Raw genomic sequence first — 55236 nt, 5'->3', positions numbered from 1 at the left:
ATGCCACGCCAGACCCACGTCGACCGGACCGCCGTCCCCGTGCCGCAGGGCGTTGGTGAGCGCCTCCTGCAGGATCCGGTACACGGCGAGCTGCACGGCGGCCGGCGGCACCCCGGGAGGCGCGGGGTCGACGTCGACGCGCAGGTCGACGCCCGCCGCGCGCACCTGCGCGTAGAGCTGCTCGAGGTCGGCGAGCGTCGGCTGCGGCCCCTCGCTCTGCTGGTGCCGCAGCTGGGTCAGCAGCAGCCGCACGTCGGCGAGCGCCGCGCGGGCGGTCTGGCTGATCGTCCCGAGCGCGGCGGTCGCGGCCTCCGGATCCGCCGCCGCCGCGTAACGCGCACCGTCCGCCTGCGCGATCACAACGGCGAGCGAGTGGGCGACCACGTCGTGCATGTCGCGGGCGATGCGGCCCCGCTCCTGCTCGGCAGACACCCGCGCCTCGGCCTCGCGCTGCGCACGCCGCGTCTCGCGCCCACGGCCGATCGAGCGGAACAGCGCGCCGGCCGTCCACGACAGCAGCAGCGCGAACAGCGCCGCCGCGAAGGCGAGCGCCGCCGTGACCGCCGACTCCGACAGCGAGGAGATGCCGAGGCCCAACCACAGCTGCGGCACCACAACGAGGTACGTCGCGATGATCGCCGCGCCGATGAAGGCCGAGGCGAAGCCCGCCCAGAACACGAGCCGCGACCCGTAGGCCGCCGTCGCGAACAGGACGACGAAGATCGCCATATTCGACGGGCTCGGCGGCTGACCCGTGCCGACCTGCCAGAGGGCGCCCGCCCATGCGACGGCGAGCCCCAGCGGAGGGCTGACGCGGCTGAGCATAAGCGCCGCCACCATGGCGAGCACGGTGATGATGTCCGCCGCCAGCGAGGTCGATCCGACCGCCCGCATCGAGATGAACGCGAACGCCGTGAAAAGCACCCCGGCGACGGTGTCGATCGCCCACTGCGTCGGGGACACCTCGCGGAAGAGCCCGCGCAGGCGCTGCGCCAGGGGGCCGGGTTCGGAGTTGCTGCTGTCGTCCATCCTCTTCACCGTACGGTCCGCGACGACCGGCCACATCCGCCGACGGATGTATGCGTCCGGCCGACGGATGCACCCGGCGCCCGCCGTAGGCTGATCCGGTGGATCCCCTGCACGATGCGTCCCGCCGTCACTTCGCGTCCGACAACTACGCGGGCGCCCATCCCGAGGTGATCACCGCCCTCGCCGCCGCGAACGGCGGACACACGGTCTCGTACGGCGAGGATCCGTACACCGCCCGGCTGCAGCGGCAGTTCGTCGAGCTGCTGGGCGAGGGTGTCGAGGCCTTTCCCGTGTTCAACGGCACCGGCGCCAACGTGGTGGGCCTGCAGGCGATGCTGACGCGCTGGGGCGCGGTGATCACGCCCGCCGTCGCGCACATCCACACCGACGAGGGCGGGGCGCCCGAGAAGGTCGGCGGCTTCAAGATCGTGCCGGTGCACACGCCGGATGCGAAGCTGACGCCCGACCTCATCCGCTCCGTCGCGGGCTCCCGCGGCGTGCATCAGGCGGTGCCCCAGGTGGTGTCGATCACGCAGTCGACCGAGCTCGGCACGCTGTACTCGGTCGACGAGATCGCCGCCATCGCCGACACCGCGCACGCTCTCGGGCTGACGCTGCACATGGACGGCGCGCGGATCGCCAACGCCGCCGCCGCGCTCGGCGTGCCGCTGCGCGAGTTCACCCGCGACGCCGGCGTCGACGTCCTGAGCTTCGGCGGCACGAAGAACGGCGCGATCGGGGCCGAGGCGATCGTCGTGCTGAATCCGGATGCCGTGACCGGGATCGACTTCCTCCGCAAGTCGGCGATGCAGCTCGCCTCGAAGATGCGGTTCGTCTCGGCGCAGCTCGTCGCGCTGCTGACCGACGACCTGTGGCTGCGCAGCGGCGCACACGCGAACGCCATGGCGGCCCGCCTGCGCGCGGGCATCGAGGCGGGCCTTGCCGACGGATCCATCACCCGCGTCTCGTTCACGCAGCCGACGCAGACGAACGGCGTGTTCGCCATCCTGCCGCCGGGCGTCGCCGATCGCCTGCGCGAGGACTTCCGCTTCTACGACTGGAACGAGGCGACCGGCGAGGTCCGCTGGCTGACGAGCTGGGACACCACCGAGGCCGACGTCGACGCGTTCATCGCCGCGATCGCCGCGGCGACATCCGCGACCCCTTAACTCCGGCCCCGTCGCGGCACATCCTGCGCCGCGACGGCACAGCGCGGCCGCGACTGCACATCCCGCACGATGTGCGCTGACGCCGGAGAGGCGCCGCCGAGACGCAGGATGTGCACTCGCCACCCGGATCAGCGCTCTCGCGGCGCGCCCGCGACACGCCCGGGATGCACAAAGTCACTCGACGCTTGTGCGGAGAACGCTCGTTCCCCTACAGTCATGACCAGACGGAGAACGCACGTTCTCCCCAAGTCGAAGGCAGGGACATCATGGGCTACATCACCGTCGGAACCGAGAACTCCACCCCCATCGAGCTCCACTACAAGGACCAGGGCGCCGGCCAGCCGGTCGTGCTGATCCACGGCTACCCGCTCGACGGCGACAGCTGGGAGAAGCAGACCCGCGAGCTGCTCGCCGCCGGCTACCGCGTCATCACGTACGACCGCCGCGGCTTCGGCGGCTCGTCGAAGGTCGACGGCGGCTACAACTACGACACCTTCGCCGCCGACCTGAACACGGTCCTCGAGACGCTCGACCTGCGCGACGTGATCCTCGTCGGGTTCTCGATGGGCACGGGCGAGCTCGCCCGCTACACCCGCGTCTACGGCACCGAGCGGGTGGCGAAGCTCGCGTTCCTCGCCTCCCTGGAGCCCTTCCTCGTCGAGCGCGACGACAACCAGGGCGCCGTGCCGCAGGCCGTGTTCGACGGGATCGCCGCCGCCGCCAAGAGCGACCGCTACGCGTGGTTCACGCAGTTCTACAACGACTTCTACAACCTCGACGAGACGCTCGGATCCCGCATCAGCGAGGAGGTCGTCCGCGCCAACTGGATCACCGCGGTCGGCAGCGCGCCCGTCGCCGCCTACGCGGTCGTCGACGCGTGGCTCGAGGACTTCCGCGAGGACGTCGCCGCGGTCCGCGATGCGGGCCTTCCCACACTGATCCTGCACGGAACGGCCGACGCCATCCTGCCGATCGACGTGACCGGCCGCCGCTTCCACGAGGCCGTCCCCGCCGCCGAGTACGTCGAGATCGAGGGTGCGCCCCACGGCCTGCTGTGGACCCACGCCGACGAGGTCAATGCCGCGCTCCTGCCGTTCGTGAAGGCCTGAATCGCGACACGAAGCCGCAACCGGATCGGAGAACCTCGGTTCTCCGATCCGGTTACGCTGTGGAGGGGAAGGTGGGAGCTGACATGAGCGATACGGATGTGCGCGAGCAGATCGTCCGCGCGGCCGACGGGCTGTTCTACAGCCAGGGCATCGGCGCGGTCGGGATGGATGCCGTCCGCGATGCAGCAGGCGTGTCGCTGAAGACCATCTACAAGCAGTTCCCGTCGAAGGAGCAGCTCGTCCTCGGCGTCCTCGCCCATCGTCACCAGCTCTGGACCAGCGGCATCGACGGGGCCGTGGCGCGGGCCGACACTCCCCGCGATCGCCTGCTCGCCGTGTACGACCATCTCGCCAACTGGTTCGACGAGGACGACTTCCGCGGCTGCGGCTTCATCAACACGTTCGGCGAACTCGGCGCGACGAGCCCGGCGGTGGCGCTGGCGGTGCGCGACCACAAGCTCTCGTTCCAGGCCTACGTGGATCGGCTCGTCGCCGACGCCGGCGGGCCGGCCGAGCTCGGGCCGCAGCTCGCCATCCTCGCCGAGGGCGCGCAGACCACGGCCGCCATCCTCGGCACCTCCGAGTCGGCGGGCGTCGCCCGTCAGGCCGCGGCGACCCTCATCGACGCGGCCTTCTAGCGCAGGGCGCCGACGCTGGCCAGGGCGGTGCGGATGAGCGTGCCGCGGCCGCCCTCCATCTCGGCGGCGAGCGCCTCGGACGACGCCTCCTCGGGCGTCAGCCAGGTGACCTCGAGCGCATCCTGACGGGGCTCGCACGTGCCCGTGACGGGCACGACGTACGCGAGCGACACGGCGTGCTGGCGGTCGTCGTGGTACGGGCTCACGCCGGGGATCGGGAAGTACTCCGCGACCGTGAACGGCACGGGCGACGGCGGCAGCAGCGGGAACGCCATCGGGCCGAGGTCGTTCTCGAGGTGGCGGAACAGCGCGTCGCGCACCGTCTCGCCGTACCGCACACGGCCCGACACGATCGTGCGGCTGATCTCGCCGAGCGGCGTCGCGCGCAGCAGGATGCCCACCTGCGTGACCGCGCCCGTCCCATCCGTCCGCACGGGCACCGCCTCGACGTAGATCATCGGCAGGCGGCGGCGGATCTCGGCGAGCTCGATGTCGCTCAGCCACGCGGGGTTCGTCCCGCCCCCGGGCACGCCGCCGAACCCGGCCGCTCCCACCGCGGAGAAGTCCGCGTCGTCGGAGGGCTGCTCTTCGGGATCCGGATCAGGTGTGCGCACGGCCATGAGTCCTTTCTACCGGGCCACACCGAATCCCTCTGCCCCGTGGAGCAACGTCGCAGGCTCGCGGCAGGATGGACGGGTGTCAGAGAACCCGATCCTCGATCCGGATGCCGTGCTCTGGTCGGGCGAGCCGGCCGGCCGTACGCTGCTTGTGCTGCTGCATGGCTACGGCGCCGACGAGCGCGACCTCTTCGCGCTGACGCCGCACCTGCCGGCGGAGTTCGCGATCGCTGCTGTGCGTGCGCCGCTCGAGCCGCCGTTCCCGACGCCCGGCCGATCCTGGTATCCGATCGAGGGCCTGGAGAGCCGAGATGCCGTGCACACAACGCGCGCCGCGCACGCGCTGCTGACGTGGCTCGACGAGGTGGCGTCCGAGGCGACGAGCATCGGGCTGCTCGGCTTCTCGCAGGGCGCGGCGGTAGCGCTGCAGGCGCTGCGGCTCGATCCCGAGCGCTTCGCGTTCGTCATCAACCTGTCGGGGTACGCCACCCCGGGGGAGCTGCCGGGCGACGCCGATCTCGCGGAGCGCCGGCCGCCGGTGTTCTGGGGACGCGGCGCGCTCGACGAGGTGATTCCCGCGGCGCTCGTGCTGCACACGACCGACTGGCTTCCCGGCCACAGCGACCTCGTCGGCCGCATCTATCCCGAGCTGCGCCACGCGGTCTCCGAGCACGAGCTCGCCGACGTGCGGGCGTTCCTCGAGAAGCAGCTGGGTCAGCTGGGCTGACCGTCGCTCACGCGATGCGGGCCTGTCGCCGCGCGGCCCGCCGCACGAGCTCGTCGGGCGCCGACAGCAGCGTCCGCCGCTCGGGCTTGGCCGCGAGCCACTCGACGAGCATCTCGGTGCGCGCGACCGCGCCCTTCCAGTAGGGACCGAGGTGGTGACGGCTGACGTCGACGACCTCGACGCCGTCGCGGGTCGCGACCTCGGCCTTGCCGTCGTCGACCGTGACGCCGAGGTCATCCTGCGCGAGCGCGACGGCCGCCGCCCACAGCACTCCTGCGACGGCCCCGGGCCAGGGGAACCACGTCGTGGCACCCGAGGCGCACGTTCTCGACGTGCTCCCACGCGAACGTCGCGAGTCGCTTCTCGCCGTCGACGTGATGGATCCCGTCCTCGGCGAGCAGCAGGTGGCGGCGCGTCGGATCGCCGATCCGCACCCCCTGTTCCGTCGCATGCAGCGGGCCGAATCGCTTTCCCATGGGACCATCCTGCCCGTATGTCGGAGGCGCCCGGCAGACTGGACCGGTGGATGTGCTCGATCGGTTCGCCCCCGCGACGCGGGAGTGGTTCCGTGGCGCCTTCACGGCGCCGACCGACGCGCAGGTGGGCGCGTGGGACGCGATCTCGCAGGGCCGCCACGCACTGGTCGTGGCGCCGACCGGATCCGGCAAGACCCTGTCGGCGTTCCTCTGGGCGATCGACCGCGTGTTCCGCGAGAAGGACCACGCCGCCCCCGAGCGCACGAAGATCCTGTATGTCTCGCCGCTGAAGGCGCTCGGCGTGGATGTCGAGCGCAACCTCCGCTCGCCCCTCGTCGGCATCTCGCAGGCGGCGCGGCGGCTCGGCGAGCAGGCGCCCGAGGTGAGCGTCGGCGTGCGATCGGGCGACACGCCGTCCACCGACCGGCAGCGGCTCGTGCGGCATCCGCCGGACATCCTGATCACGACGCCCGAGTCGCTGTACCTGATGCTCACGAGCCAGGCCCGCGAGACGCTGCGCGAGGTGCACACGGTCATTGTCGACGAGGTGCACGCGGTCGCCGCGACCAAGCGCGGCGCTCATCTCGCGGTCAGCCTCGAGCGGCTCGACGACCTGCTCGAGAAGCCCGCGCAGCGCATCGGCCTGTCGGCCACGGTGCGGCCGATCGACGAGGTCGCCCGGTTCCTCGGCGGCACGGCTCCGGTCGACATCGTCGCCCCGCGCGCGTCGAAGACGTTCGAGCTGCGCGTGACGGTGCCGATCGCCGACATGCAGAACCCGCCTCCCGCGGCCGGCGCCGCCCCCGCGGCCGAGACGGGCGACGACGGCGAGTGGTTCTCCCCGACCGCTTCTCCACCCGGCGCATTCGCGCCGGGCGGAGCCTCGGCGGCGGGGGCCCCACCCGAAGCCACCGAGATGACCGGATCGATCTGGCCGCATGTCGAGGAGGCGATCGTCGATCGCATCCTCGCGCACCGCTCGACCATCGTGTTCGCGAACTCCCGGCGGCTCGCCGAGCGGCTGACCGCGCGGCTCAACGAGATCTACAGCGAGCGGCTCGGGCTCGACCTGCCGGAGCCCACCGTTCCCGCGGCGATGATGGCGCAGGCCGGCTCCACGGCCGGTGCGGATCCCGTACTCGCGAAGGCGCACCACGGCTCGGTCTCGAAGGAGCAGCGGGCGATCGTCGAGGAGCAGCTGAAGTCGGGCGAGCTGCGCTGCGTCGTCGCGACCAGCAGCCTCGAGCTCGGCATCGATATGGGTGCGGTCGACCTGGTGATCCAGGTCGAGGCTCCGCCCAGCGCCGCGAGCGGCCTGCAGCGCGTCGGCCGCGCCGGGCACCAGGTCGGCGAGATCTCGAAGGCGGCGCTGTTCCCCAAGCACCGCAGCGACGTCCTCCACACCGCGATCGTCACCGAGCGGATGCTCGCCGGCCAGATCGAGTCGATCGCCGTGCCGCAGAACCCGCTCGACATCCTCGCCCAGCAGACGGTCGCGGCGACCGCGCTCGGATCCATCGAGGTCGAGCACTGGTTCGAGACCGTGCGCCGCAGCGCGCCGTTCCGCTCCCTGCCGCGCAGTGCGTACGAGGCGACCCTCGACCTGCTGGCGGGCCGCTATCCGTCCGACGAGTTCGCCGAGCTGCGCCCGCGCCTCGTCTGGGATCGCGATGCCGGCACGATCGAGGGGCGACCGGGCGCGCAGCGGCTCGCGGTCACCAGCGGCGGCACGATCCCCGACCGCGGGCTGTTCGGCGTCTTCATCGCCGGCGAGACCCGCAACGCCCGCGTCGGCGAGCTCGACGAGGAGATGGTCTACGAGTCGCGCGTGAACGACGTCTTCACGCTCGGCACCACCAGCTGGAAGATCGTCGAGATCACCCACGACCGCGTCAACGTCGTGCCCGCGTTCGGTCAGCCGGGCAAGGTGCCGTTCTGGCACGGCGACGGCCTCGGCCGTCCCGCCGAGCTCGGAGAGGCCCTCGGCAGGTTCGCGCGCGAGCTGAGCTCGACCGCGCCCGAGAAGGCCGAGCAACGGCTGATCGAGGCGGGCCTGGATGAGTTCGCGCGCCAGAACCTGCTCGGCTATCTCGCCGAGCAGAAGGAGGCGACGGGCACCCTTCCCACCGACCGCACGCTCACTGTCGAGCGCGGGCGGGACGAGGTCGGCGACTGGCGCATCATCTTGCATTCCCCGTACGGCATGCACGTTCACTCGCCGTGGGCGCTGGCGGTCAACGCCCGCATCCGCGAGCGCCTCGGCGTCGAAGGATCGGCGGTCGCGAGCGACGACGGCATCATCGCCCGCATCCCCGACGCCGAGTCGGAGCCGCCGGGCGCCGAGCTGTTCGTGTTCGATCCGGATGAGCTCGAGCGGATCGTCACCGACGAGGTCGGCGGATCGGCGCTGTTCGCCTCGCGCTTCCGCGAGTGCGCCGCGCGGGCCCTGCTGATGCCGCGGCAGAACCCCGGCAAGCGCAGCCCGCTCTGGCAGCAGCGGCAGCGCTCGGCGCAGCTGCTGGAGGTCGCACGCCGGCATCCGACCTTCCCGATCATCCTCGAGACCCTGCGCGAGGTGCTGCAGGACGTCTACGACCTCCCCGCGCTGCTGCGCATCGTCCGCAGCATCGGCGAGCGGCGCATCCGGCTCGTCGAGACCGAGCCCGCGCAGCCGTCGCCGTATGCGCGCGACCTGCTGTTCGGATACGTCGGTGCGTTCATGTACGAGGGCGACTCGCCCCTCGCCGAGCGTCGCGCCGCGGCCCTGTCCGTCGATCCGTCGCTGCTTTCCGAGCTGCTCGGCAAGGTCGAGATGCGCGAGCTGCTCGACCCCGACGTCATCGCGCAGTTCGAGGCCGAGGCCCAACGTCTCGCCCCGGATCGCCGTGCCCGCGGCGTCGAGGGCGTGGCCGACCTGCTGCGCGTGCTCGGCCCCCTGTCGGTCGACGAGGTGGCGGAGCGGCTGGAGCCGTCCTCGGTGGTCGAGCGAGGGAGGAACGGCCGAGTCGACGCGGCGGAGACCGCCGAGGCCTCCACCCCCGGAGACGGTTCCACCGTTTCGACTCGCTCCGCTCGCTCAACGAGCGAGGGGTATCTCGAGGCCCTGGTCGACGCGCGCCGCGCGATCCCCGTGAACGTCGCGGGCACTCAGCGGTACGCCGCGATCGAGGACGCGGGGCGGCTGCGCGACGCGCTCGGTGCCGCCCTGCCGGTCGGCGTGCCCGTCGCCTTCCTCGAGCCCCTTCCCGATCCGCTGGGCGACGTCGTCTCCCGCTACGCCCGCACGCACGGCCCGTTCACGACCGCCGCGGTCGCCGAGCGTCTCGGCATCGGTCCGGCCGTCGCCCGCCATGCGCTGCAGCGCCTCGAGGGCCAGGGGCGCCTCGTCAGCGGGTTCTTCCTCGCCGATGCGGGAGTGTCCGACGAGCCGGAGTGGTGCGACGCCGAGGCGCTGAGGCGCATCCGGATGCGTTCGCTCGCGGCCCTGCGGGGAAGCGTCGAGCCTGTCGCCCCCGACGCCTACGCCCGCTTCCTTCCCGACTGGCAGCACATCACGCGTCCGCTAGAGGGCATCGACGGCGTGCTGGCGGCGATCGACCAGCTCGCCGGCGTGCCGATCCCCGCGAGCGCGTGGGAATCGCTCGTGCTCCCCTCCCGCGTGCGCGATTACACCCCGGCGATGCTCGACGAGCTGACGGCGACCGGCGAGGTCGTCTGGTCGGGGCACGGATCGCTGCCCGGCCGCGACGGCTGGATCGCCCTTCACCCGGCGGATGGGGCGCCGCTCACGATCGCGCCGTCCGATATCGAGGTCGCGCCCGACTCGCTCGAGGCGCGCCTCGTGCGCGCCCTCGCCGGGGGCGGGGCGTACTTCGCCGCGCAGCTGCGCGAGCTGGCGCAGGGCGAGACCGAGATCGGCACCGTCGAGGCGCTGTGGAACCTTGTCTGGGCCGGGCGCGTGACGAACGACACGTTCGCGCCGGTCCGGTCACTTCTCGGTGCCGGATCGCAGGCGCACCGCTCCGCGCGGCGCACGCCCCGCGCCCGGCTGTACCGCGGCGCCTCGCTCTCGCGGCCGAGCTTCGGCGGCACCTCCCCGAACCCGCCGCGCCCCCAGGCCTCGGGCGGGCGCTGGTCGCTGCTCCCCGACGCGGAACCCGACGCCGCCGTGCGGCACACGGCGACCGCGTCGCTGCTGCTCGACCGCTACGGCGTCGTCACGCGCGGGGCAGTGCAGAACGAGGGCGTGCCCGGCGGGTTCGCCCAGGCGTATCGCGTGCTGGCGAGCCTCGAGCAGGCGGGCCACTGCCGCCGCGGCTACCTGATCGAGAAGCTCGGCGCCGCGCAGTTCGCCACCTCCCCCACCATCGACCGGCTGCGCCAGTTCTCGGCCCTGCCCGATCCGGTTCCGCTGCGCGCGGTCACGCTTGCCGCGACGGATCCGGCCAACCCGTACGGTGCGGCGCTCCCCTGGCCGGCGCTCGACGCGGTCAAGCACCGCCCCGGCCGCAAGGCGGGCGGGCTCGTCGTGCTCGTCGACGGCGCGCTCGTGCTGTATCTCGAGCGCGGCGGGCGCACCGCCCTCGCCTTCACCGACGACGAGCAGGTGCTGACCGCGGCGGCCGCCGACCTCGCCCGCACCGCCCGCGAGCGGCGCCTCGAGACCCTCACGGTCGAGCAGGTCAACGGCGAGTTCGTCTACGGCACCGCGGTCGGCCGGGCGCTACGCGAGGCGGGCTTCGTCGAGTCGACGAAGGGCCTCACGTTCCGCAAGGCGACCGCCGGATCCGCCGCGATCGGCGGGCGACGTGCCTGAGGGCGACACCGTCCACCGGGCGGCGCGGCGGCTGCACGGGGCGCTCGCCGGCCACGAGGTGACGCGCTTCGAGGTGCGGGTTCCCGGCAGCGCCAACGCCGACGTCACGGGCCAGGTGGTGCGCGAGGTCGTCGCCCGCGGCAAGCACCTGCTTCACCGGTTCGACGAGCTGACGCTTCACTCGCACCTGAAGATGGAGGGCGAGTGGCACGTGTACCGCGCCGGCGAGCGCTGGCGGAAGCCCGCCTACAAGGCCCGAGCGGTGGTCGGCACGCGCGCGTGGGAGACGGTCGGGTTCGAGCTCGCAATGGTCGAGGTGCTCCCCACGCGTGACGAGGCGAGGGTCGTGGGCCATCTCGGTCCCGATCCACTGTCGGACGACTGGGATCCGGCGGAGGCCGCGCGCCGCGTCTCATCCGATCCGCGCGCGATCCACGTCGCCATCCAGGATCAGCGCCACGTCGCCGGCTTCGGCAACGAGTACGCGAGCGAGCTGCTGTTCCTGCGGGGCGTGCATCCGGAGCGCCCGGCGACCAAGGTGGATGTCCCCGCGCTGCTGGATCTGGGGGTGCGGACCATCCGGCGCAACGTCGAGCTGCCGGTGCGGATCTTCACCGGCGACAGCCGCCGCGGGCAGGGTCGCTGGGTCTATGGGCGCGAGCATCGCCCGTGCCGCCGCTGCGGCACGCCCATCCGGCGCTCGGCGCTCGGCGCGGATCCGACGAAGGAGCGCGTCGTCTACTGGTGCCCACGCTGCCAGCCCGCCTGACGCGCGGCGCGCGGAGCCGCCTCAGTCGTCAGTCGAGGTCGATCTCCACGAAGTGCTCGACGACCGGGAACGGCTCGTAGAACGAGTGCAGCAGCCGCTTCCACTCGAGGTACTCGGGCGAGCGGCGGAAGCCCTCCTCGTGATCGGCGATCGAGTCCCACTCGACGAGCAGCAGGTAGGTGCTCGGCGATTCGGCCGAACGCGAGAGGGAGATCGAGCGGAAACCCGGCTGGCCGGCGATGAGCGGACGCGCCGTGCGGAACGCCGCCTCGAAGTCGTCCTCGCGCCCCGGGCGGACAGGCAGCAGCGCGTGCTCGGTGATCACGCGTCCATCCTGGCATCCGCTGCGTCGGGCTCGAGGACGCGACGCCCGTTTCCGACGGCGGCTGATCGACCCCGCACAGGCTGGGCCGCCCCGGCACAGGCTCGCGCGCCCCAGGCCTTCACTCGCGTCACAGCGAGCCTGTACGCGGGCGCGCTGAGGGGCCAATCCTCCGGACGCCGCACCCGTTCCCGACGAGGGCTGACCGACCCCCGCTCGGGACGGCCTCGCGCGCCGGGGAGGGGTGCCCGGCCCGCGGTCTGTGGCGCCGCGGCATTGCGGGTAGCGTCGAGGCGGGGGGCCGCGCGCACACGCGGGATGGCCCGATTCATCACACGAAAGAGGAGCCATCATGCGCATCCGCAGCAGCAAGCTCATGCTCACCGCCGTCGGAGCCGCCGTGCTGACGCTCGGCCTCTCCGGCTGCAGCGCCGGCCAGTCGGTCGCCGACGCGTGCAAGCTCGTCACCGACGGCACCGCCGAGGTCCAGACCACCGCGAACGAGCTGATGACCGGCGCGACCAGCGGCGACACCGCGGCGATCGAGGAGGGCATCGCGACGATCTCGGCGAAGCTCGACGAGATCGGCGGCAAGATCACGAACGACGAGGTCAAGCCCGTCTTCGACGACTTCTCCACCGCCTACGCCGGCCTGACCGACCAGATCACCGCGATCAGCGAGATCGACCCGGCGACCGCCGACGCCGAGACCGTCCAGGGCGCGCTCGACGACATGGAGACCGCGACCACGGCGCTGACCGACGCTCAGGCCGAGCTCACCACGGTCTGCACCGCCTGACCCGCAGGTCAACGGCAGCGGCGTCGCCGCGGGTGGACACCCGCGCGGCGCCGCTTCGTCGTGTCAGCGGCCGATGTAGCGCCCCTCGCGGTGATTCATCGCGAGGACGACGCTCATCACGACGGCCCCGGCGGCGCTCAGGAGCACCGTGGGCCAGGGCAGCACAAGCAGCGAGAAGAGCACAACGAGCACGTCGAGCGTCATCTGCGTCCAGCCGGCGCGGAAGCCGGTGCGCTCCTGCAGCAGCAGGGCGACGATGTTCACGCCGCCGACGCTCGCACCGTGGCGGAACAGGATGAGCAGGCCGACGCCCGCGAGCAGGTTGCCGGCGAAGACGCCGTAAATCGGGTCGAGGTCGTGCATCGGAAGCAGCTGCGCGTTCACGACGGTGAGGCCGGCGACCCCGGCGATGCAGATGCACGTCAGGATCGTGAACCGCACGCCCTTCTTCCACAGGGCGAGCACGGCGAACGGCAGGTTGACGAGCGTGAAGATCAGCCAGAACGGCAGCTCGGTGGCCTGGTCGAGCAGCAGTGCGAGGCCCGCGGTGCCACCCGTGACGGCGCCCGCGGCCTTCAGCAGCGACAGGCCGAGCGCCGCGACGAAGGTGCCGACGACGATTCCCTGCACGTCCTCGGCCACGGAGTGCCGGGTCTGCTCCCAGTCGAAGACGAGGGATCGTTCGGCGGTGTCGTTCGTCACTCCTCAACGATACGAGAACCGGATGGGCCTTTCCTGAAGCACTCTGCTCATCCAATCACGAAACACGCCCGACATCTGGTGCGCCGATCCCGGGAATACTGCTCCTCACCGGGCCGTTGTCGCTATTGTCCGGCCTCAACCGGGGCCGCGGAAAGGCATCGTGGGCAAGAACTACGTCGACATCGAGAACGAGCACGGCGAGACTCTGCGTTATCGCAAGCACGTGAACGGGCGCGGCTTGGTCGCGCACGGATCGAAGGTGCATCCGGATGCGCGCGTCGAGGTGGGCGCATACGTCGAGCCCGGCGCGCAGGTCGCCGCCGGCGCGACGGTCGCGCGCGGCGCATGGATCGAATCGGATGCTCTCATCGGACCGGGCGCGTACATCGACGCGAATGCGCACGTCGGCCCGAAGGCCGCGATCGGGGCGCGCGCCCACATCGGCGTGCGCACGCGTGTGGGCGCCGGAGCCCGTGTCGCCAAGGACTCGAAGATCGGCGACGACGAGGCGATCCCGCCGGGCGGCACCGTGGTCACGGACGCCCGCGGCGCCCTCCACCTCGCCGCGTAGCTGTCGCTCACGCCGCCTGTCACTCCGCCCCTCGAGGGCGCGAGACGACGGCACATGAGCGCCTGCACGCTCGCTTCGCTCGCACGGACCACAACCACAGACGCCCAGGCCTCCCGCCTGGGCATCGTGCTGTCTGCAGCAGATCAGCCGAGCCACGCCCGCTGACCCCAGCACCACGGCCGGTCCCCCACGAGAACGCCACCTTCGCTGTCCCGCACGGCTCAGCGAAGGCGGAGGGGTCGCCCCTCGACGGCGTATCGGGGTGTCCGGCCCCGCGATCCGCTCTGCGGGTCGCGCAGCCGGACGGGGCCCCCGCTGACGCCGACGAGGGGCGGCCCCGCAGCCGAAGCGGAACCCCTACCGAAGCCCCTCAGCCACAGCAGCAGTGACTTCGAGCCACGCTTCGCGCGACTCGTCAGACAGCGCCTCGAAGTCGATCACGTCGCCGCGGTCGAGGGCGGTGTCGAACGGCACCGAGACGACCTTGCGCGTGAGCTGGCCCATGTGGGCGATCAGGCGGCGCTCGAGGTCGGGGTAGCTCGTCGGCGACGGGTGGCTCATCACGGTGACGGCGTTGCGCAGCTTCGCCTCGTGCCCGTGGGCGACGAGCGTGTCGGCCATGGAGGCGAGCGTCCGGGCGCTGTCCTCCTTGACGATCGTGGTGAGCACGAGCACATCCGCCTCCGCGACGGCCGACTGCCAGGTGCCGGCCTTCGAGTTGTTGCCGGTGTCGACGATGATGACGCGGTAGGAGCGGCTCAGCGTCTCGTGCAGCAGGCCGAACGCCTCCTCGTCGATCACGTCGCTGTCGCCGTCGAGGCTCTGCGAGGCGAGCACGTCGAACTTGTTCTCGCCCTGGGCGCGCACGAAGTCGATGAGGTCGGCCGAGCTGAGCTCGCCGGTGCCGACCGACTGGACGTGGTCGAGCAGGTCGATCGCCGTGTGGTCGTGGTCGGGCGACGGCAGCGAGCGGATGCCGAGCGTGCCCTTGAACTCGTTGTTGTCCCAGGCGAGGACGCTGCCGCCGCGGACGCGGCCGAGGGTAGCGCCGAGCAGGTACGTCGTCGTGGTCTTGCCGACGCCGCCCTTCTCGCCGATGACGGCGATGGTCTTTGTGCCGGAGAACGCGCGCTGGATGGCTTCGCGGCGGTCGCGCTTCGCCTGCTCGGCCTTGCCGGGCTTGAGGCGGAAGCCGAGCTTGTTGACGCCGCCGCGGAAGCCCTCCGTGGCGGGCACGGGCGTGACCGGCTTGGCGGTCTCGGCGAAGTCGCGCGCGGTGAGCAGGCGGGCCTCGCGGCGGGTCAGTGCGTCGCCCGTGGGCTCGCCGGGGCGCGGTGCGCGGGGCGCCGGGGCCGGCGCGGCAGGGACAGCCGAGGCGGGCGCCGGGGCAGCGGGCGCCGGACGAGCGGGCGCCGGAGCGGCCGGCGCGGCGGCCGCACGAGCGGGCGCCGCCGGAGCAGGAGCGGCCGGCGCGGCGGCCGCACGAGCGGGTGCCGCCGGAGCAGGGGCAGCAGGCGCGGGAGCAGCAGGCGCAGGGGCCGCCGGGGCGATGGGCGCCGACTTCGGCACGCTCGTCACGATCTCGTCCGGGGCGGGGGCCGGAGCAATAGGTGCCGGAGCAATGGGAGCCGCGGGGGCAGCCGAGGCGGGCGGAGCCGGCGTCTCGATTCCCTCTTCGACGGATCCGTCCGGTGCGACGATGAGCATCCGGACGCCGTCGCTTCCGCTGGCTGCGACGCGCACGGGGCGGCCGTATTCCATGGCGACCTCGACGACCATCGCCAGCACCGCCTTGCGCGCGCCCGCGGCGTCACGGGCCTTGATCGGTCGGGTGGATCCGTCGACGGTCACCGCGCCGGTGCCGTCCTCGTTCGTCACCGCCGAGATGCGGGGCCGGTCGGGGATGTCTTCGCGATCGGTCACGGTGTCTCCTTGCATGGATGTCGGCTGGTCGATCGTCCACGATCGCCGGTGCCGGTGGAACTCGGTTCAACCGTACCTGCGCGCGCACCCGAGCTCTGCGCGCAGAACGGGGCCGTCCGCCTCGCGGCGTGACCCCGTCCCGGTCAGCGGATCAGGCGCCGGCCGGCGTCTCCGGCACGACGGACGCGGCCTGCGGCTGGTCGCCGTCGAAGACGTCCTTGACCTTGTCCGTGACGTCGGCGGCGACATCCTGGACCTTCTCGGTCGCGTCGGCGGCGAACTCCTTGACGTTCTCCGTCGCGTCCGCGGCGAACTCCTTGACGTTCTCCGTCGCGTCCGCGGCGAACTCCTTGACGTTGTCGACGGCCTCGGCGGCGACGTCCTTCGCGTTCTCGAACGCGTCCTTCGCCCAGTCAGCGATGCCCATGGTGATCCCTCCCGATCAGTGGTGGAGCGCGGCGCTCCCTGCGGAAACCTTAGCCATCGGCACACCCGAACGGCGGGCTTCCGGGAGGGGAGGATTACCCGCCCAAAGTCGCGTAATAATCTGGCGCCATGGCTCACACCGGACGCGGCGGCGCACGACGCACCGGCACCCCTCAGCGCGCGCCCCGGAAGCAGGCCGCCCCGAAGCGGGATCGGGCCCCTCGGGAGCAGCCTCCGGCGCCCGAACCGCCGCGCACCTTCCGCCTCGGCGTGGTGCCCGGGGCCACGCCCGGCAAGTGGATCGACCGCTGGCGTGAGCGCCTTCCCCACGTGACGCTCGAGCTCGTCCCCCTCGAGGTGGCGACGCAGCGCGAGCCGATCGACACCGGCGACGTGGACGCGGCGCTCATCCGGCTGCCGATCGATCCGCAGGATCTTCACGTCATCCGCCTGTACGACGAGACCGCGGTGGTCGTCGCATCGATCGACTCCGCGCTCACGGCCGCCGACGAGCTGGATCCGGATGACCTCGCCGGCGAGGTCGTGATCGTCCCGCGCGACGACGTGCTGGGGCCGATCCCGCTGCCGGGCACCGAGGCCCCGCGCTTCGAGCCGCCCGAGACCACCGCCGACGCGATCGCCACGGTCGCCGCCGGCGTGGGAATCGTGATCGTGCCGATGTCGCTCGCGCGGCTCCATCACCGTCGCGACATCACCTACCGCCCGCTGCGCGGCGCGCCCGCTTCGACCGTCGCACTCGCGTGGCACGCCGACCGCACGACCCCCGACGTCGACGCGTTCGTCGGCATCGTGCGCGGCCGCACGTCGAACTCCTCCCGCTGACCCGCGCACCTCTGCGCGGCACCCGGCGCTAGGCGCCGCCGGGTGGGTCGAGCAGCAGGCCGATGCGCTCGGAGAGGTACGAGGCGAGGGGCATGAGCGCGCCACCGGGCGCCCAGCGGATCAGCGGCTCGGGCCCGTCGAGCACCAGCGGGCCGTCCGCCGGGAGGTCGAGGTCGAGGCGCCGCCAGCCGATGTGCACCGTCTCCCCCGGGTCGAAGCCGCCGCGCACGGCCATCGCCCGCAGTTCGGCCCGGCGCCGCGCCGACTCGGCCACGTAGCCGCGGCGGCCGGGGTCCACGGCGCGCAGCACCTCGCCCTCCTCGAACACCGCGTCGTCGCCGATGAGCAGCACGCCGACGCGCCAGACGGATCCGGCGCGCACGATCCGCGGACCGGATCCGAGCAGCGCCCGGAGGCGACCGGGTTCGGCGATCTCGCCGAGCGCCTCCCTCGGGGCGCCCGCGAGCCGGGACCGGGCGTCGGCGAGGAGGGTCCGGATGTCGTCCGTCACCCCCTCAACGCTACGCGGATCGCATCCGAGAAGAAGTCGGTATTCAGTGTTGCCAAGTACCGGTACTCAGTGTTACTTTCTACTGGTAGTCAACATCACTGAGTAGAAGGAGGGAGATCGACATGGGAAATCAGATGACCGAGATGCTCAAGGGCACTCTCGAGGGCATCGTCCTGGCGATCCTGGCCGAACGATCCGCGTACGGCTACGAGATCACCGCCGAGCTCCGCGACCGCGGGTTCTCCGACATCGCGGAGGGCACGATCTACGCCCTCCTCGTGCGCATCGAACAGAAGGGCCTGGTCGGCGTCGAGAAGGTGCCGTCCGAGAAGGGCCCGCCCCGCAAGGTGTTCTCGCTCAACGCCGCAGGACGCGCGCAGCTCGCCGAGTTCTGGGAGACCTGGAGCGCCCTGGCCGGCCGCATCGAGCGGCTGCCCCACCCCACCACCGACGACACGACCAACAAGTAAGGAACCGACATGGCACTCAAGTGGATCGAGATCCTCACCGGATCGCTCGAGCAGAAGAAGCAGTACAAGCAGAACGTCGCCCGCATGGAAGCGCTGCCGGCGCCCTACGCCGCCGCGGCGAAGGCGATGCACCGGTACTTCCTGTACCAGGGCGGCGTCGAGGACGGCGACACGATGGTCCGGATGCTCGGCGACCTCGTCGACATGTGGGAGCGCGCGGCCGTCACGGCACGCCGGTGGCCGACATCGTCGGCGACGACCCCGTCGACTTCGCCGAGACCTTCACGCTCGCCTACGGCGGGAAGCGATGGATCGACAAGGAGCGCGCCCGCCTGCAGAAGGCGATGGACGACGCAGCGAAGGAGCAGGGATCATGACCACCGCGACCATCGAACCCGCCATCCGGGTGCAGGGAGTGAAGAAGTCCTTCAAGGACCTGAACGTCCTGCGCGGCGTCGACTTCGACGTGCAGCCCGGCACGATCTTCGCGCTGCTCGGATCGAACGGCGCCGGCAAGACGACGCTCGTGCGGATCCTCTCGACGCTGCTGAAGGCCGACGGCGGCACCGCGACCGTCAGCGGTTTCGACGTCGCCGCCCAGCCCGGCCAGGTGCGCGAGGCGATCAGCCTCACCGGGCAGTTCGCCGCGGTCGACGAGGTGCTCACCGGCCGCGAGAACCTCGTGCTCATCGCTCAGCTGCGCCACCTCAAGAACCCCGGCGCGGTCGCGGATGAGCTGCTCGCCCGGTTCTCGCTGACCGAGGCCGGTAGCCGCAAGGCGGGCACCTACTCCGGCGGCATGCGTCGGCGGCTCGACATCGCGATGAGCCTGATCGGCGACCCATCGATCATCTTCCTCGACGAGCCCACCACCGGGCTCGACCCCCAGGCGCGCATCGAGGTGTGGGACACCGTGAAGCAGCTCGCCCAGGGCGGCACCACCGTGCTGCTGACGACGCAGTACCTCGACGAGGCGGAGCAGCTCGCCGACCGGATCGCGATCCTGCACAAGGGGACGATCATCCAGAACGGCACCCTCGCCGAGCTCAAGAAGCTGCTGCCTGCGGGCGGCGAGCCCGTGCTCGTCGAGAAGGAGCCGTCGCTCGAGGACGTCTTCCTCGCCCTCGTCGGGGAGCCCGCCGAGACCGACGCCGCCGAGGCGGCAACGACACGAAAGGCAAGCCGATGACAACTCTCGCCCTCGCCGACACCGGCGTCCTCACCGGCCGCTCGCTGCGGCACATCCTGCGCAGTCCCGACACGATCATCACGACGGCGGTCACGCCCATCGCGCTGATGCTGCTGTTCGTGTACGTGTTCGGCGGCGCGATCAACACGGGAACAGACCGGTCGTACCTCGACTTCATGCTCCCGGGCATCCTGCTCATCACGGTGGCGTCGGGCATCGCCTACACGGCGTACCGACTCTTCCTCGACATGCAGGGCGGCCTGTTCGAGCGGTTCCAGTCGATGCCGATCTCGCGTTCGAGCGTGCTGTGGGCCCACGTGCTCACCTCGCTCGTCGCGAACCTCATCGCCGTGGCCCTGGTGATCGGCGTCGCGCTGCTGATGGGCTTCCGGACGGGCGCCGGTCCGCTCGCCTGGCTCGCCGTGATCAGCATCCTGGCGCTGTTCACCCTGGCGCTGACCTGGATCGCCGTGATCGCCGGCCTGTCGGCGAAGACCGTCGACGGGGCGAGCGCGTTCAGCTACCCGCTGATCTTCCTGCCGTTCATCAGCTCGGCGTTCGCACCGACCGACTCGATGCCGGGCCCGGTTGCCTGGTTCGCCGAGCACCAGCCGGTGACGTCGATCGTGAACACCATCCGCGCGCTGTTCTCGCAGCAGCCCGTCGGCGGTGAGATCTGGATCGCGCTCGCCTGGATGGTCGGCATCCTGATCGCGGCGTACATCGGGGCGATCCTGATCTACCGCACGAAGATCCGCTGAGTGTGATCCCTCTTCGCGGGGTAGTGCATCGTACGTGCGCGATCGTTCGCCCGACGCTCCGCGCCGGGACTCTCGATCGCGGGCTGTCGCTACCGCTCCATCCCGGACGATCGGTCACGTTGTCGAGTTGGTCGGCAGTCGCTCCGCTCCACGCTCGCTTCGCTCGCAAGGGGGTCAGTGCCCCTCAACCAGATCGGCCCCTCTCATCACCGAGAGGGGCCGATCTCTTTGCCGCCGCAGGAAGTCCGGGCCGTTTCGACTCGCTTCGCTCGCTCAACGAACAGAGGGGGCACTACTTCCAGACAGATCCTGCGATATCCACGACCTCGCGGATCTTCGCCCACTGCTCGTCCTCGGTGAGGACGTTCCCCTCCTCGGTGGACGCGAAGCCGCACTGGGGGCTGAGCGCCAGCTGCTCGAGCGGGGCGAAGGTGGCGGCCTCGTCGATGCGACGCTTGACCGCGTCGACGTCCTCGAGGGCGCCGCTCTTGGTGGTGACGAGGCCGAGCACGACCGTCTGCTCGCCCTTCGGCAGGAAGCGCAGCGGCTCGAACCCGCCCGAGCGGTCGTCGTCGAACTCGAGGAAGAACCCGTCGTAGGCGACGCCGAACAGCTGCTCGGCGATCGGCTCGTAGCCCCCCGACGAGATCCAGGTCGAGCGGAAGTTGCCACGACAGATGTGCGTCGTCACGGTCAGGTCGTCGGGCTTTCCCTCAAGCACGCGGTTGAGGATCGACGCGTATCGCTCGCCGAGGCCGTCGGTCTGGATGTCGCGCTCGGTGCGGGCCCGCTCGAGCTCGACGTCGCTGCACAGGTACGCCCACGCGGTGTCGTCGAACTGCAGGTAGCGACCGCCGGCGTCGTAGAAGGCGCGCACCGCGCCCCGGTACGCCTCGACGAGGTCGTCGACGTACTCGTCGCGGCTGCCGTAGCCGCCGACGATGTTCTGCGGCTCGACGCGGAAGTCGAGCACCGTGGGCGAGGGGATCGTCGCCTTCGCCTGCACGCCCGCCGCTTGGGCCAGCGGCAGCAGCGCGCGGAAGTGGTCGACGTGCGGGTGCTCGCCGAAGCCGATGCGGCCGTTGACCTGCACCGCCTTCTGGCGCGTCTGCACTCCCTGGAACGGCAGGCCGTGGTCGGTGTCGACGATCGACACGCCCTCGAGGCCGTCGAAGAAGTCGAAGTGCCACCACGACCGGCGGAACTCGCCGTCGGTGGCCAAAGCCAGGCCGCTGTCGGCCTGCTTGCGCACGAGCCCGGCGATCTGCGCGTCCTCGACCTCGCGCAGGTCGGCCGCGTCGATGCGGCCCTCGGCGAAGTCGGTGCGTGCGGCCTTGAGGATCTCCGGACGAAGGAAGGAGCCGACGATGTCGGCGCGGTACGGGGGGTTCACGGTCACGGGCGCCAGCCTAGCCGCGGCCCAGTGGCCACCGAAGGGTCGACGTCACACCGCGTTATGCCCGCCGATCGTGGCGACGATCCGGCGCAGACTCCCGCTCAACGGGTGCGCTCTGGGCGTATGTGTCCGCCCGCAGCCAGTTATTTTGCGCACGAAAGGTTCCCGGATATCCTCCAGCCATGGGCATCCTTCACTACGGCACCGACTCCACCCCGATCCACATCGCGGATCGCGCGCTCGCGCACCTCAAGGTGGTCGTCGTCGCCAAGCTGCGCCGCCAGGAGAGCTTCACCGTCTCGTGGCAGCACCACGCTGAGGACGGCCAGGGCCGCAGCACGATCTGGCTCCACCCGTCGATCCCGGTGCGCTTCGAGTTCGATGAGCCGGTCACGCCCGAGCTCAACCGCGAGTGGATCGAGGAGCTCGCGCACTCCGCCAACGCCCTGGGCGGCATCACGCTCGTCTCCGAGCACGTCGAGTCGTCGGAGGACCGCGGCCAGCAGGTCGAAGAGCCCGCCGCCTGAGCCTGTCCGGCACGAAGAAGTCCCCCTCCACCGCAGCGGAGGGGGACTTCTTCTGCGTCCGGGGTCGTCAGGCGTTCTCGGCCGGCGGCGCCTGCGCGGGGTCCGGCGGCTCCGGCATGACGGTGAGGCCGTTCGGCCCGCTCGCCGCCTTCATGAGCTCATCCAGCCAGGCGCGGTTGATGCGCGGCGCACGCCCACCCGAGAAGTGGAACTGCAGCGGAATCGACGGGTGCAGCCAGAAGCTGCGCCGCCCGATGCCGTCGCCCAGCTTGGTGTCGTACATGAACGGCTCGCCGCGGCGCAGCTTGTTCATCACCACGATGCGCAGATGCGCCAGCGTCCGGTCATCGATGTCGACGGAGTCGGCCGCCGCGCCATAAATGAATCGCCCCACGGTGGCGACGATACCCGAGTCGCGCCACCGTGGAGCACGCCCAACCCACTCAGAGAGGCGGGCGCCGAACGATCCGGTCAAACTGGTGCCGATATCGCCAAGTATCGATCAAATTGCACGGATCGCCCCCCTCGCCTCGCGGCTCGTCACATGTCGGGCGACGTCTCCTGCCGTCCGTGGACCTCGCCGCGCCAGTCCCCGGTCTCGATGCCGCGCTCCTCGATGAACTTCTTGAAACGCTGCAGGTCCATCTTCGCCTGCGCGTCGTCGATGCCGACTGCGGCACCCACCTTCTCGATGAAGCCCTCCGGCTCCCACTCCATGCGCAGCTTCACGCGGGTCTGCCCGTCGTGGGGCTCGAACTCGACGCGGCCTGCATGCAGCGCACCGTCCGTGCTCTGCCAAGCGACGTGGCTGTCCGGAACCTGATCCACGATGTCGGCGTAGAAGTCCTCTTCCTTTCCCGCGATGCTGACGGTCCAGTGCGTGCGGACGTCGTCGATCTGCTGCACCGACTTCACTGCGCCCAGATACTCGGGGAACGACTCGAACTGCGTCCACTGGTTGTAGACGGTGGAAACCGGTGCATCCACATCGATCTCAGCGGTCACGGTCGTGGTCATGAGGTCCTCCTCGTCGTCGTTCTCGGCTTGTGTACTTCGACGCTAGGTCGGCACGTCTTCGTCATGAACGGGGTTGACTCGCCGCGAAGCGAGGGTTAGAGCGCGAAGACCCGCCACACGCGACGAGCGAGCGCGTCAAGCCGTTATCCCCCGGCCGGCGCCCTCCCGTATCTTCTCGGCATGGCGGAGACACAGGACAAGACCGAGTCGCAGTCGTTCATCGAGGAGACGGCCGGAATGCGTGCGTCGTTCTGGTCGTGGATGACGATCGTCGTCGGCGGCCTCGCCGTGATGATCGCGATTCCGCTGATGGGAAGGTGACGACGATGCGACGCGCACTCCGAGACAACGGCCTGACGTTCTTCTTCCTGTTCCTGTTCGTCGCCACCGTCGCGCTGCAGGCGATCGCGGGGCACGCCTACGAGAACGACGAGCTCGTCAGCCACGGCCTCGCCCCGATCTCGTTCGGCGAGTTCGTGACGTCCTCGACGTTCATGGTCGACCTCTCCGAGAACTGGCAGTCGGAGTTCCTGCAGTTCTTCGTGTTCATCCTCGCCACCGTCTGGCTCGTCCAGCGCGGGTCGCCCGAGTCGAAGAAGCCCGGAGACGAGGGACTGGGATCCGACGAGGACCAGATGATCGCCGAGCATTCGCGCAAGGACTCGCCGGCGTGGGCGCGCGTGCGCGGCATCCGGCTGTGGCTCTACTCGAACTCGCTCCTGATCGTGATGGGGCTCGTGTTCCTGCTGTCCTGGTTCGCGCAGTCGCTCGCCGGGCACGCCGTGGCGAACGAGGAGGCGGCGCAGCACGGGGAGCTGCCGATCACGTGGGGGGCATACGTGATGGATCCCGAGTTCTGGAACCGGACGCTGCAGAACTGGCAGTCGGAGTTCCTCGCGGTCGGCTGCATGGTCGCGTTCTCGATCTACCTCCGCCAGCGCGGGTCGGCCGAGTCGAAGCCGGTTGGCACCCCGAACGGGGTCTCGGCCCTCGAGTCGGAGTAGGACCCACACGACGAAGGGCCGGTGCGCGATGCACCGGCCCTCCGCCGTGTGGTGGGTCAGACGCCGAGGAGTTCGCGCAGGCGCGTCGAGAGCTCCTCGCTGGTGTGGATCTCCTGGTCGCAGTTGTCCTGGAGGAGCTTGAGCGCATCCGTGGCGCCCATCGCCGTCACCGGCAGGATGAGGCCCTCGTACGCGGCCATCTCGTAGTGCTCGTGCCGAGCGCCGCCGACAGCGTGATCTGGTCGCGGAGCTCGGGCGCGCTGCGCTGGATGAGCGACTCCGCATGCTTGCTGATGCCCTTGGTGGCGGGCGACGGGGCCGACGACTCGGGCACCTCGAGCAGGGTGAACACCTTCTTGAGGTTCTCGATCTGCTCACGGGTCTCGTCGGCGTGGTGGCGGAACAGCTTCTTGATGTCGGCCGTCTGCGCGGCCTCGGCGAGCTCGCCGAGCGCTGCCAGCGAGTCCTCCTCCATCGTCATCGCGACGCGCAGCTTGAAGCGCAGCAGGTCTTCGGGAGTCTCGAGGTGGTTCTGACTCATGGGTCCTCCTTGGCTCGGACGTGATCCGACGGTCGGTCGGTGTCCTCGACGCTAGGCAGGGTGCACGTCCGCCGCGAGGGGATTGCGCGGCCCGCTGTTCGCCGCTAATCCGCGCGTCCCGCTCAGCGGCACCACCCGAGAAGCGCTTCTGTCAAGCCGCTTACCCCGCACCTCCGGCCTCCTTACTTTTCCGTCAGGGGAGCCACACGGAGGGAGTGGATCGATGAGACGGATCCGGACAGCGGCTGCCGCGATGATTGCCGGCGGCGCGCTCGTGCTCGGCGGCTGCGCGGTCGGCACGGGCGGTGCCGACGACGGCGGTGCCCAGTACGATCCCGAGGCCGAGCTGGAGGGCGAGCTCAGCGTGATGGGCTTCGGCGGAGTGGACGAGGTGGCCACAACCCGCATGGATCTCGCCAAGGAGGCGCTCGGCGACGGTGTGGACGTGAAGGTCGCCGAGGGCGAGCTCGACCTTCAGCAGTTCCTGTCCGCCGCGGCGACGGGCGACCCGCCCGACCTCATCTACGCGAACCGCGACCAGCTCGGCTCGCTCGCCGCGCGCGGCGCCATCCTGCCTCTCGAGCGCTGCATCGAGGGAGAGGGGATCGACACCGGCATGTTCGTCGAGTCGGCGCTGGCGCAGGTCACGCTCGACGGCCAGATCTACGGCATCCCCGAGTTCAACGTCGTCCAGGTCACGATGGCGAACTCCGATCTGCTGGATGCGGCGGGGCTGTCCCTGTCGGACGTCGACGGATCGGACTGGGAGGCGATGACCGCCGCGAACGAGGCGCTGACGAAGTCGGAGGGCGGCAAGCTCGGCGTCATCGGCGTCGACAGCAAGCTGCCGGAGTTCTTCCCGCTCTGGGCGAAGGCGAACGGTGTCGACCTGATCAGCGAGGACGGCCGCACGGCGCAGCTCGACGACCCGAAGGCCGTCGAGGCGCTCGAGTGGGCCGTCGGCATCTACGACGCGCAGGGCGGCTTCGGCGACGTGAAGGCGTTCCGCGATTCGGCCGACTTCTTCGGCGAGGGAAACCAGTTCGCGACCGGTGTGCTCGGCGCGATGCCGATGGAGCAGTGGTACATCAACGTGCTCAACGACGTGTCGCCGGATGCGCCGGTCGCGTTCGACACGGTGAAGGATCGCCAGGGCGAGCCGATCGCATTCGCGTCGGGTTCGGCGTGGGCGATCCCGGCCGGCGCGGCGAACCCGGAGGCCGCGTGCCGCTGGGCCCGGGTGATGACCGCCGTCGACTCGTGGGAGGCTGCGGCCAAGGCGCGTGTGGATCTGCGCAACGAGGAGGGGAAGCCCTTCACCGGCCTGCTGACCGGCAACGCCGAGGCCGACGACCTCATCCAGGGAATGGTCACCTCGGGCGGCGAGCCCTGGGACACCGCGGTCGAGGCGATGTACGAGGCGAACGACCACACGTTCGCCCTGCCGGCGAGCCCCGCCGACGCCGAGTTCGAGACCGCGATGCAGGATGCGGTCAACAGCGTCCTGTCGGGCGAGGCGGAGCCGGCCGACGCGCTGGCACAGGCGCAGGAGACCGCGCAGAAGGCGCTGGATGAGGCGTGGCAGAAGATGGGCGAGGAGGGCGAGTGACCGCGCTCGCGTCGACCGGGGAGGCGAGGGCCGCGTCCTCGCCTCCCCGGGTGCCGCGCCGTCGACGCGGGCGCGTGCGGGAGAACCGCGCCGCGGTGCTGTTCCTCGCCCCGTGGCTGATCGGGTTCGCCGTCTTCACCGCGTGGCCGCTCATCTACAGCGCCTACCTCTCGCTCACCGACTACGACGTGATCAACGACCCGTCGTTCGTCGGCTTCGACAACTACGCCGAGCTGTTCGCCGACCCGAAGATCTCGCTCGCGCTCACGAACACGCTGTTCTTCACCGTGGTGCAGGTGCCGCTGTACGTCGCCGTCTCGCTCGCGCTCGCGCTGCTCCTCGCCCGCGCGGGGCGCGCATCCGGGTTCTTCCGCACGGTCTTCTTCCTGCCGAAGATGACGCCCCCGGTCGCCGTGGGCATCCTGTTCCTGCTGCTCTTCAACGGGCAGAGCGGCCTCATCAACTCGGCTCTGGGCACCGTCGGCATCGACGGCCCCTCGTGGACGACCGACCCGGCCTGGGTGAAGCCGGGACTCGTGATCATGAGCCTGTGGACCGTCGGATCGTCGGTGCTCATCCTGCTCGCGGCGCTCCGCGGGGTGCCGGAGGAGCTGTACGAGTCGGCCACCCTCGACGGCGCGGCGGCCTGGCGGCGGTTCTTCAGCGTGACGCTGCCGATGATCAGCCCGGCGGTGTTCTTCGTCGTGGTGGTCAACACCATCGCGGGCCTGCAGACCTTCGACGAGGCTTACACGGCCTTCTTCGGGGCGGGGAACACGACCTACGGCAACGACGCGGCGCTGTTCTACGTCATCTACCTGTTCCAGCAGGCGTTCCAGTTCCTCAACATGGGATACGCGTCCGCCATGGCGTGGCTGCTGTTCCTGGTGATCATGGTCGTCACCGCGATCCAGGCGTTCGTGTCGCGGCGCCTCGTCCATTACGAGGGAGGGTCGGGACGATGAGCGCGATGACCGAGCGGCTCACGGGCGTCGTCGAGGCCCCCGCCGTCGCGCGCCAGGAAGCGCCGCTGCCGTCGAGAGGGCGCCGCCGGAGCATCGGGCGCATCCTGTCGATCGTCGCGCTCTCGCTCATCGCGGTGATCTTCGTCTACCCGTTCGTGTGGCTCGTGAGTGCGTCGTTCAAACCGCGCGGCGAGGTCTTCGACAACCGGATCATCCCCGAGACGTTCACCCTGGACAACTACGTGCAGGTCTGGCAGGACGCGCCCCTCGCCGTCTGGCTGCTGAACACCGTGGTGGTCACCGCCCTCGCCGCGGGTGCCGTCACGATCTCGAGCGCGATGGTCGCCTGGGCGTTCGCGTTCTACCGCTTCCGCGGTCGCGGAGCGCTTTTCGCCCTGGTGCTGGGGTCGATGATGCTGCCGGGCGCGGTGACGATGATCCCGACGTTCCTGATCTGGAACTCCCTCGGGGCGGTGAACACCCTCACCCCGATGTGGGCGCACAACCTGTTCGGCAGCGCGTTCTACATCTTCCTGCTGCGCCAGTTCATGCTGTCACTCCCGCGCGATCTGTTCGACGCCGCGCGTGTGGACGGTGCCAACCCGTGGCAGGTGTTCTGGCGCGTCACGCTGCCGCTGACGCGGCCGGCTCTCGCCGTGACCGTCGTGTTCGAGGTGCAGGCGGTGTGGACCGACCTGATGCGGGCGCTGATCTACCTGCGGGACTCGGCGACGTTCACGGTGCCTCGCGGTCTGAAGGCGCTCGTCGACAACTTCGGCTTCGGCGGCGAGTGGCACTGGGAGATCCTGATCACCGCCAGCGTCATCACGACGATCCCGATGATCATCCTGTTCTTCGCCGCCCAGAAGCACATCATCGAGGGCGTGGTCGCCGGCGGCGTGAAGGGGTGAGGCGGAGGGCTCAGTCCTCCGGCCCGCGCCCGGCCTCGAACCGCTCCTCGTAGCGGGCGATCGCCTCCTCGAGCAGCTCGGGCGAGAGCGCGGCGAGGGGCTCCACCTCGGTGAGCAGCGGCTCGCAGTCGGGGCCGCGGCCGACGGTGCGCCCGTCGAGCACCCAGGCGTAGCGATCCGGGTTCTTCTCGGCAAGCTCGGCGTACTGGCACACCTGGCGCGCGAGCCAGTCCTCGAGGGGCCGCGTCCACCAGGCCTCGGGATGGAGCGGGTTGACGGACAGACCGGGCAGGTCGAGGCCACTCTCGGTGTCGCGGCTCTGCTCGGACGCGTCGTGCCGCGGCCCCTCCGAGTACCGCACGTACGACTGCTCCCGCGATCGGACGAGCTCCGCCAGCTCGGCGAGGGGCGTCAGCGTGCGCAGGTCAGTCGACCTGCTCGGACTGGGTCCGGATGAAGTCACGGTCTTCCTCGCTCAGCGACGCGTCGGAGGGGACATCCGATCCGGTGATCTCGGCGATCTCGGCGCGGACGTCGTCGGAGAGCTCGCCACCGCTGTCGCGGAGCGCGTGCTTGCCCCCGATGGAGAGGCGCGGGTACCACTCGTGGATGTCAGGGAGTTCAGCGTTCATACCGGCGACGCTATGCGCGCGGGCACCGCGGTTCAACGGGTTGACACGCGTCGGTCACGGCCGCAGGACGTCGGCGATCCGCTCCAGAGAGCCGGGGACGAGCGCGTAGTAGGCCCACGTGCCGCGCTTGCTGCGCGACAGGAAGCCCGCCTCGGTCAGGATCCTCAGGTGGTGCGAGACGGTCGGCTGCGCGAGCCCGACCGGCTCGATCAGGTCGCACACGCAGGCCTCCTCGCCCTCCGACCCGGCGACGATCGACAGCAGCCGCAGCCGCGCCGGGTCGGCGAGCGCCTTCATCACGCGCGCGAGGTCCTCGGCGTCCGCGGCGCCGAGCGGCTCGCGCACGAGCGGGGCGCAGCAGACGGCGGGCTGGATGACCGGAAGGGCGGTGGGCATACATCGATGCTAGTCGATATTGACGAACTTCGATACATGGGGGCAGACTGTCCATCGACGAACATCGATATCCTTCGATGCGATCCGGTTGGAGACACCATGACCCTGCTCGACCTCATGCCCGCGCCCGTCGCCTCGCGGCCCGACGCGCGGCTCACCGCCCTTCCCGTCGCGATCATCGGCGCCGGTCCGATCGGGCTTGCCGCGGCCGCGCACCTGGCCGAGCGCGAGATCCCGTTCGTGATCTACGAGCGCGGCGATGCGGCCGGCGCGGCGATCCGCGAGTGGGGCCACACGCGGCTGTTCTCGCCGTGGGAGCACCTCGTCGACGACGCCGCCGCCCGCCTGCTGGCCGGCACCGGCTGGAGCGTGCCCCGCCCCACGCGCGCGCCGAGCGGCGCCGAGCTCGTCGCCGACTACCTCGAGCCGCTCGCCGCGCACGAGGCGATCACACCCCAGATCCGCCGCGGCGTGGAGGTGCTCGCGGTGACGCGCGAGGGAATGGACCGCACGCGCACCCGCGGCCGCTCGCAGGCGCCGTTCGCACTGCGCCTGCGCCTCGCCGACGGCAGGGTCGTCGACGAGACCGCCCGCGCGGTCGTCGACGCCTCGGGCACCTGGGGGCAGGCGAACCCACTCGGCTCGGGCGGGCTCGAGCCGCTCGGCTGGAGCGACGTCGCCGACCGCGTGCTGCCGGCGCTGCCCGACGTGCTCGGCCGCGACCGCGCGCGCGTCGCCGGGCGCCACGTCACCGTCGTCGGCGCCGGTCACTCCGCGGCGAACACGCTCATCGCCCTCACGTCGCTCGCAGTCGACGAGCCGGCCACCCGCATCACCTGGCTCATCCGCAACGCGTCGGCGGCGCGGATCTCGTCGGACGGCGACGAGCTCGAGGGCCGCGGCGCGCTGGGGTCGCGCGTACAGCGCCTTATCGCGGACGGCCGGATCGAGGTCGTCGACCGCTTCGAGACGCTCCGCGCCGAGCGCACCGCCGACGGCCTGCGCCTGCACGGGCGCCGCGACGGGGAGGCCACCGCGCATGACACGGACGTCGTCGTCGTCGCGACCGGCTTCCGGCCCGACCTCGGCATGCTGCGCGAGCTGCGGCTTGAGCTCGACGACATCGTCGAGGCACCGCGGCGCCTCGCGCCCCTGATCGACCCGAACGAGCACTCGTGCGGCACCGTCTCGCCCCACGGCTACCGCGAGCTCGCACACCCCGAGTCGGGATTCTTCATCGTCGGGATGAAGAGCTACGGCCGCGCGCCTACCTTCCTGCTGAAGACGGGCTACGAGCAGGTGCGGTCGGTCGTCGCCTGGCTCGCGGGCGACGTCGAGTCGGCGGGCCGGGTGGAACTCGTGCTCCCCGCGACGGGGGTGTGCTCCACCGACGCCGGCGGCTGCGACGCCCCCGCGGGTGCCGCGACGCCGGCGACGGCGGGGAGCTCCTGCTGCGCATAGCGACGCGGCCCTCGTGGCGCGGGACGCACACCTCGGGCCCTCCGGTCATAGACTGGGATCTATGGATGCCACCGGATCGCTCGCGACGATCGCGGATCCGACGCGCGCGCGCATCCTGCGACTGATCCTCGGAGCCCCGGGCGGCCGCGCCCGCGTGGGCGAGCTCGCCGAGGAGCTCGGCCTGCGCCAGCCGACCGTGAGCCACCACATGCGGGCCCTGCGCGACGAGGGGCTCGTCGTGCGGGAGCCGGATGGCCGCCGCGCATGGTTCTCGGTCGCCCCCGACCACATCGACACCGTCGCCTCCCTCGTCGGCGCGGCGCCCGCGCAGACCACGCCCGACCTCGACCGCATCTCGGCGGATCTCGCGCTGCGCTTCCGCGGCACGTTCAGCCCCGAGACGGTCGAGGCGTACGTGCACGAGAGCCACGACCTGCTCTCGCGCGGCGACGCCCCGCCGAAACAGCTCGCCTCCCGGACCGCCGCGTTCGCCGCCACGCGGCTCGAGGCGCTCGCGCGCGCCCAGGGCGAGCGGCCGGAGAAGCCCGAGGTGCTGTTCGTCTGCGTGCAGAACGCGGGGCGCTCGCAGCTCGCTGCGGCCATCCTGCGCCACCTCGCGGGCGACCGCGTCAGCGTGCGGACCGCCGGCTCGATGCCCGCCCCCGACATGCGCTCGACGATCGCGACGGCGCTGGACGAGATCGGCGTGCCCGTCGGAGGCGAGTTCCCGAAGCCGCTGACCGACGAGGCGGTGCGCGCTGCAGACGTCGTGATCACGATGGGCTGTGGCGACGCCTGCCCGATCTACCCGGGCCGGCGCTACCTCGACTGGGAGCTGGATGACCCGGCGGGCCTTCCGCTCGACGGCGTCCGCCCCATCCGCGACGACATCGAGCGTCGCATCCGCGGCCTGCTCGACGAGCTGGTCTGACCCGCCTCAGCTCTGCGTGAGCAGGTCGATGCTCGTCGGCCGCTGCGAGATTCATCCTGGAGGATCCATGCCCCCCGTCCTGACGTCGACCGACGGCCGGTACGCGACCTCGGTGCGCGACGCGCTGCGATCGCCGCGGCTGCTGACGCGCGAGGTGCTGGCCGGACTCGTCGTGGCTCTCGCGCTCATTCCCGAGGCCATCGCGTTCTCGATCATCGCGGGCGTCGACCCCCGCGTCGGGCTGTTCTCGTCGTTCGTGATGGCGGTCGCCATCGCGTTCCTCGGCGGGCGACCGGCGATGATCTCGGCCGCCACCGGTGCCGTCGCGCTGGTGATCGCACCCGTGATGCGCGACCACGGCCTCGACTACCTGCTCGCGACCGTCATCCTCGGCGGTCTCATCCAGGTGGCGCTCGGCCTGCTCGGCGTCGCGAAGCTGATGCGGTTCATTCCACGCAGCGTGATGGTCGGCTTCGTGAACGCGCTCGCCATCCTGATCTTCCTGTCGCAGCTCGAGCAGCTCGTGGACGTCCCCTGGATGGTCTACCCGCTCGTCGCGGCCGGTCTGCTTCTGCTGTGGCTGTTCCCGAAGCTGACCCGGGTGATCCCCGCGCCCCTCGTGGCGATCGTCCTGCTCACCGCGGTCGTTGTGGTGTTCGCGATCGACGTGCCCACGGTGGGCGACCAGGGCGCGCTGCCCGAGAGCCTGCCGTTCCTGCTGATCCCGAACGTGCCGCTCACGCTCGAGACGCTCGGGATCATCGGCCCGTACGCGCTCGCGCTGGCCGCCGTCGGTCTGCTCGAGTCGCTGATGACCGCCAAGCTCGTGGACGACATCACCGACACCCGGTCGTCGAAGACGCGCGAGTCGTGGGGGCAGGGAGTGGCGAACGTCCTGTCGGGCCTGTTCGGCGGCATGGGCGGCTGCGCGATGATCGGCCAGACGATGATCAACGTGAAGGCGTCGGGCGCCCGCACCCGCATCTCGACGTTCCTCGCCGGCGTCTTCCTGCTGATCCTGGTCGTCGTGCTGGGAGACGTCGTCGCGATCATCCCGATGGCGGCGCTCGTCGCCGTGATGATCATGGTGTCGGCCCTGACGTTCGACTGGCACAGCATCCTTCCCTCGACGCTCAAGCGGATGCCCAAGAGCGAGACCGCGGTGATGGTCGCCACGGTCGCGCTGACGGTCATCACCCACAACCTCGCGATCGGCGTGATCCTCGGCGTTGTGGTCGCGGCCGTGCTGTTCGCCCGCCGCGTCGCGCACTTCACGACCGTCGAGCGCACCGTCTCAGCGGACGGAACCGAGGCACGCTACACCGTGGTCGGAGAGCTGTTCTTCGCCTCGTCGAACGACCTCACGACGCAGTTCGAGTACGTCGCAGATCCGCCGCGTGTGGTGATCGACATGACGCGCTCCCACGTCTGGGATGCGTCGTCGGTCGCCGCGCTCGACGCGATCACGACGAAGTACGAGCGCCACGGCGCGACCGTCGAGATCATCGGGATGAACGACGCCACCACGCGCTTCCACGGCCGGCTCTCCGGAGGGCTCGGCGCCGGGCGCTGACGGGGCCGCCACGGATCGGGATCCGGCATTGCAGAACCCATAGACGGTGGTCTATGCTTTCAGACATGACCAAGCCCACCGTGCTCTTCGTGTGCGTCCACAACGCCGGGCGCTCGCAGATGGCCGCCGGATACCTCGAGGCCCTCGCCGGCGACCGTGTCGAGGTGCTCTCGGCCGGCTCGGAGCCGAAGGACCAGATCAACCCCGTCGCGGTCGAGGTCATGGCCGAGGAGGGCATCGACATCGCCGGGCGCACCCCGAAGGTGCTCACGGTCGACGCCGTGCGCGAGTCGGATGTCGTCATCACGATGGGCTGCGGCGACGCCTGCCCGATCTTCCCCGGCAAGCGGTACGAGGACTGGCAGCTCGACGACCCGGCCGGCCAGGGCACGGAGGCGGTGCGCGCGATCCGCGACGACATCCGCTCCCGCATCGAGGCGCTGATCGCCGAGATCGCGCCCGCCCCCCAGGCCGCCTGAGACCCGGGTCGGGGCCCGATCCCCGACCCGCCTTTGCGGCCCCGCACGGCAACCGTTTCCCGAGTGGCCGTCCGCTGATCTCCCCCCTTTCAACGGACGACCGCTCGCCGTGCGGGGCCCCTTCTTTCCCTCGCGTCATCCCGGGTCGGTACGATCACGTGCCCCCCGTACGAAGGAACCGCGATGGATGCCGCCCCCGAGCCCTGGCAGCCGTGGCGCCTCGCCGCGCTCTCGATCGGCCAGGTCATCAGCTGGGGCATCCTCTTCTACGCGATGATCGTCGCCGCGCCCGTCGTGGCGGAGGACACCGGATGGCCGCTCGCCCTCGTCACCACGCTGTTCTCGGCGGGCCTGATCGCCTCGGCCCTCGTGGGTGTGCCGGTGGGGCGCCGCCTCGACAGGCACGGCCCGCGCGCGATCATGACGCTCGGCAGCGCGGTCGGTTCGGCGGGCCTCGCGATCGTCGCCATGGCGCCCGACCCCGTGTGGTTCGGTATGGGATGGCTCGTCGCCGGATCGGCGCAGGCGGCAGTGCTGTATCAGGCCGCGTTCACCGTGCTCGCCCGGCGGTATCGCACCCGGCGGCGCGGCGCGATGACGGCGCTGACCCTCGCAGGCGGCCTCGCCTCCACCGTGTTCGCACCGATCGTGGCGGCCCTGCTGACGGCGACCGACTGGCGCACCGCCTTTCTCCTCCTCGCCGCGGTGCTCGCGGTCACGACCATCCCGCTTCACTGGTTCACCCTGGAGCCGACCTGGCAGCCGCTGCCGGCGGCCACGGACGACGACCCGGATCATCGGCTCGGCACCGTCGTGCGCACCCGCCGCTTCCTCGCGCTGACCATCTCGACCGTGTTCGTTGCCGCGTCGCTGTACATGGTGACGCTCGCGATCATCCCGCTGTTCCTGGAGAAGGGGCTCGACTACACCATGTCGGCCTGGGCGCTCGGACTGCTCGGCGCGGGACAGGTGATCGGGCGCCTGATCTACGTCGCGATCCCGCACACCGCGGCGCCGTGGGTGCCGCTGGCCGCGACCGCCGGGCTGTCGGCCGTCGCCCTGGCGCTGCTCGCGGTGATCCCGGGCCCGGCGTGGCTGCTGATCGCCGTCGCGGTCGCCGCCGGCGCGGTGCGCGGCGCGCAGACGCTCGTGCAGGGATCCGCCGTCGCCGAGCGGTGGGGCACCCGCAGCTACGGCGCGATCAACGGCGTCTTCGCCGCCCCGGTCACGGTCGTCGCCGCACTCGGCCCCGCCCTGGGACCCCTCGCCGCGACGGCCGCCGGCGGATACACGGCGATGGCGCTCGCCGCCGCCGTCGTGGCGCTGTGCGCCGCGGGCGCCGCGCGCCTGTCGTGAGCGCGGGGCGCGAGGCCATCCGCTCCCTGTCAATCCCCTCGCGCCGGATGCGGCGCTGCGCGAGGCTGGATGCACCGAACGGGAGGAGCATCCAATGAACAGCACACCCGAGAACATCGACCCCACGCGCGACGAGCGCGGCCCCGAGGACGACCTCGTCAGCGAGGATCCCGACCTGAGCACGGGAGAGGACCCGACGGTCGACGAGGGCCCCGCGGCCGAGGCACCGGATGAGGACGGGCTCGCCATGGCGGACGCGCCCTCCCGCGACCAGGGCGAGCAGAGCGAGCACCCGTCGCAGGCGGAGGGCGAGGATCCGTCCGACCCCGCCGACGCGAGCGTGCTGCCCGACGAGGGCCACCCGTCTCAGGCCGAGGGCTGAGCACCCCGCGAGGAGCGCCCGGCGACCCGCGAGGGACGCCGGGCGCCGTCGCGTCCGCCCGCCGGCGTCACTCGATGCGGTGCTCGCCGATCGCCGAGCTCAGCGCCGTGCCGTTGAGCTCGAGGTAGAGCTGCCGCTCGGTGACCGAGACCGTCATCGTGTTGCGGCGTGCAAGCGCCGCGACCGCACCGTCGAGGAAGCCGGGATCGAACGTGTACAGGACGATGTCGCCGGCGCGGTGGATGCGCTTCCCGGCCCACGACGCCAGCAGCTTCCCCGGCTCGCGGTGCGTGTACACCACCGTCCGGTCGGCGAGCTTGCTGCCGTAGTGGAGGCGCTCGGCGGCGGGCGCCCCGACCTCGATCCACGCCGTGACGCGGCCGGTGCGGTCGCGCACCAGCACGGCGGGCTCATCCGTCGACGAGATCCCCTCGGTGAACGCGATCCCCTCCTCGAACTCGAGGCAATACGCGAGCACGCGCAGGATCATGTTCGCGTCGGTCTCCGACGGGTGCCGCGCGACGCGCAGCGTCTCGTCCTCGTACACACCGCGGTCGACATCCGCCAGCTGCACGTCGAACGTGTGGATCACCGCGGAGAGGGCCATGAGGCACGAGCCTACGCGGCGCGCGGGGCCCTACAGATCGCGATAGGTCGTGCGCGCGTAGTCGTGGTACGGCGCCGGCGCGACGGTGGCCCCGATGCGCGTCTGGACGTGCGGCTCGACGTTGCTCTTGCGCGAGTTCGGCTCCTCGCCCCACACGACCTCGACGCGCGCGCCGTCCGGCACATCCACATCGACCGACGCGAGCGACAGGTAGAGCTGGTCGTACGCCACGTACCCCGCGTCCGTCGAGACGCCGACGCGGCGGCCGTCCTGCCGCACCTCGTCGAACTGGTAGAAGCCGTAGCGCGCCTTCGGGAACTCGAGGTACTTGGCCGGCGTGCCGGGAGTCAGCTGCGACTCGACGATCTTCGCGACGTCCGCCGCGTCCCAGATCAGCGTGACCTTGCGGCGCGCGGGCGCCTGTGCGATCCGCTCCAGCGCCTCGCGGCCGATGAAGTCGTGGTCGAACTTCACCGAGCGACCGAGCCCCAGGTCGTACGGAGTCAGGAGGAAGTCCTCGACCGGTCCGGAGAGCGATCCGCCGATCGATCCCGCGCGGGCCAGGGGCAGCCACTCGCGGTACTCGGCGAACAGCGGGTCGTCGCCGAAGATCGCGGGGAACGGCGTGGGCACCCATCCGGACTCGAGCGGCGTGACCGAGTACGCCTTGGCACCGATCCGCACGATGTCGAACTCGGCACCCGCGTCGAGCAGCGCCTGGCGCACGGTCTCGCCCTCGGCGTACGGGCCGAAGAACTCGAAGCCGGGCTGGCCGGCCATGCCGTGCCGCAGGCCCTGGACGGTCGTGCCGGCGAACGCGAAGTCGTGGATGTGGAAGAACTTCACGTCGGGCACGGGCCCGCCGAGCAGCTTCTCGAGCACGTCGTGCGCGCGGGGCCCCTGCAGCTCGTAGCGGTAGAAGGTCGGATCGCCCTCGCGCATGTTCGAGTTGCCCTCAAGGCGGTGCTGCACGTCCTTTCCCGCCCGCTCGGCGTGGAAGCGCACCCAGTCGATCAGCACGTGGTGGCCGATCAGCACGACGCTCTCGCCCTGCGCGGTCGCGTGATTCAGGTTGAACAGGATGCCGTCGCCGATCACCTTCCCCTCGTGGTTCACCGAGATGAGCTGCTTGGCGACGCCGGGACGGAAGTTCGCGAACGTGTTCACCGCGATGGGGCTGAGCACCTCGGCGATGTCGGCGCCCGTGAGGAACAGCTGGGTCATGTGGTGCGACTGATCCATCAGCGCGACCGTCTCGTTCCACGACCGCGACTCGGAGCGCCAGTTCGTGAACTCCGGATGCACGGGGAAGGTGAACGCCGGGTAGTCGACGTCGCGCAGCAGGTTCACGGGGTCTCCCACACGGGCGAGCGCCTGGGCGAGGGTCTCTGACATCTCGATCTCCTTCGATCGGGGGCGGGTGCGGGAAGCCTAGAAACGATGCGCGACGGCCGGATAGATTGCTTTCCGTTGAAAGGAAGGACGGATGTCCCGCGCGTCGAACGGCACGTCGGCGCTCACGCGCGTCCTGGCGGTGCTCGACGCGTTCGGAGCCGATCAGCCCTTCCTGACGCTCACGCAGATCCACCGCCGCTCCGGCATCCCCGTCTCCTCCGTGCATCGCATCGTCGCCGAGCTCGTCGACCACGGCCTGCTCGAGCCGGCCGCCGGCCGGACCTACCGACTCGGCAACCGGCTGTGGGAGATCGGCAGCAAGACGCCCGGCGCACTCGGCCTGCGCGAGATCGCCGAGCCCTACCTCCGGCGGCTGCACGACGTCATCGGCCAGCACGTGCAGCTGAGTGTGCGCATCGACACCGACGTGCTCATCCTCGAGCGGATCTCGGCCCCGGACGCCGTGATCAACGGATCCATCGTCGGCGGCCGCATCCCCATCCAGCACTCCTCGAGCGGGCTGGTCTTCCTCGCGTTCGGCGAGCCGGGCCTTCTCGACGCCGTGATAGCGCAGGGGATCCGGCCCCTGACCACCGCGGGCCCGGCGACGGCCGACGCCCTGCGTGCCGCGGTCGATGCCACCCTCGCGCGTGGCTACGCGGTCACGGACGGCTGGATCCATCCCGCCTCACGCGGCCTGGCGGTGCCGGTGCGCGGGTCGGAGGACGTGGTCGTCGGCGCGCTCGGGGCGGTGATCCCCAACGACGGCAGGCCTGCGCACCGCACGGCGGAGCTGCTGCGGGAGACGGCGCACCGGATCGGCGACGCCCTCCTGCGGGCGTACCTGCCGGCGAGCCACCCGCGCGCGCTGCCGGGCGGCAACCTCCGCGCGCTCGTCTCGTCCTCCCCCGACTCGATGCGCTTCCTCGAACGGCGCACTCGGTAGGCGCCCGCCCGAGACACCCGCGGTCTATCCCCGCGTCGCGCGGTGCCGCTACCGTGGCGGCCATGTGGAATCAGCAGATCGATCCCCTCGGCGCGATCGCGCTGTCCGCGCTGACGGCCGCCGTGCCGATCCTGGTCTTCCTGTTGTGCCTCGTCGTCTTCAAGATGAAGGGCGTCACGGCCGGGATCATCGCGACCGTGCTGCAGATCGCGATCGCCGCGTGGCCGTTCGGGATGCCGCTCGGGTCGATCGCCGGCGCCTCGCTGTCGGGCATCCTCACCTCGCTGTGGCCGATCGCCTACATCATCGTGATGGCCGTCTGGCTGTACCGGCTCACCGTCGCGAGCGGACGGTTCGATGTGATCCGGGCCAGCATCGCGGGCGTCTCGCCCGACCAGCGCGTGCAGGTGCTGCTGATCAGCTTCGCGTTCGGCGCCTTCCTCGAGGGCGCCGCCGGCTTCGGCGTCCCCATCGCGATCTGCGCCGCCCTGCTTGTGCAGCTGGGCTTCGGCCCGGTGAAGGCGGCGATGCTGTCGCTCGTCGCGAACGTCGCCGCCGGCGCATACGGGGCCATCGGCATCCCCGTGATCGTCGGCGCACAGGTCGGCGGCGTCGAGCTCGCCGACCTGTCGCTGCAGATGGTGATCGTGCTGCAGCTGCTGGCGCTCGTGACCCCCTTCCTACTGGTGCTGATCCTCGACGGCTGGCGCGGCATCCGCGAGACCCTGCCGATGACGGCCGCGGTCAGCGTCGCCTTCAGCGCGAGCCAGGCGGCGGTGCTGATCTTCCTCGGCCCGGACCTCGCCGACGTCGTCCCGGGTCTGCTCACGATGGTCGTGGTGTTCGCCGTCGGACGCGCCTGGACGCCGCGGCGGATCTACCGCGAGGACGGGGCCCCCGAGCCTGGCGGCGCGTCGCAGAGCTTCGGCGACGTGGTCGTCGCGTGGAGCCCGTTCTACATCCTGACCGCGGTGGTGTGCGTGTGGAGCCTGCCGTGGTTCAAGTCGCTCTTCGCGGTCGACGGTCCGCTGTCGGGGCTCGTCGCGCGGGTGCCGATCCCCGGGGTGACCGGCGTGATCGTGCCCTTCGGCAAGGACGAGCCCGTGGCGACCGTCTGGGAGTGGACGCCCGTCAACGCCACGGGCACGGCCATCCTGATCGCCGTCATCATCACGTTCTTCACCACGCCGCAGCTGCGGTCGGGCGACCTCTGGCGCGAGCTGCGCGAGACGCTGCGCGCGCTCTGGCAGCCGATCGTGCTGATCACCCTGGTGCTGATCGTCGCGAACGTCGCGAACCACTCGGGCGGCTCGACGAGCATCGGCACGGCGATCGCGGGGCTGGGGGCGGTGTTCCCGCTGCTCGCGCCGGTGATCGGCTGGTTCGGCGTCTTCATCACCGGATCGGTCGTGAACAACAACACCCTGTTCGCCGGCCTGCAGACCGTCACGGCCAACCAGATCGGGGTCGACCCGACGCTGCTCGTCGCGGCGAACACCTCAGGTGGCGCGGTCGCGAAGCTCGTGTCGCCCCAGTCGATCGCGATCGCCGCCGGCGCCGTCGGGCTGACCGGCCGGGAGGGCGAGATCCTGCGGGCGGTGATCGGCTGGAGCCTGGCGATGCTCGGCGTCGTGTGCGTGTGGGTGATGCTGCTGTCGCTCGTGATGCCCTACCCGGGTTGACACGCTCGTCCCTCCGAACGGCCGACTGCCCAACGGGCATCCGTGCCCCTAGTCTGAGCGCCATGAGCCAGCCCACCGCAGGGATGCCGCTTCGCGACCACCGGATCCATCGCTACGTCAACGCGTTCTGCCCGCGCTGCCACGAGGAGGATCCGGATCGCCCGCTCGCCGAGGTGCGGCGGCTGTCCGGCTGGCTCGCCGACCGCGACGGCACCATCTGGCTCGAGCGCGGCTGCCCCGAGCACGGCCTCGTGCGCACGATGTACGACGAGTCGGCCGAGATCCTGCGGTACCTCGAGGAGTGGACCGCGCCGACGAAGATGCACACGCCGGACGTGATCGGCAACTTCAAGCCGGTGCCGTCGGCGTACGACGACGGCCTGCCCGCGATGCAGACGCAGCACACCTGCATCCTGCTCGAGGACATCACCGACCACTGCAACCTGCGCTGCCCCACGTGCTTCGCCGAGTCGAGCCCCGCGGCGAGCGCGGTCGCTCCCCTGGCCGAGGTGCTGGCATCGGTCGACGCCCGCCTCGCGCGCGAGAACAACCGCATCGACGTGCTGATGCTCTCGGGCGGCGAGCCGACGCTGTACCCGTGGCTCGAGCAGCTGCTGGAGCACCTCGTCGCCCGGCCGGTGGTGCGCATCCTGATCAACTCGAACGGACTGCGGATCGCGCAGGACGACGCCTTCGTCGAGGTGCTGAGGAAGCACCGGCAGCGCGTGGAGATCTACCTGCAGTACGACGGCGAGTCGAAGGAGGCGTCGGCATATCACCGGGGAGCCGACATCCGGCGCTTCAAGGAGCGGGCGCTGGAGCGGCTGTCGGCCGCTGGGGTCTTCACGACGCTCACCATGACCGCGGCGCTCGGCGTGAACGACCACGAGATCGGGGATGTGATCCGCCGCGCGATGGACACGCCGTTCGTCGGCGGCGTGACGATCCAGCCGGTGTTCGGATCCGGGCGGTCGGCCGGCATCGATCCGGACGACCGGCTGACGCACACGGGTGTGCTGGCGAGGCTCGGGCCGCAGACCGGCGACACCGTCACGTGGCGCGACCTCACCGCGCTCCCGTGCAGCCATCCGCACTGCTGCTCGGTCGGCTACCTGCTGAAGGACGACGCGGGCGAGTGGAAGTCGCTCGTCGGGCTGATCGGGCACGACCGGCTCAAGGAGTTCCTCGAGCTCGAGCCGGATCTGATCGCCAACCGGATCGCCGACTCGGGCGTGAACAAGAAGATCCGCGAGGTGGTGAAGACCTCGCTGCTCGATCTGCTCAGCGAGCAGTCGTCGCTGTCGCATCCGTCGATGGTCGACATCTGGCGCGACATCTGCGCCAGCTGCGACCTCGGCATCGGCACGCTCGCGACCCTCGCCGCGTCGCAGCTTCCCGGCCAGCATCAACGGCTTCGTCGGATGATGGGCGAGCGCGTGAAGCGGATCACCATCAAGCCGTTCATGGACATCAACACGATGATCGAGGAGCGTCTCACCCAGTGCTGCGTGCACGTCGCCACCGTCAACGAGACCACCGACGCCCACCAGTGCGCCCCGTTCTGCGCGGTGCAGGCGTGGGCGCCGCTCGGCCGCACGCGCCTGTCGACGGCGACCGGATCACGCGAGCGCTCCGCGCGGATGAGCGACGTCCGCGAGACGGGCGGGCGCGTGCAGCTTCCGGTGGTGGCGTCATGACCGCGTACGAGGGGCTCAATCGCTACGACGCGAGCGTCGGCGATCCCGTGCCCGCGTTCGATCCGCTGAAGCTCTGCGTCTTCACGACCGTCGCGCTCATCACCTGCGTGTTCGGCCCCGTCGCGCTGCTCGTGTTCAGCGGCGTCGCGATCGCCGGCTACGCGCGGGCGCGGCGCGCGGGGCTGCTGCGATCGAAGTGCCGCCTCGGCGACACCCGCGTTGTGCTGCTGTACCTGTCGGTGATCGCCGCGCTCTCGGCTGCGGCGATCCCGTTCTGGGTGCTGCTGTGGATCAGGGTCTTCGGCGGCTGACATGTTCCCGACGCTGCAGGACCTCGTGCGCTGGCTTCCGCCCATCGACACGCACTCGTTCTTCGTCGCGCTCGGGATGCTCGCGGCGGGAATCGTGTTCCTCGTCGAGAAGCGCCGCCGCGGGGTGACCGACCACCGCATCTGGTATCTCGTGCTCGGCTCGCTCGCGGGGGCGTCCATCCTGGCGCGGCTCGGCACGTGGGCGCAGCACCTCGATCCGACGAAGAACCTCAGCCTCATGGAGCAGCTCTCCTACGGCAACGCGTCGATGCTGTCGGCGCTCGTGGGCGCGTGGCTCGGCGTGCACGTCGCCAAGCGCGTCGTGCGATACCCGTACCGCACCGGCGACCTGTTCGCGCCCGCGGTTGCGCTCGCGATGGCGATCGGCCGGATCGGCTGCCTCCTCACCGAGAAGCCGGGAACGCCGACCGGATCCGGATGGGGCATCGTGCTCGACGCCGACGCCGCCGCGTACACCGGATCCGCCGCCGGGGTGCCGCTGCATCCGAGCTTCGTGTACGAGATCGCCTTCCACCTGGTCGCCTTCGCGCTGCTGTGGTTCTGGCTGCGTCACCGGCAGATCGCGCCCGGCGAGACGCTCACGCTCTACATCGCCGCGTACGGGGTGTTCCGCTTCCTCGTCGAGTTCGTGCGCGGCAACGAGATCGCCTGGATGGGGCTGACGCGCCCGCAGCTGTTCCTGCTGGCGACCCTCCCCCTCCTGTTCGCGCGGATCGTCTGGATGATCCGCACCGACCGCTTCCGCGCCGCCGCACCCGCGCCGGCGCTTCCGTCGCAGCAAGAGAGGACGGCTTCCCGTGAACAGCACGCCTGAGCAGCCGGGCCAGGAGCCCGATCCCGCACGCCCGGTGCCGCCACCGGGCGGTGGGATGCCGCCGCAGCCGGGGGCGGCGCCCGGCCCGGGACCGCAGGCGCCAGGGGCGCCCGGGCCGGGGGCCGGACCGCAGCCGGGGCAGCAGGTGCCTGGGGCGCCGGGGCCGGGGCAGCATGGGCCGGGGTACCCGCCCGGGTACGGGCCGCCCGCGGCACCGGGGCAGTACCCGGGGCAGCCGCCGCACCCCGGCTACGGGCCGCCACCCGGGTACGGACCGCCGCCCGGGTACGGACCGCCGCCCGGGTACGGACCACCGCCCGGATATGGCGCACCGCCGGTCGGCCCGCCGCGGCAGCTCGGCGGGCTGCGGTTCGGCGCCTGGGTCTGGATCGGTCTCGCCATCGGACTCGTCGTCATCCTGGGCGCCGGGTTCCTCTGGTTCAGCGGTGGGTTCGGAGGCTTCCCCTTCGGCGGCGGGCTCTTCTGGCTGCTTGTGCTGCTCGCGGGCATCGGCCTGCTGTTCTGGCCGCCGGCGCGCGCGCTCGGCACGGGCCTGCTGATCAGCGCGGCCGCGGCGCCGCTGGTGCTGCTGGGCGTGTGCGTGGTGATGATCGCCACGTACAGCAGCGGCTTCTGACGTCAGCCACGCAGCAGCGCCCGCAGCGTCTCGATCGTGTCGGCCTCCGACGCGTCCTTGTCGGGGCGATACGCCTTGACCCTGGCGAAGCGCAGCGCCACGCCGCCCGGGTAGCGCGACGAACGCTGCACGCCGTCGATCGCGATCTCGACGACCGTCTCGGGCCGCACGTGCACGGCGTACGCGGAGCGGTGGGTCTCGATCGTGGGGAAGTGCTCGGTCTGCCAGCGCAGCGTCGCGTCGGTGAGGCCCTTGAAGGTCTTCCCCACCATGACGAAGCCGCCCGGGTCTCCGAAGGCGCCATCCGGATCCCTCGCGCCGAGATGCAGGTTCGACAGCATCCCGGTGCGTCGCCCCGATCCCCATTCGACCGCGAGCACCACCAGGTCGAAGGTCAGGACGGGCTTCACCTTCAGCCAGCTCTTGCCGCGCCGGCCGGCCGCGTAGGGAGAGCTGATGTCCTTGACCATCACGCCCTCGTGCCCCGCGGCGAGCGCCTCGCGCGAGAACTGCTCGGCGCGCTCCGCGTCGGCCGTGACGATGCCGGGCATACGCAGCGGCCCCACGACGCGCTCGAGGATCTCCAGGCGGGCGCTCAGGGGCTCGTCGATCAGGTCGCGGCCGTCGACGTGAAGGATGTCGAAGAACCACGGGCGCAGGACGATCGCGGCGGCGGTCTCGGAGCCGAAGCGCGCCATCGTGTCCTGGAACGCGCGCGGGCCGCCGTCCTCGTCGAGCGAGAGCGTCTCGCCATCCAGGATCACGCGCTCGACCGGCAGCGCGCGCACCGCCGCGGCGAGCTCGGGCACGCGGTGCGTGACCTCGGCGAGGCTGCGCGTGTAGACGTGGACGTCGTCGCCCTCCGGCCGCGCGCGGTCGAAGTGCACCTGGATGCGCGCGCCGTCGAGCTTGTACTCGACCGACGCCTCGCGCCCGAGCGTGGCAAGCGCCTCGGCGGCCGAGCCCGCGGTCGAGGCGAGCATCGGCATCACCGGGCGCCCCACGCGCAGGCCGACCGACTCGAGGTCGTCGAGCGAGCCGCCGAGCGCGATCCGCGCCGTCTCCCCGAGGTCGCCCGACAGCATCGCCGCCCGACGCACGGCCGCGATCGGCCGGTCGGATGCCTTCGCGATCGCGTCGAGCAGCACTCCCTCGAGCGCGCCGGTGCGCAGTTCGCCGAGGATCACGCGCGAGACGAAGTCCCACTCCTCGGCCGTGGCGCGCTGTGCGAGCGCGATGAGCGCCTGCCGCCGGGCATCCACGGATCCGGCTCCCGCCGTCGCGGCGATCCGGTCGAGCGCGGCGTCGACGTCGAGCACCGTGAGGCTCGGCGCATCCGTGTGCGCGACGGCGAGGCCCGTCAGGCCGCGCCAGCCGACGCCGATGCGCCCCTGTCGCGGGCTCGCCGTGAGGAATCCGATGGCCGGCCCGATCTCGGCGCCGTCGAGCGCGCGCAGAGCCTCGGCGAGCGCGGCGACCTTCTTCAGCCGCGAGGAGGTCGCCGCGACCTCCCGGGTCGCCGCGACGAGTTCGTGCAGCAGCATGCCGTCATTGTCCACCCGCCCGCCGACATCCGCGGGCCTGCGTCGCATCCGGAGTTCCGGTGCCGACCGGACCTTCTGCCACGCGTCGACGGCCGGAAGGCACCGATCCATGCCCGCCCGCCCGCACCGCCCCGCGCATCCCGGTGCCGACCGGCCCTTCCGCCGCCCCAAAGCGGCGGATGCGCACCGATCCCGCACGCGCCGCAACGAGCCTGTTCGCGCTACTCGATCGGCTCGATCCCCGAGAGGCGGATCTCCTCCACGTCGAGGCGAGCCTGGATGCGCCGCGCGACCGCATCGTCGATCGACCCGTCGCGCGTGAGCCGCACGAGCACCTCGCGCTTGCGTCCGAGCACGGCAAGGCGAAGGCGGGTGTACTCCTCGTTGCGTGCGAGCGGCGATCCGGTGTCGGTCGCGACGATCACCGATCCGCCCTCCCTCGCCGCCTCGGCACCTTCGTCGTCGGGCACGCCGATCATCGCGTCGAGGGCTTCGATCTCGTGGTCGACGTGCTCCTGCACGCGGGCGTTGGCGAGTTCGAGATGCTCGTAGTAGTCGCGCTTGAGTCGCTCGCGCACCTCCTCGCTGATCCCCTCACCCGCCGCGAGCTCCTCGACGTGCACGAGCGCGGCACCGGTGATCGAGCGTTCCGCCAAGCGCATCTCGTCGTCGGCGCTCGTGTCGACGGGCAGGCGCGCCCACCGCACCACCGCGGGGAGCAGCGGCCCCTGCACGAGCAGCGTCAGCAGGATGACGCCTGCCGTCACGAAGATCACCTCGTCGCGGGCCGGGATGTCCGCCCCGTCCGTCGCGAGCGGGATCGACAGGGCGATCGCAAGCGACACCGCACCGCGGAAGCCCGCCACCGTGCTCACCACCCGTGCGCGATGCGACATCCGCCGCCCGCGTTGAGAGGGCCGTCGGTCGAGCATCCGGATCAGCATGACGGTCGACGTCTGGAACGTGAAGCGCACGATCAGCAGCACAACCCATACCGCCACGGTCACGAGGGTCAGCCATCCGACGTCCGCGAGGTCGATCGTGCGGACCACCGCCTGCACCTCGAGCCCGATCAGCACGAACAGCGCGCCGTTGAGCAGGTAGGAGCCGAGCGGCCACACGGCCTCGGTCTGGCGGCGCGACGCCGCGGTCGTGACCCGCGGGGAGAGGTAGGTGAGGATCAACCCCGCCACCACCACCGCCAGAACGCCCGACGCGTGGATCAGCTCGGCGACGAGGAACGCGGTGAACGGCGTGAGCAGCAGGGCGATGTTGAGCGTCAGCGCGGTGGTGAGGCGACGCATCAGCAGGTAGGCGAGCCCGCCGACAACGATGCCGGCCAGGATGCCACCGCCGTACGAGAGCAGCACCATCCCCGTGATGCTCCACGGCGTGTAGTCGCCGCCGATCGCGAGGCCGACCGCGATCGCGTAGATGACGAGCGCGGTGCCGTCGTTCGTGAGGCTTTCGGCCTTGAGGATCATGAAGTTGCGACGAGGCAGGCTGCGGCCGAGGGCTGCGACGGCCGTCGCATCGGGCGGCGCGACGGCCGCTCCGAGGATCAGTGCCGCCTCCCACGGCACGCCCAGCGCATGGGCGATGCCGGCGACCGCGAAGGCGCTCGCCACCACGAGGAGCGTGCTCATCAGGACGATGCCGCGGAAGTCGCGCTTGATCGACCGCAAGGACGTCGTGAGGCTCTCCCAGAACAAGATCACCGGCAGGAACAGCAGCAGCACGGTCTCGGGCGGCAGCTCGACGCCCCTCAGCTGCGGTACGAACCCGAGTAGCAGGCCGAGGATCACCAGCAGGAGCGGCGTCGCGATCCGCAGCCGCGGGGCGAGAAGCGCCCCGACCAGCACGGCCGCGCCCAGCAGCACGGTGATCTCGAGTCCGCCCATGTCGCCCCTCCGGCTCCGTCCGCCGGGGTCGCCGACCCCGCACAGATATTCTCCGGCGCGCGGGAGCCCCGAGGGGCGGAGATGACGGATCCGGATCGCGCGCTTCCGCGCCGCGAACGTCCTGAATCACCCCACGGCGAGGATCGCGTCGGACAGCCATCCGCCGAGGTCTCGGAAGCTGAGCTGCTCCCCGTCGCTCCGCTCCCGGCGAGCGCTGGCGAGAAGAGCCGCATCCGGATGGGGCTGATCGTTGATGATCGAGACCAGCTCGAGGTAGCGCCCCTCGGTCGCGTTGTACTCGGCGTCCTGGAGCGCCTCGAGGGTGACGCTGTCGAGATCCCGGTAGCGGGCCGCGAGCCGTCCGCGGAGGTCGTCGTCGGCCGCGACTCCGAACGCCTCAGCGAGCGACTCGACCATCCGCGCGGCGAGGGAGACCACCCGGGCATCGTCCGCGGCGAACCCCGCCTGGTGAGCGGCCATCAGCTTCGGCATCACGTCGGCGCCGGTCGAGTGGAAGAACTCCTGCACGTGAGGGGTGGAGATCTCCGAACCGGGGAACTCCGCGTATGTCGCGTGGAGGTAGGACCGGGTCGCCGCACGGAAGCGGTCATCCTGCAGCAGCTCCGCCAGGCTGATCCAGGCATCGAGCTGTTCCGGGGCGGGGTCGGGCGGCAGCACCGGACGCACATCGTGGATCCGCCTGATCGCGTCCTCGGGGAGGCCGGCGGTGACCTCGGCGAGGAAGTCGTCGACGAGCCGCTGACGCTCGGCGTCGGACATCGTCACCAGCTTGCGCAGGAGCCTCGCGCGTTCGGCCGTCCCCTCCTGCCGCACGAGCGCGCGGAGCACCGCCCGCTTCGCCTGCATGTCCGTCGCCTGCCTCTCGATGACATCGAGGTGCTCGGCGAGGACGTCGCGCAGCGAGGTCGTGCCGAGGAGGACGCGGCGCACCTGATCCAGCCCGGTCTCGAGGTCGCGCAGCGTTCGGACGAACTCGAGGCGGGCGATGGCGTCCACGTCGTAGAGGCGATGGCCGCCATCCGTCGCGCTTGTCGGTTCCACGAGGCCTTCATCGGCGTAGTAGCGGATGGCGCTGACGCTGAGCCCGGTGCGATGCGCGACCTCGCCGATGGAGTAGAGAGTCTCATCTGTGTTGTTCATGCTCCCCACCCTGCGACCTCAAGCGGCTTGAGATGCAAGGAGCAGTCTCATCCTTTTTCTGGTGCTTCGGTGTCCGCGGCCCGTGCACATCCGGTGCGGATGGGCCCTTCCGCGGGCGCAAGAGGGCCGCTCGGCCCCGGAACGCCCGAGGGCAGGTTCGCGCGCAGTCGCACCCGGGTGCGGATCGGCCCTTTCGCGGGCGCGTGAGGGCCACTCGGCACCCGAACGCGAGGGAGCCGGGCCGTCGGGGAACAGTCCCGCGGAAACGACGAAACCCCCTCGCGAGAGGGGGTTTCGGATGGCGGTGACGGTGGGATTTGAACCCTTGCCGGGGGCCTTCCCTCACCTACGTTGGGGTTGGTTCGCCTTGACTTTCCGCGGTTCGCGGATGTTTGACGCGAGGCTCGGAGGGGTTCAACGTCGCTCAGATCTTCTCAAAATCTGCTCACGCTCCGCAGTACACTCGCAAGCCACCAAGTTGGTGACGTAACGCTTAGCACGCAGGGGTCGGGTCTGCCGCACCCATAGGTGACGGGTTGTAGTCACGCCGCGAGGGCGACGTCGGTGTTCATGATTGCTTCGTACTCGATGGGGGTCAAACCGTGGAGCCGCTTCTGTCGACGGCGTCGGTGATAGGTGCGTTCGATCCAAGTGACGATGGCGATGCGGAGCTGCTCCCGGGTGGCCCAGGTGCGCCGGTTGAGGACGTTCTTCTGCAGCAGACTGAAGAACGATTCCATCGCGGCGTTATCGCCTGCCGCGCCGACTCGTCCCATCGATCCGACCATCCCGTGATGGTGCAGGGCGCGGACCATCTTCCTCGCGCGAAACTGGGACCCTCTGTCCGTGTGGACCACGCAGCCAGCGACATTCCCGCGCCGTGCGACGGCGCTGTTGACGGCGTCGACGGCGAGACGCGCTTTCATCCGGTCGCTGATCGAGTACCCGACGATCCGGTTGCTGAAGACGTCCTTGATGGCGCAGAGGTAGAGCTTGCCTTCACCGGTTTTGTGCTCCGTGATGTCGCTGAGCCAGAGCCGGTTCGGTGCGTCCGCGGTGAACTCCCGGCGCACGAGATCGTCATGCACCGGCGGGCCAGGGCGTCGCCCCTTCCCGCGGCGGCGTTTGCCGAACGCGGACCACCAGCCGTTGTCTCGGCAGATCCGCCATGCGGTCCGCTCGGCCATGACCTCGCCCGCGTCGCGGGCTTCGTCGAGGAGGAACCGGTATCCGAACTCCGGGTCGTCGTGGTGCGCGTCGAACAACGCATTCGCACGGTACGCCGGGCGACGAGTTCCGCATTGGTGATGGGGTTCGCCAGCCACCGGTAGTAGGGCTGGCGAGCGAGCTTAAGCACCCGGCACGTCACCGCGACGGGAACACCGTCAGCGGCGAGCTCGGTCACGAGCGGGTAGAGCCTTTTCCCGGCAGGTTCGCCTGCGACAGATACGCCGCCGCACGCCGCAGCACCTCGACCTCCTGCTCCAGCAGCCGGATCCGCTTCCGCGCCTCCCGCAGCTCGGCGCCTTCGGACCGCGTCACGCCCGGCTTCGAGCCCTCCTCCACCGCGGCACGCCGCAGCCACTTCGTGAGCGTCATCGGGTGAACACCGAAGTCCGTCGCGATCTGCTCGATGGTCACCCCGGGCTCACGGCCCCGCGCGACGCGCACGACATCATCCCGGAACTCACTCGGATAAGGCTTAGGCACAATGACATCCTTCCAGGGCGCCCTCCCGGGCAACCCAACTCAAATGTCACCTACTGGTGCGGCAGACCCGTCTTACTCAGGGCGTGACGGGCTTACTCGTCGTCCTCAACGTCCTCATCGAGGGACTCGCCCGTCGTGCTGAACGCCTTGCCCTGCGAGATCGACAGGCCAGGCCGGTAGAGCGGCGGAACCTTCCACGTCCGCCCGCTCGCTTCGAGGAAGCCTAGGGTGATGAGACGTTCGCGTATCTCGTCAGCTTGATCGCCGAACAGCACGCGCAGACTGTCCACGTTGTGCTCGGCCTTGCCGTTCGCGAAGGCCTTGATAGCGGCGGTGCTATCCCCGGCCTCCGCGAGGAGAGTGTCTTCGACGCGGTCCTTGCTGAGTTCGGTCTGCGCGTGCTTCAGTGCGTCCGCGGTGATGAGAGGCCCGGACGCGTCAAGCCGACGGGGGTTCTGCGCCTCCCGCCTCTTCTGTGCCTCCACCGCGCGCGATACGAGGTCGACGAGATTGCGGGGCGACTTCACGCCGTTGCCGTCCCGGATCCTTGTGAGGATCCACTTCCAGGTCGGAGGCTTTCGAGCGCCCGCATCGACCTTCTCCGGGAACACGAAAGCGAACACCTGGTCCGGCGGCGAGTCCTTCGAGAAGCCAGTCGCTTGCTGGAATCCCTCGGACTCGACCAACCGTCGAAACAGCAGGTTGTAGAGGTCGTCGTCCTCCCAGGTGATGGTGATGCGTCGAGCGTTGACGTGAGTCAGATTGACGAACCCACCCTCGACGATTCGCGCGAACAGGTCGCGGCGGACGAAGAGTTTCAGTCGGAGGTGGGATAGGGCACCGAGGTCGAGATATGCGCGGAACAGGCCGCGAAGTGCCGGCTTCTCGACGGAGGGGTGCGCCTGGAAGGCTTCATCGAGCCGGTCGAAAGTGAGCCATACGGTGGCCGACGCCTCGCTGAGGCACTCCTCTAGGAGCTCCAGTGCGTCGTCATGACGGAGGAACTGCACGGGCTCGTCTGCCGGCGGTTGCGGGCTCTCCCACGCGAACTTGCTGGCGAAGATTGGGATTCCCTCTTGCGTGAAGGTGGTCGTGTTCTCGACAGTGCTCGGACGTAGGTAAGCGATCAGCTTCACGAACGCGTTCTGCGGCGTCGCCTCCTTCACGCGTAGACCGCTGCGCTGCAGTATCTCCTCCAGTTCGCCCATGCGCCCCGGTCGGGCCGAGCCGTAGTAGTCGAGCAGCCAGTTACCCGCGAGCGACACCGCGTAGGTCTTCCACACGGCGATGTACTGTGCCTCGGACAGCTCGCCTTTCTCGAGCAGACGCTCGAAGATGGGCGTACCCGCGGGATTGAACGCTGACAGCACCTCGACATCAACCAGGCGAGGATCGTCCGAGTAACGCCCTTTGAGGATCGTGAACAGCGCCGTCTTCCCCGTGCCCTTGTCGCCGGCGATGACGTCGCCGCGGTCCTCGACGAGTTGGGTAAACGTATCCGTCTCGATGAAGTAGCTTGCAAGCGCAGCATCATGCTCGGCCACGGGCGAGCCGAGCCGAAGTGAGTTGAGCAGGCTGCTTGCGTTTGCGGGTTCCATGACGCCCATCATCTCGTAATGCGCGAGGCTGTCACCGCGCCGAAACAGAAAGCGCCGCGTCAGCCGTGCGGCGCAAGTTCGATGGGACGCCACATTCTCCGCAATGAGCTCGGCCGGGCACGACACCGAGCGACTACGGAGGCTGCTCATTTGATCCCCACACCCCGCCAACGATCGACTGCCACCGGCCTGGGTCTGAGTTCCAGTTCATCGTGTGATCCGAACGGAACGTTTCCACCTGGATCGTGTTCGGGCGTAGCTCTCTCAACAGGTTGGGGGCCGCGAGGGGAACCGACGCATCATCAATGCCGTGGAGGATCAAGATCAGAACAGACAGCTCGGGTGCGCGCTTGGGCCAGGCGAAGGAGGCGAGCAAAATCTCCGACGGTAGCCCGACGATTCGAGCGAGCCATCGATTTTGCAACCAAGGACGGGCCAGGATCCCGAACCACGACGGCAACCCTGCCCGAGCGCAGTTGGCGTTGATGGTCGACCGCCAGTCGAGCACCGGCGAGTCGAGGATCAGCCTGTCGATGACACCGTCGAACTCCGCGTCCGCGGCGAGTTGGAGCGCGATGGCCGCGCCCATGGACCATCCGAACAGCACGATGCGACGGGCGCCGTGGGTGAGCGCGTACCGGACGGCAGCGCGAACGTCGTCGGTTTCCGTCGCGCCGAGTGTTGACCGACCAGAGCCCACGTGGGGCCCTTCATCGTCGTTGCGGTACGAGACGACCAGTGAGGTCAGCCCGGCATCCGCGGCTACCAGGACGCCGCGCAACGTGCCGGCGCGCGGGCTTCCCAGCCCATGGATGTGGATCGCCCACTGATCGCTCGGGCCATCGGACGGGTGGATGACCCACGCCGGGGCGGAGCCCGCGGCCGTATCCACGGCAACATCCAAAGCATCCAGCCCGGCGTCGGCGGGATCGCGGTAGTAGATGCCGCTCCACGACGCACGCGCTCCACGACGCAAGCGGGTACCTGGCGTGACCCCGAGCACGACTCGAGTCACGGTCGAAGCATCATCTTCAACGACGGCGCCGAGCCGCACCCATCCCCCGTCCTCGAGCCAGAGGTTGTAGAGGCCGGGCGCCTGAGTCCGCGGGGTACGGTCCAGCACCACCGCATCCTGTTCCCCGTGCCGAGCCACGTCGCGCACTACGAGGTCGTACATGCGTCCGCCGGACGGTGGCTATGTCAACCGGATACGAGACCGTTGTGTCGGTCTGATTCGAGACCACCTCGGGCGCGGCGTTGACCATCATCCGAGTTCATCGAGGTCCCACCGCGGGAGTCAGGCGGCCGGTCGGGTTGCGTCGGGTAGCGCCGACCATGCGGCGTAGCTGCCCTCTAGTTCGGCGATGTCGTAGCCGGCCCGCCGCAGGGCACTCGCGGTGACGCTGTTGCGGACACCGCTCTGGCAGTAAGTCACGATGGTGCCGGTCTCAGGCAGTCCGTCGGTGTGCCACATGACGCGACCGCCGGACATCTGGTCGGCGCCGGGGATGTGGCCGGCGGCGAACTCCGTCCGGTTGCGCACATCCAGCAGAAGCGCGCGATCGATCTGACCGAGCCGATCCGGCGCGACAGTCTTGGGACGCACCAATGAAAGACCCTCGATGGTCGTGATGAAGCCTTGTACGTTGTCGATGCCGACCCGGATGAGGTGGTCGCGGATCCGCTCTGCGGCGGCCCGGGAGTCGGCCAGCAACACGAGGGGCCGGAACTCGGTTTCGGGGTCGTAGACCCACGATCCGTAGGTGGCCGCTTTGGCTTCGCCCGGCACGTTCAGCGAACGCGCGACCGTTCCTTCGTGCACCTGACTGTGATGACGGGTGTCGACGAAGATCACCCGATCCTCTGCCAGGGCGACGAGCAGCTCGGCTGTCGTGTACTCGCTCAGCGTCGGCAACTCTCCGATCACGGCCGGTCCCACACGATTCTGTGTCTTCATCCGCGCGAAGTAGGCGTGGGCATCGGGCTGGTCGCTCAGCAGCGCCTCGACGAAGCCCTGCTCGTCGTCGTTGGCGAGGTACGAACCCCACCAGGAGAAGCGACGCTCGTACCCGACCGTGGAGGCGGCGATCGCTCCCAGCGCCTTTCCGCAGGCGGATCCGGATCCGTGCGCGGGAAGCACCTGCACGTAGTCGGGAAGTGTGAGGAAGTGATCGCGCAGGCTCGCGAACAGTGCGTGGGCGCCTGCGAAGCGGGTGTCTACGCCTCCGGCTGCCTCGTCGAGCAGGTCGGGCCGGCCGACGTCTCCGACGAAGACGAAGTCGCCCGTGAGCATGTAGCCGGGTTCGTTGGTCTGAGCGCCGTCGGTGATGAGGAAGGACAGGTGCTCGGGAGTGTGTCCGGGGGTGTGAACGGCTTCCAGCGTGACGTTCCCCAGCGTGATCTGGTGACCGTGCTTCATGCGAACGGCGGTGTCGAAGCCTGCCCCATACGTCCAGTCCGGGCCGCCCTCGTCGGATACGTACGCGGTCGCGCCGGTGTGCGCAGCGAGCTCGCGCGTGCCGGACAGGTAGTCGGCATGGATGTGCGTCTCGGTCACTGCGACGATGCGCATGCCGTGCTTGCCGGCGAGATCCAGATAAGCGCCGATATCGCGTCGTGGGTCCACCACGACGGCCTCGCCGCTGCGCTGGCAGCCGATCAGGTAGCTGGCCTGTGCGAGGTCTTCGTCGTAGATGCGCTCAAGCAGCATCGCGATCGCTCCTTTCCTCGTGATCCGTGATCAGTTGCATGAGCAGCGCTCGTTCTCGGGGACTCCTGCGAGGGCCTGCTCGATGTGCTGGCCGCAGCCGTCCCACGTGGGCTTGCCGCACGCAGGGCAGATGATTCGTGCGCACATGGCGTTCCTTTCGGGGCTCTTAGTCTGTGTGAGTTGGTTAGGCGGTGCGCTGCGCGAGCTGCCGGTGAACCTCGGCCATGTCGAGTTCACGCGCCTTCTGGATCAGCAGCTCGAGTTGCGGTGTCGGGAGCGCGCCGGGCTGGGAGTACACGAGCACTCCGTCGCGGAACACCATGAGCGTCGGGATCGAGGTGATGCGGTTAGCCGCCGAGAGTTCAGGCTCAGCCTCGGTGTCGACCTGTGCGAACACCACGTCGCGGTGGCGGTTCGAGGCGGACTCGAACACGGGCGCGAAGGCGCGGCACGGGCCGCACCAGGCAGCCCAGAAGTCCACGAGCACGATGCCGGTGGCGGTGACGGTGCTCTCGAACGTCTCAGCAGTCAGGTTCTTTGTAGGCATGCGCGTCCTCCGACCTCAGCGTCCGAACAGGCGTGACCAGAACCCGCCGCGGTTCGCCTGTGCCGCCTCCAGCTCCGCGGCGGTGTGCTGACCACCGCACCAGTCGGAGCTCGCGACGCTGCTCTTCACCGCCGCGACATGCTGGCCGCAGCCGGCCCATGTCGTCTTGCCGCACGTGCGGCACATCACTGCTCGGCACATCTGCGCATCCCTTCGCTATACCCGGGGGAGTATTCGCCGCCGGCAGCCCGACTATACCCCCGGGGGTATGCTGGTTGTCAACTCGGGCTCACGAAAGGACCTCTCATGGCAAGCACACCCACACTCGCGGACGCGGCACCGGAGCACGACCAGGAGGCAAAGCGCAAGGTCGTCAACCGGCTCCGCCGAGCACACGGGCAGCTGGCAGCGGTCATCACCGCCGTCGAACAGGACGCCCACTGCCGCGACGTCGTGCAGCAGCTCGCCGCCGTCTCGAAGGCGCTCGACAGGGCCGGCTTCCTCGTCATCTCAAGCGCCCTCCGCGAGTGCCTCGCCGACCCAGACGCAGAAGATGCCACACGCCCCGAAGAACTCGAGAAACTCTTCCTCTCCCTCGCATAGCCCTAGCTGTAGTTCCCCGACACGTTGTGAACGTGTGAGCTGAGGCGAGGGCCTCCGGGACGATGTGGGTTACCACACTCCCTACGTCACAACGGAGGCCCTCGTGACTCACGCTAACGCTCCCTTGACGCCGGAAGGGCGTCGTCGCCTCGCCTGTGGACGATCTTGCTCGATTCTTGGGTTATAGGCCAAAACGAGTGGATGGATGACTGATCCTGCCGCGTGATTACGCGGTGAAACGGGGTTCGTCATGGTCCGCGACCCTTAGTCGTGGACCTTCCGTCGAACACGACGACCTGTCTGGT

The 55236-nt window shown here is 70.4% G+C and carries 56 protein-coding genes and 3 pseudogenes (1 of these 59 only partly in view); 32 read left to right on the top strand and 27 right to left on the bottom strand.

Annotation, left to right across the window (positions count from 1 at the left end):
• Positions 1 to 1029 carry the 5' portion of a sensor histidine kinase gene (locus tag IR155_RS08390; RefSeq protein WP_228066843.1) on the bottom strand. 186 nt of this gene lie to the left of the window's left edge, so only the first 1029 of its 1215 coding nucleotides appear in the window; its start codon is at positions 1027 to 1029; the stop codon falls past the left edge of the window.
• A gap of 98 nt (positions 1030 to 1127) precedes the next feature.
• Between IR155_RS08390 and IR155_RS08385 the strand changes: the two genes are divergently transcribed.
• From IR155_RS08385 to IR155_RS08375, 3 genes are all read left to right on the top strand, one after another.
• Positions 1128 to 2198: a threonine aldolase family protein gene (locus tag IR155_RS08385; RefSeq protein WP_135114385.1), complete on the top strand. Its 1071-nt coding sequence runs from the start codon at positions 1128 to 1130 to the stop codon at positions 2196 to 2198.
• Between the two features lie 266 nt (positions 2199 to 2464).
• Positions 2465 to 3307, top strand: coding sequence for an alpha/beta fold hydrolase (locus IR155_RS08380; protein ID WP_135114384.1), 843 nt, complete (start codon positions 2465 to 2467; stop codon positions 3305 to 3307).
• 83 nt (positions 3308 to 3390) lie between these two features.
• The gene (locus tag IR155_RS08375) at positions 3391 to 3945 is read left to right on the top strand and encodes a TetR/AcrR family transcriptional regulator (RefSeq protein WP_135114383.1); all 555 of its coding nucleotides are present in this window, start codon (positions 3391 to 3393) and stop codon (positions 3943 to 3945) included.
• Here the strand turns inward: IR155_RS08375 and IR155_RS08370 are convergent.
• Positions 3942 to 4565, bottom strand: coding sequence for an NUDIX hydrolase family protein (locus IR155_RS08370; RefSeq protein WP_135114382.1), 624 nt, complete (start codon positions 4563 to 4565; stop codon positions 3942 to 3944). The two genes, IR155_RS08375 and IR155_RS08370, sit on opposite strands and share 4 nt — an antisense overlap.
• Positions 4566 to 4641: 76 nt before the next feature.
• Between IR155_RS08370 and IR155_RS08365 the strand changes: the two genes are divergently transcribed.
• Complete coding sequence (locus IR155_RS08365; protein ID WP_233441153.1) at positions 4642 to 5289, top strand: alpha/beta hydrolase; 648 nt, start codon at positions 4642 to 4644, stop codon at positions 5287 to 5289.
• Between the two features lie 7 nt (positions 5290 to 5296).
• Here IR155_RS08365 and IR155_RS08360 read toward each other — a convergent pair whose 3' ends face one another.
• Together IR155_RS08360 and IR155_RS08355 are read right to left on the bottom strand one after the other, a co-directional pair.
• Entirely contained in the window at positions 5297 to 5560 is a 264-nt protein-coding gene (locus IR155_RS08360) for a hypothetical protein (protein WP_135114380.1), read from the bottom strand.
• The gene (locus tag IR155_RS08355; RefSeq protein ID WP_135114379.1) at positions 5523 to 5765 is read right to left on the bottom strand and encodes a hypothetical protein; all 243 of its coding nucleotides are present in this window, start codon (positions 5763 to 5765) and stop codon (positions 5523 to 5525) included. The genes IR155_RS08360 and IR155_RS08355 overlap by 38 nt, the downstream gene beginning before the upstream one ends.
• Between IR155_RS08355 and IR155_RS08350 the strand changes: the two genes are divergently transcribed.
• Positions 5764 to 10581 carry an Lhr family ATP-dependent helicase gene (locus IR155_RS08350; RefSeq protein ID WP_135114378.1) on the top strand — a complete coding sequence of 1606 codons (4818 nt, stop codon included), beginning with the start codon at positions 5764 to 5766 and terminating at the stop codon, positions 10579 to 10581. The genes IR155_RS08355 and IR155_RS08350 overlap by 2 nt on opposite strands.
• Positions 10574 to 11350: a DNA-formamidopyrimidine glycosylase family protein gene (locus IR155_RS08345; RefSeq protein ID WP_135114377.1), complete on the top strand. Its 777-nt coding sequence runs from the start codon at positions 10574 to 10576 to the stop codon at positions 11348 to 11350. Before IR155_RS08350 ends, IR155_RS08345 begins: the two co-directional genes overlap by 8 nt.
• A 28-nt stretch (positions 11351 to 11378) precedes the next feature.
• Here IR155_RS08345 and IR155_RS08340 read toward each other — a convergent pair whose 3' ends face one another.
• Positions 11379 to 11675 carry an antibiotic biosynthesis monooxygenase family protein gene (locus IR155_RS08340; protein WP_135114376.1) on the bottom strand — a complete coding sequence of 99 codons (297 nt, stop codon included), beginning with the start codon at positions 11673 to 11675 and terminating at the stop codon, positions 11379 to 11381.
• 349 nt (positions 11676 to 12024) lie between these two features.
• Between IR155_RS08340 and IR155_RS08335 the strand changes: the two genes are divergently transcribed.
• Positions 12025 to 12471, top strand: coding sequence for a hypothetical protein (locus tag IR155_RS08335; protein WP_135114375.1), 447 nt, complete (start codon positions 12025 to 12027; stop codon positions 12469 to 12471).
• 63 nt (positions 12472 to 12534) lie between these two features.
• Here the strand turns inward: IR155_RS08335 and IR155_RS08330 are convergent, their stop codons facing one another.
• Positions 12535 to 13173: a YitT family protein gene (locus IR155_RS08330; RefSeq protein ID WP_135114374.1), complete on the bottom strand. Its 639-nt coding sequence runs from the start codon at positions 13171 to 13173 to the stop codon at positions 12535 to 12537.
• A gap of 160 nt (positions 13174 to 13333) precedes the next feature.
• Between IR155_RS08330 and IR155_RS08325 the strand changes: the two genes are divergently transcribed.
• The gene (locus IR155_RS08325; protein WP_135114373.1) at positions 13334 to 13744 is read left to right on the top strand and encodes a transferase; all 411 of its coding nucleotides are present in this window, start codon (positions 13334 to 13336) and stop codon (positions 13742 to 13744) included.
• 357 nt (positions 13745 to 14101) lie between these two features.
• On the opposite strand, the gene IR155_RS15940 is transcribed toward IR155_RS08325, so the two are convergent.
• Both IR155_RS15940 and IR155_RS08315 read right to left on the bottom strand, forming a co-directional pair.
• On the bottom strand, positions 14102 to 15667 hold the full coding sequence (locus IR155_RS15940) for a MinD/ParA family ATP-binding protein (protein ID WP_135114372.1): 1566 nt from the start codon (positions 15665 to 15667) through the stop codon (positions 14102 to 14104).
• Positions 15668 to 15818: 151 nt separating this feature from the next.
• Positions 15819 to 16094 carry a hypothetical protein gene (locus tag IR155_RS08315; protein ID WP_135114371.1) on the bottom strand — a complete coding sequence of 92 codons (276 nt, stop codon included), beginning with the start codon at positions 16092 to 16094 and terminating at the stop codon, positions 15819 to 15821.
• Between the two features lie 128 nt (positions 16095 to 16222).
• Here IR155_RS08315 and IR155_RS08310 point away from each other — a divergent pair, with 128 nt between their 5' ends.
• On the top strand, positions 16223 to 16936 hold the full coding sequence (locus tag IR155_RS08310) for a LysR family substrate-binding domain-containing protein (protein WP_135114370.1): 714 nt from the start codon (positions 16223 to 16225) through the stop codon (positions 16934 to 16936).
• A gap of 28 nt (positions 16937 to 16964) precedes the next feature.
• On the opposite strand, the gene IR155_RS08305 is transcribed toward IR155_RS08310, so the two are convergent.
• Positions 16965 to 17447 (bottom strand): glutaminase, encoded by a 483-nt coding sequence (locus tag IR155_RS08305; RefSeq protein WP_135114369.1) that lies wholly within the window; start codon positions 17445 to 17447, stop codon positions 16965 to 16967.
• Between the two features lie 122 nt (positions 17448 to 17569).
• Between IR155_RS08305 and IR155_RS08300 the strand changes: the two genes are divergently transcribed.
• From IR155_RS08300 to IR155_RS08285, 4 genes and pseudogenes are all read left to right on the top strand, one after another.
• Positions 17570 to 17917, top strand: a complete 348-nt coding sequence (locus tag IR155_RS08300; protein WP_135114368.1) for a PadR family transcriptional regulator — start codon at positions 17570 to 17572, stop codon at positions 17915 to 17917.
• 9 nt (positions 17918 to 17926) lie between these two features.
• Positions 17927 to 18294 (top strand): annotated as a pseudogene (locus IR155_RS08295) (DUF1048 domain-containing protein).
• The gene (locus IR155_RS08290) at positions 18291 to 19106 is read left to right on the top strand and encodes an ABC transporter ATP-binding protein (RefSeq protein WP_135114367.1); all 816 of its coding nucleotides are present in this window, start codon (positions 18291 to 18293) and stop codon (positions 19104 to 19106) included. The pseudogene IR155_RS08295 and the gene IR155_RS08290 overlap by 4 nt, the downstream one beginning before the upstream one ends.
• Positions 19103 to 19867 carry an ABC transporter permease gene (locus IR155_RS08285; protein WP_135114366.1) on the top strand — a complete coding sequence of 255 codons (765 nt, stop codon included), beginning with the start codon at positions 19103 to 19105 and terminating at the stop codon, positions 19865 to 19867. Before IR155_RS08290 ends, IR155_RS08285 begins: the two co-directional genes overlap by 4 nt.
• A gap of 292 nt (positions 19868 to 20159) precedes the next feature.
• Here the strand turns inward: IR155_RS08285 and IR155_RS08280 are convergent, their stop codons facing one another.
• A complete protein-coding gene (locus IR155_RS08280) occupies positions 20160 to 21266 on the bottom strand; it encodes a 5-methyltetrahydropteroyltriglutamate--homocysteine S-methyltransferase (protein WP_135114365.1) in 1107 nt (368 codons plus the stop codon).
• A 179-nt stretch (positions 21267 to 21445) separates the two neighbouring features.
• On the opposite strand from IR155_RS08280, the gene IR155_RS08275 reads away from it, so the two are divergent.
• Positions 21446 to 21790: a DUF7882 family protein gene (locus tag IR155_RS08275; protein WP_135114364.1), complete on the top strand. Its 345-nt coding sequence runs from the start codon at positions 21446 to 21448 to the stop codon at positions 21788 to 21790.
• A gap of 67 nt (positions 21791 to 21857) precedes the next feature.
• On the opposite strand, the gene IR155_RS08270 is transcribed toward IR155_RS08275, so the two are convergent.
• Positions 21858 to 22184 (bottom strand): DUF7882 family protein, encoded by a 327-nt coding sequence (locus tag IR155_RS08270; RefSeq protein WP_135114363.1) that lies wholly within the window; start codon positions 22182 to 22184, stop codon positions 21858 to 21860.
• Positions 22185 to 22330: 146 nt separating this feature from the next.
• Complete coding sequence (locus IR155_RS08265) at positions 22331 to 22807, bottom strand: SRPBCC family protein (RefSeq protein WP_135114362.1); 477 nt, start codon at positions 22805 to 22807, stop codon at positions 22331 to 22333.
• Between the two features lie 180 nt (positions 22808 to 22987).
• On the opposite strand from IR155_RS08265, the gene IR155_RS08260 reads away from it, so the two are divergent.
• Both IR155_RS08260 and IR155_RS08255 read left to right on the top strand, forming a co-directional pair.
• Positions 22988 to 23128, top strand: a complete 141-nt coding sequence (locus tag IR155_RS08260; protein ID WP_167760738.1) for a hypothetical protein — start codon at positions 22988 to 22990, stop codon at positions 23126 to 23128.
• Positions 23129 to 23133: 5 nt separating this feature from the next.
• A complete protein-coding gene (locus IR155_RS08255; RefSeq protein ID WP_135114361.1) occupies positions 23134 to 23811 on the top strand; it encodes a DUF6766 family protein in 678 nt (225 codons plus the stop codon).
• A 56-nt stretch (positions 23812 to 23867) separates the two neighbouring features.
• Here the strand turns inward: IR155_RS08255 and IR155_RS08250 are convergent.
• Positions 23868 to 24286: pseudogene (locus IR155_RS08250) on the bottom strand (YciE/YciF ferroxidase family protein).
• Between the two features lie 319 nt (positions 24287 to 24605).
• Between IR155_RS08250 and IR155_RS08245 the strand changes: the two are divergent.
• The 3 genes from IR155_RS08245 to IR155_RS08235 are packed head-to-tail and all read left to right on the top strand — an operon-like array spanning position 24606 to position 27837.
• Complete coding sequence (locus tag IR155_RS08245) at positions 24606 to 25961, top strand: extracellular solute-binding protein (protein WP_228066841.1); 1356 nt, start codon at positions 24606 to 24608, stop codon at positions 25959 to 25961.
• Positions 25958 to 26926 carry a carbohydrate ABC transporter permease gene (locus IR155_RS08240; protein ID WP_135114359.1) on the top strand — a complete coding sequence of 323 codons (969 nt, stop codon included), beginning with the start codon at positions 25958 to 25960 and terminating at the stop codon, positions 26924 to 26926. The genes IR155_RS08245 and IR155_RS08240 overlap by 4 nt, the downstream gene beginning before the upstream one ends.
• Positions 26923 to 27837 carry a carbohydrate ABC transporter permease gene (locus IR155_RS08235; RefSeq protein WP_135114358.1) on the top strand — a complete coding sequence of 305 codons (915 nt, stop codon included), beginning with the start codon at positions 26923 to 26925 and terminating at the stop codon, positions 27835 to 27837. The genes IR155_RS08240 and IR155_RS08235 overlap by 4 nt, the downstream gene beginning before the upstream one ends.
• A 10-nt stretch (positions 27838 to 27847) precedes the next feature.
• Here the strand turns inward: IR155_RS08235 and IR155_RS08230 are convergent, their stop codons facing one another.
• From IR155_RS08230 to IR155_RS08220, 3 genes are read right to left on the bottom strand one after another with little or no spacing between them, the layout of a single operon-like run.
• Positions 27848 to 28300, bottom strand: a complete 453-nt coding sequence (locus tag IR155_RS08230; RefSeq protein ID WP_233441151.1) for a DUF6098 family protein — start codon at positions 28298 to 28300, stop codon at positions 27848 to 27850.
• A complete protein-coding gene (locus IR155_RS08225; protein WP_135114357.1) occupies positions 28263 to 28469 on the bottom strand; it encodes a hypothetical protein in 207 nt (68 codons plus the stop codon). The genes IR155_RS08230 and IR155_RS08225 overlap by 38 nt, the downstream gene beginning before the upstream one ends.
• Before the next feature lie 54 nt (positions 28470 to 28523).
• A complete protein-coding gene (locus IR155_RS08220) occupies positions 28524 to 28865 on the bottom strand; it encodes an ArsR/SmtB family transcription factor (RefSeq protein ID WP_135114356.1) in 342 nt (113 codons plus the stop codon).
• A 99-nt stretch (positions 28866 to 28964) separates the two neighbouring features.
• Here IR155_RS08220 and IR155_RS08215 point away from each other — a divergent pair, with 99 nt between their 5' ends.
• From IR155_RS08215 to IR155_RS08190, 6 genes are all read left to right on the top strand, one after another.
• The gene (locus IR155_RS08215; protein WP_135114355.1) at positions 28965 to 30326 is read left to right on the top strand and encodes an NAD(P)-binding domain-containing protein; all 1362 of its coding nucleotides are present in this window, start codon (positions 28965 to 28967) and stop codon (positions 30324 to 30326) included.
• A gap of 61 nt (positions 30327 to 30387) precedes the next feature.
• Positions 30388 to 31257 carry a metalloregulator ArsR/SmtB family transcription factor gene (locus tag IR155_RS08210; protein WP_135114354.1) on the top strand — a complete coding sequence of 290 codons (870 nt, stop codon included), beginning with the start codon at positions 30388 to 30390 and terminating at the stop codon, positions 31255 to 31257.
• 67 nt (positions 31258 to 31324) lie between these two features.
• Positions 31325 to 32830: a SulP family inorganic anion transporter gene (locus tag IR155_RS08205; protein WP_135114353.1), complete on the top strand. Its 1506-nt coding sequence runs from the start codon at positions 31325 to 31327 to the stop codon at positions 32828 to 32830.
• 65 nt (positions 32831 to 32895) lie between these two features.
• Positions 32896 to 33309 (top strand): arsenate reductase ArsC, encoded by a 414-nt coding sequence (locus IR155_RS08200; RefSeq protein WP_135114352.1) that lies wholly within the window; start codon positions 32896 to 32898, stop codon positions 33307 to 33309.
• A 183-nt stretch (positions 33310 to 33492) separates the two neighbouring features.
• Complete coding sequence (locus tag IR155_RS08195; protein ID WP_135114351.1) at positions 33493 to 34665, top strand: MFS transporter; 1173 nt, start codon at positions 33493 to 33495, stop codon at positions 34663 to 34665.
• Positions 34666 to 34759: 94 nt separating this feature from the next.
• Positions 34760 to 35047 carry a hypothetical protein gene (locus IR155_RS08190; protein WP_135114350.1) on the top strand — a complete coding sequence of 96 codons (288 nt, stop codon included), beginning with the start codon at positions 34760 to 34762 and terminating at the stop codon, positions 35045 to 35047.
• Positions 35048 to 35114: 67 nt separating this feature from the next.
• Here IR155_RS08190 and IR155_RS08185 read toward each other — a convergent pair whose 3' ends face one another.
• Together IR155_RS08185 and IR155_RS08180 are read right to left on the bottom strand one after the other, a co-directional pair.
• Complete coding sequence (locus tag IR155_RS08185; protein ID WP_135114349.1) at positions 35115 to 35654, bottom strand: YaeQ family protein; 540 nt, start codon at positions 35652 to 35654, stop codon at positions 35115 to 35117.
• Positions 35655 to 35684: 30 nt separating this feature from the next.
• Positions 35685 to 37049 carry an aminomethyltransferase family protein gene (locus IR155_RS08180; RefSeq protein WP_135114348.1) on the bottom strand — a complete coding sequence of 455 codons (1365 nt, stop codon included), beginning with the start codon at positions 37047 to 37049 and terminating at the stop codon, positions 35685 to 35687.
• A gap of 91 nt (positions 37050 to 37140) precedes the next feature.
• Here IR155_RS08180 and IR155_RS08175 point away from each other — a divergent pair, with 91 nt between their 5' ends.
• The 6 genes from IR155_RS08175 (at position 37141) to IR155_RS08150 (ending at position 43157) form a co-directional block, all read left to right on the top strand.
• Positions 37141 to 37995: an IclR family transcriptional regulator gene (locus IR155_RS08175; protein WP_135114347.1), complete on the top strand. Its 855-nt coding sequence runs from the start codon at positions 37141 to 37143 to the stop codon at positions 37993 to 37995.
• Between the two features lie 62 nt (positions 37996 to 38057).
• Complete coding sequence (locus IR155_RS08170; protein ID WP_135114346.1) at positions 38058 to 39677, top strand: L-lactate permease; 1620 nt, start codon at positions 38058 to 38060, stop codon at positions 39675 to 39677.
• A gap of 62 nt (positions 39678 to 39739) precedes the next feature.
• A complete protein-coding gene (locus IR155_RS08165; protein ID WP_228066839.1) occupies positions 39740 to 41374 on the top strand; it encodes a radical SAM protein in 1635 nt (544 codons plus the stop codon).
• On the top strand, positions 41371 to 41685 hold the full coding sequence (locus IR155_RS08160) for a hypothetical protein (protein WP_135114345.1): 315 nt from the start codon (positions 41371 to 41373) through the stop codon (positions 41683 to 41685). The genes IR155_RS08165 and IR155_RS08160 overlap by 4 nt, the downstream gene beginning before the upstream one ends.
• Position 41686: 1 nt before the next feature.
• Positions 41687 to 42520 (top strand): prolipoprotein diacylglyceryl transferase, encoded by an 834-nt coding sequence (locus IR155_RS08155; RefSeq protein ID WP_135114344.1) that lies wholly within the window; start codon positions 41687 to 41689, stop codon positions 42518 to 42520.
• Positions 42504 to 43157, top strand: a complete 654-nt coding sequence (locus tag IR155_RS08150; protein ID WP_194210315.1) for a hypothetical protein — start codon at positions 42504 to 42506, stop codon at positions 43155 to 43157. The genes IR155_RS08155 and IR155_RS08150 overlap by 17 nt, the downstream gene beginning before the upstream one ends.
• A gap of 2 nt (positions 43158 to 43159) precedes the next feature.
• On the opposite strand, the gene IR155_RS08145 is transcribed toward IR155_RS08150, so the two are convergent.
• The 9 genes and pseudogenes from IR155_RS08145 to IR155_RS08105 all read right to left on the bottom strand — a co-directional run bounded on the left by IR155_RS08145 (position 43160) and on the right by IR155_RS08105 (position 54529).
• Positions 43160 to 44701, bottom strand: a complete 1542-nt coding sequence (locus IR155_RS08145; protein ID WP_135114343.1) for an ATP-dependent DNA ligase — start codon at positions 44699 to 44701, stop codon at positions 43160 to 43162.
• Between the two features lie 221 nt (positions 44702 to 44922).
• Positions 44923 to 46602: a Na+/H+ antiporter gene (locus IR155_RS08140; protein WP_135114342.1), complete on the bottom strand. Its 1680-nt coding sequence runs from the start codon at positions 46600 to 46602 to the stop codon at positions 44923 to 44925.
• Positions 46603 to 46728: 126 nt separating this feature from the next.
• Positions 46729 to 47763, bottom strand: coding sequence for a helix-turn-helix domain-containing protein (locus IR155_RS08135; protein WP_135114341.1), 1035 nt, complete (start codon positions 47761 to 47763; stop codon positions 46729 to 46731).
• 542 nt (positions 47764 to 48305) lie between these two features.
• Positions 48306 to 49473: pseudogene (locus tag IR155_RS08130) on the bottom strand (IS3 family transposase).
• Positions 49474 to 49565: 92 nt separating this feature from the next.
• On the bottom strand, positions 49566 to 51221 hold the full coding sequence (locus tag IR155_RS08125; protein ID WP_135114340.1) for a P-loop ATPase, Sll1717 family: 1656 nt from the start codon (positions 51219 to 51221) through the stop codon (positions 49566 to 49568).
• Positions 51205 to 52233 (bottom strand): alpha/beta hydrolase family protein, encoded by a 1029-nt coding sequence (locus IR155_RS08120; RefSeq protein ID WP_322783514.1) that lies wholly within the window; start codon positions 52231 to 52233, stop codon positions 51205 to 51207. The genes IR155_RS08125 and IR155_RS08120 overlap by 17 nt, the downstream gene beginning before the upstream one ends.
• 135 nt (positions 52234 to 52368) lie before the next feature.
• Positions 52369 to 53781: an MBL fold metallo-hydrolase gene (locus tag IR155_RS08115; RefSeq protein ID WP_055988452.1), complete on the bottom strand. Its 1413-nt coding sequence runs from the start codon at positions 53779 to 53781 to the stop codon at positions 52369 to 52371.
• Positions 53782 to 53965: 184 nt separating this feature from the next.
• A complete protein-coding gene (gene trxA / locus IR155_RS08110) occupies positions 53966 to 54328 on the bottom strand; it encodes a thioredoxin (protein WP_135114338.1) in 363 nt (120 codons plus the stop codon).
• 15 nt (positions 54329 to 54343) lie between these two features.
• Positions 54344 to 54529 carry a hypothetical protein gene (locus IR155_RS08105; protein WP_055988449.1) on the bottom strand — a complete coding sequence of 62 codons (186 nt, stop codon included), beginning with the start codon at positions 54527 to 54529 and terminating at the stop codon, positions 54344 to 54346.
• A gap of 105 nt (positions 54530 to 54634) precedes the next feature.
• Between IR155_RS08105 and IR155_RS08100 the strand changes: the two genes are divergently transcribed.
• Positions 54635 to 54931: a metal-sensitive transcriptional regulator gene (locus tag IR155_RS08100; RefSeq protein ID WP_055988447.1), complete on the top strand. Its 297-nt coding sequence runs from the start codon at positions 54635 to 54637 to the stop codon at positions 54929 to 54931.
• Positions 54932 to 55236 lie beyond the last annotated feature (305 nt).

Source organism: Microbacterium paludicola (assembly GCF_015235415.1).
GTDB lineage: Bacteria > Actinomycetota > Actinomycetes > Actinomycetales > Microbacteriaceae > Microbacterium > Microbacterium paludicola.
Note: the sequence above shows the minus strand (reverse complement) of the source record. Positions and strands in the feature narration are given on the sequence as shown.

Bases quoted from the DNA above. Each gene is read 5' to 3' on its own strand.
- trxA (WP_135114338.1), bottom strand. From the start codon at position 54,328: ATGCCTACAAAGAACCTGACTGCTGAGACGTTCGAGAGCACCGTCACC.
- IR155_RS08115 (WP_055988452.1), bottom strand. From the start codon at position 53,781: ATGCTGCTTGAGCGCATCTACGACGAAGACCTCGCACAGGCCAGCTAC.
- IR155_RS08300 (WP_135114368.1), top strand. From the start codon at position 17,570: ATGGGAAATCAGATGACCGAGATGCTCAAGGGCACTCTCGAGGGCATC.
- IR155_RS08245 (WP_228066841.1), top strand. From the start codon at position 24,606: ATGATTGCCGGCGGCGCGCTCGTGCTCGGCGGCTGCGCGGTCGGCACG.
- IR155_RS08225 (WP_135114357.1), bottom strand. From the start codon at position 28,469: ATGAACGCTGAACTCCCTGACATCCACGAGTGGTACCCGCGCCTCTCC.
- IR155_RS08140 (WP_135114342.1), bottom strand. From the start codon at position 46,602: ATGGGCGGACTCGAGATCACCGTGCTGCTGGGCGCGGCCGTGCTGGTC.
- IR155_RS08135 (WP_135114341.1), bottom strand. From the start codon at position 47,763: ATGAACAACACAGATGAGACTCTCTACTCCATCGGCGAGGTCGCGCAT.
- IR155_RS08370 (WP_135114382.1), bottom strand. From the start codon at position 4,565: ATGGCCGTGCGCACACCTGATCCGGATCCCGAAGAGCAGCCCTCCGAC.
- IR155_RS08175 (WP_135114347.1), top strand. From the start codon at position 37,141: ATGTCCCGCGCGTCGAACGGCACGTCGGCGCTCACGCGCGTCCTGGCG.
- IR155_RS08375 (WP_135114383.1), top strand. From the start codon at position 3,391: ATGAGCGATACGGATGTGCGCGAGCAGATCGTCCGCGCGGCCGACGGG.
- IR155_RS08215 (WP_135114355.1), top strand. From the start codon at position 28,965: ATGACCCTGCTCGACCTCATGCCCGCGCCCGTCGCCTCGCGGCCCGAC.
- IR155_RS08165 (WP_228066839.1), top strand. From the start codon at position 39,740: ATGAGCCAGCCCACCGCAGGGATGCCGCTTCGCGACCACCGGATCCAT.
- IR155_RS08255 (WP_135114361.1), top strand. From the start codon at position 23,134: ATGCGACGCGCACTCCGAGACAACGGCCTGACGTTCTTCTTCCTGTTC.
- IR155_RS08195 (WP_135114351.1), top strand. From the start codon at position 33,493: ATGGATGCCGCCCCCGAGCCCTGGCAGCCGTGGCGCCTCGCCGCGCTC.
- IR155_RS08350 (WP_135114378.1), top strand. From the start codon at position 5,764: ATGGGACCATCCTGCCCGTATGTCGGAGGCGCCCGGCAGACTGGACCG.
- IR155_RS08380 (WP_135114384.1), top strand. From the start codon at position 2,465: ATGGGCTACATCACCGTCGGAACCGAGAACTCCACCCCCATCGAGCTC.
- IR155_RS08235 (WP_135114358.1), top strand. From the start codon at position 26,923: ATGAGCGCGATGACCGAGCGGCTCACGGGCGTCGTCGAGGCCCCCGCC.
- IR155_RS08310 (WP_135114370.1), top strand. From the start codon at position 16,223: ATGGCTCACACCGGACGCGGCGGCGCACGACGCACCGGCACCCCTCAG.
- IR155_RS08275 (WP_135114364.1), top strand. From the start codon at position 21,446: ATGGGCATCCTTCACTACGGCACCGACTCCACCCCGATCCACATCGCG.
- IR155_RS08160 (WP_135114345.1), top strand. From the start codon at position 41,371: ATGACCGCGTACGAGGGGCTCAATCGCTACGACGCGAGCGTCGGCGAT.
- IR155_RS08170 (WP_135114346.1), top strand. From the start codon at position 38,058: ATGTGGAATCAGCAGATCGATCCCCTCGGCGCGATCGCGCTGTCCGCG.
- IR155_RS08155 (WP_135114344.1), top strand. From the start codon at position 41,687: ATGTTCCCGACGCTGCAGGACCTCGTGCGCTGGCTTCCGCCCATCGAC.
- IR155_RS08105 (WP_055988449.1), bottom strand. From the start codon at position 54,529: ATGTGCCGAGCAGTGATGTGCCGCACGTGCGGCAAGACGACATGGGCC.
- IR155_RS08290 (WP_135114367.1), top strand. From the start codon at position 18,291: ATGACCACCGCGACCATCGAACCCGCCATCCGGGTGCAGGGAGTGAAG.
- IR155_RS08125 (WP_135114340.1), bottom strand. From the start codon at position 51,221: ATGAGCAGCCTCCGTAGTCGCTCGGTGTCGTGCCCGGCCGAGCTCATT.
- IR155_RS08315 (WP_135114371.1), bottom strand. From the start codon at position 16,094: ATGGGCATCGCTGACTGGGCGAAGGACGCGTTCGAGAACGCGAAGGAC.
- IR155_RS08335 (WP_135114375.1), top strand. From the start codon at position 12,025: ATGCGCATCCGCAGCAGCAAGCTCATGCTCACCGCCGTCGGAGCCGCC.
- IR155_RS08265 (WP_135114362.1), bottom strand. From the start codon at position 22,807: ATGACCACGACCGTGACCGCTGAGATCGATGTGGATGCACCGGTTTCC.
- IR155_RS08185 (WP_135114349.1), bottom strand. From the start codon at position 35,654: ATGGCCCTCTCCGCGGTGATCCACACGTTCGACGTGCAGCTGGCGGAT.
- IR155_RS08145 (WP_135114343.1), bottom strand. From the start codon at position 44,701: ATGCTGCTGCACGAACTCGTCGCGGCGACCCGGGAGGTCGCGGCGACC.
- IR155_RS08260 (WP_167760738.1), top strand. From the start codon at position 22,988: ATGGCGGAGACACAGGACAAGACCGAGTCGCAGTCGTTCATCGAGGAG.
- IR155_RS08285 (WP_135114366.1), top strand. From the start codon at position 19,103: ATGACAACTCTCGCCCTCGCCGACACCGGCGTCCTCACCGGCCGCTCG.
- IR155_RS08220 (WP_135114356.1), bottom strand. From the start codon at position 28,865: ATGCCCACCGCCCTTCCGGTCATCCAGCCCGCCGTCTGCTGCGCCCCG.
- IR155_RS08355 (WP_135114379.1), bottom strand. From the start codon at position 5,765: ATGGGAAAGCGATTCGGCCCGCTGCATGCGACGGAACAGGGGGTGCGG.
- IR155_RS08180 (WP_135114348.1), bottom strand. From the start codon at position 37,049: ATGTCAGAGACCCTCGCCCAGGCGCTCGCCCGTGTGGGAGACCCCGTG.
- IR155_RS08200 (WP_135114352.1), top strand. From the start codon at position 32,896: ATGACCAAGCCCACCGTGCTCTTCGTGTGCGTCCACAACGCCGGGCGC.
- IR155_RS08190 (WP_135114350.1), top strand. From the start codon at position 34,760: ATGAACAGCACACCCGAGAACATCGACCCCACGCGCGACGAGCGCGGC.
- IR155_RS08205 (WP_135114353.1), top strand. From the start codon at position 31,325: ATGCCCCCCGTCCTGACGTCGACCGACGGCCGGTACGCGACCTCGGTG.
- IR155_RS08210 (WP_135114354.1), top strand. From the start codon at position 30,388: ATGGATGCCACCGGATCGCTCGCGACGATCGCGGATCCGACGCGCGCG.
- IR155_RS08100 (WP_055988447.1), top strand. From the start codon at position 54,635: ATGGCAAGCACACCCACACTCGCGGACGCGGCACCGGAGCACGACCAG.